The sequence below is a fragment of the Endozoicomonas montiporae CL-33 genome (genome assembly GCF_001583435.1).
Classification (GTDB): domain Bacteria; phylum Pseudomonadota; class Gammaproteobacteria; order Pseudomonadales; family Endozoicomonadaceae; genus Endozoicomonas_A; species Endozoicomonas_A montiporae.
On record NZ_CP013251.1, the window covers coordinates 670,001 to 727,671 of the forward strand.

At 48.5% G+C, this 57,671-nt stretch carries 50 protein-coding genes, 2 tRNA genes and 2 rRNA genes (2 of these 54 running past the window's edge); 26 read left to right on the forward strand and 28 right to left on the reverse strand.

Annotated features, from left to right (window positions below):
* From EZMO1_RS03000 to EZMO1_RS03010, 3 genes are all read left to right on the forward strand, one after another.
* Positions 1–1,266: ribosomal RNA gene (locus tag EZMO1_RS03000) — 23S ribosomal RNA — on the forward strand (it extends 1,680 nt beyond the left edge of the window).
* A 164-nt stretch (positions 1,267–1,430) separates the two neighbouring features.
* Positions 1,431–1,546: ribosomal RNA gene (rrf, locus tag EZMO1_RS03005) — 5S ribosomal RNA — on the forward strand.
* Positions 1,547–1,724: 178 nt separating this feature from the next.
* Complete coding sequence (locus tag EZMO1_RS03010) at positions 1,725–3,062, forward strand: DEAD/DEAH box helicase (protein ID WP_034879574.1); 1,338 nt, start codon at positions 1,725–1,727, stop codon at positions 3,060–3,062.
* Here EZMO1_RS03010 and EZMO1_RS03015 read toward each other — a convergent pair.
* The 3 genes from EZMO1_RS03015 to EZMO1_RS03025 form a co-directional block, all read right to left on the reverse strand.
* Positions 3,059–3,568, reverse strand: coding sequence for a YfiR family protein (locus EZMO1_RS03015; RefSeq protein WP_222842184.1), 510 nt, complete (start codon positions 3,566–3,568; stop codon positions 3,059–3,061). The two genes, EZMO1_RS03010 and EZMO1_RS03015, sit on opposite strands and share 4 nt — an antisense overlap.
* 27 nt (positions 3,569–3,595) lie before the next feature.
* Complete coding sequence (locus tag EZMO1_RS03020; protein WP_034879576.1) at positions 3,596–5,656, reverse strand: TonB-dependent receptor plug domain-containing protein; 2,061 nt, start codon at positions 5,654–5,656, stop codon at positions 3,596–3,598.
* 202 nt (positions 5,657–5,858) lie between these two features.
* Positions 5,859–6,524 carry a glutathione S-transferase family protein gene (locus EZMO1_RS03025; RefSeq protein WP_034879578.1) on the reverse strand — a complete coding sequence of 222 codons (666 nt, stop codon included), beginning with the start codon at positions 6,522–6,524 and terminating at the stop codon, positions 5,859–5,861.
* 490 nt (positions 6,525–7,014) lie between these two features.
* Between EZMO1_RS03025 and EZMO1_RS27730 the strand changes: the two genes are divergently transcribed.
* Both EZMO1_RS27730 and EZMO1_RS03030 read left to right on the forward strand, forming a co-directional pair.
* Positions 7,015–7,146: a hypothetical protein gene (locus tag EZMO1_RS27730; RefSeq protein WP_275934926.1), complete on the forward strand. Its 132-nt coding sequence runs from the start codon at positions 7,015–7,017 to the stop codon at positions 7,144–7,146.
* Positions 7,147–7,167: 21 nt separating this feature from the next.
* Positions 7,168–8,568 carry an SLC13 family permease gene (locus EZMO1_RS03030; RefSeq protein ID WP_034879580.1) on the forward strand — a complete coding sequence of 467 codons (1,401 nt, stop codon included), beginning with the start codon at positions 7,168–7,170 and terminating at the stop codon, positions 8,566–8,568.
* A gap of 96 nt (positions 8,569–8,664) precedes the next feature.
* Here EZMO1_RS03030 and EZMO1_RS03035 read toward each other — a convergent pair whose 3' ends face one another.
* Entirely contained in the window at positions 8,665–8,943 is a 279-nt protein-coding gene (locus tag EZMO1_RS03035; protein ID WP_034879582.1) for a PepSY domain-containing protein, read from the reverse strand.
* Positions 8,944–9,007: 64 nt separating this feature from the next.
* The gene (locus tag EZMO1_RS03040; protein ID WP_244886726.1) at positions 9,008–10,345 is read right to left on the reverse strand and encodes an SLC13 family permease; all 1,338 of its coding nucleotides are present in this window, start codon (positions 10,343–10,345) and stop codon (positions 9,008–9,010) included.
* Positions 10,346–10,583: 238 nt separating this feature from the next.
* Here EZMO1_RS03040 and EZMO1_RS03045 point away from each other — a divergent pair, with 238 nt between their 5' ends.
* The gene (locus EZMO1_RS03045) at positions 10,584–11,345 is read left to right on the forward strand and encodes a peptide deformylase (RefSeq protein WP_160174133.1); all 762 of its coding nucleotides are present in this window, start codon (positions 10,584–10,586) and stop codon (positions 11,343–11,345) included.
* On the opposite strand, the gene phrB is transcribed toward EZMO1_RS03045, so the two are convergent.
* Positions 11,314–12,753, reverse strand: a complete 1,440-nt coding sequence (gene phrB / locus EZMO1_RS03050; protein WP_034879587.1) for a deoxyribodipyrimidine photo-lyase — start codon at positions 12,751–12,753, stop codon at positions 11,314–11,316. The genes EZMO1_RS03045 and phrB overlap by 32 nt on opposite strands.
* 170 nt (positions 12,754–12,923) lie before the next feature.
* On the opposite strand from phrB, the gene EZMO1_RS03055 reads away from it, so the two are divergent.
* Complete coding sequence (locus EZMO1_RS03055) at positions 12,924–14,984, forward strand: TonB-dependent copper receptor (RefSeq protein WP_034879588.1); 2,061 nt, start codon at positions 12,924–12,926, stop codon at positions 14,982–14,984.
* Between the two features lie 55 nt (positions 14,985–15,039).
* Here the strand turns inward: EZMO1_RS03055 and EZMO1_RS03060 are convergent, their stop codons facing one another.
* Complete coding sequence (locus EZMO1_RS03060; RefSeq protein WP_034879590.1) at positions 15,040–16,197, reverse strand: Na/Pi symporter; 1,158 nt, start codon at positions 16,195–16,197, stop codon at positions 15,040–15,042.
* A gap of 219 nt (positions 16,198–16,416) precedes the next feature.
* Between EZMO1_RS03060 and EZMO1_RS03065 the strand changes: the two genes are divergently transcribed.
* The 3 genes from EZMO1_RS03065 (at position 16,417) to EZMO1_RS03075 (ending at position 20,119) form a co-directional block, all read left to right on the forward strand.
* Positions 16,417–17,067: a hypothetical protein gene (locus EZMO1_RS03065; protein ID WP_051790718.1), complete on the forward strand. Its 651-nt coding sequence runs from the start codon at positions 16,417–16,419 to the stop codon at positions 17,065–17,067.
* 211 nt (positions 17,068–17,278) lie between these two features.
* The gene (locus EZMO1_RS03070; protein WP_034879592.1) at positions 17,279–17,824 is read left to right on the forward strand and encodes an HD domain-containing protein; all 546 of its coding nucleotides are present in this window, start codon (positions 17,279–17,281) and stop codon (positions 17,822–17,824) included.
* A 66-nt stretch (positions 17,825–17,890) separates the two neighbouring features.
* Positions 17,891–20,119, forward strand: coding sequence for a heavy metal translocating P-type ATPase (locus tag EZMO1_RS03075; RefSeq protein WP_051790719.1), 2,229 nt, complete (start codon positions 17,891–17,893; stop codon positions 20,117–20,119).
* Positions 20,120–20,174: 55 nt separating this feature from the next.
* Here EZMO1_RS03075 and EZMO1_RS03080 read toward each other — a convergent pair whose 3' ends face one another.
* On the reverse strand, positions 20,175–20,840 hold the full coding sequence (locus EZMO1_RS03080) for a LysE family translocator (protein ID WP_051790721.1): 666 nt from the start codon (positions 20,838–20,840) through the stop codon (positions 20,175–20,177).
* Positions 20,841–20,960: 120 nt separating this feature from the next.
* Between EZMO1_RS03080 and cueR the strand changes: the two genes are divergently transcribed.
* Positions 20,961–21,350, forward strand: a complete 390-nt coding sequence (gene cueR / locus EZMO1_RS03085; RefSeq protein ID WP_034879594.1) for a Cu(I)-responsive transcriptional regulator — start codon at positions 20,961–20,963, stop codon at positions 21,348–21,350.
* Here the strand turns inward: cueR and EZMO1_RS27965 are convergent.
* Positions 21,344–21,616, reverse strand: coding sequence for a GNAT family N-acetyltransferase (locus tag EZMO1_RS27965; protein ID WP_082212368.1), 273 nt, complete (start codon positions 21,614–21,616; stop codon positions 21,344–21,346). The two genes, cueR and EZMO1_RS27965, sit on opposite strands and share 7 nt — an antisense overlap.
* 450 nt (positions 21,617–22,066) lie before the next feature.
* Here EZMO1_RS27965 and EZMO1_RS03095 point away from each other — a divergent pair, with 450 nt between their 5' ends.
* The 3 genes from EZMO1_RS03095 (at position 22,067) to EZMO1_RS03105 (ending at position 25,212) form a co-directional block, all read left to right on the forward strand.
* On the forward strand, positions 22,067–23,530 hold the full coding sequence (locus EZMO1_RS03095) for an NAD-dependent succinate-semialdehyde dehydrogenase (protein WP_034879598.1): 1,464 nt from the start codon (positions 22,067–22,069) through the stop codon (positions 23,528–23,530).
* A gap of 97 nt (positions 23,531–23,627) precedes the next feature.
* Positions 23,628–24,803 carry an MFS transporter gene (locus EZMO1_RS03100; RefSeq protein ID WP_034879599.1) on the forward strand — a complete coding sequence of 392 codons (1,176 nt, stop codon included), beginning with the start codon at positions 23,628–23,630 and terminating at the stop codon, positions 24,801–24,803.
* 37 nt (positions 24,804–24,840) lie between these two features.
* Positions 24,841–25,212, forward strand: coding sequence for a Cif family virulence factor (locus tag EZMO1_RS03105; RefSeq protein WP_034879601.1), 372 nt, complete (start codon positions 24,841–24,843; stop codon positions 25,210–25,212).
* A gap of 192 nt (positions 25,213–25,404) precedes the next feature.
* Here the strand turns inward: EZMO1_RS03105 and EZMO1_RS03110 are convergent, their stop codons facing one another.
* On the reverse strand, positions 25,405–25,866 hold the full coding sequence (locus EZMO1_RS03110; protein WP_051790724.1) for a DUF2062 domain-containing protein: 462 nt from the start codon (positions 25,864–25,866) through the stop codon (positions 25,405–25,407).
* A gap of 99 nt (positions 25,867–25,965) precedes the next feature.
* On the opposite strand from EZMO1_RS03110, the gene EZMO1_RS03115 reads away from it, so the two are divergent.
* From EZMO1_RS03115 to EZMO1_RS03130, 4 genes are all read left to right on the forward strand, one after another.
* Positions 25,966–27,330 carry a DNA recombination protein RmuC gene (locus EZMO1_RS03115; RefSeq protein ID WP_034879603.1) on the forward strand — a complete coding sequence of 455 codons (1,365 nt, stop codon included), beginning with the start codon at positions 25,966–25,968 and terminating at the stop codon, positions 27,328–27,330.
* 3 nt (positions 27,331–27,333) lie between these two features.
* Positions 27,334–28,158, forward strand: a complete 825-nt coding sequence (locus EZMO1_RS03120) for an SDR family NAD(P)-dependent oxidoreductase (protein WP_034879605.1) — start codon at positions 27,334–27,336, stop codon at positions 28,156–28,158.
* Between the two features lie 121 nt (positions 28,159–28,279).
* Positions 28,280–28,369, forward strand: a tRNA-Ser gene (locus EZMO1_RS03125).
* 66 nt (positions 28,370–28,435) lie between these two features.
* Positions 28,436–28,512, forward strand: a tRNA-Arg gene (locus EZMO1_RS03130).
* A 16-nt stretch (positions 28,513–28,528) separates the two neighbouring features.
* On the opposite strand, the gene EZMO1_RS25245 is transcribed toward EZMO1_RS03130, so the two are convergent.
* From EZMO1_RS25245 to EZMO1_RS03180, 10 genes are all read right to left on the reverse strand, one after another.
* The gene (locus EZMO1_RS25245) at positions 28,529–28,747 is read right to left on the reverse strand and encodes a cysteine-rich CWC family protein (RefSeq protein WP_082212369.1); all 219 of its coding nucleotides are present in this window, start codon (positions 28,745–28,747) and stop codon (positions 28,529–28,531) included.
* A 110-nt stretch (positions 28,748–28,857) separates the two neighbouring features.
* Entirely contained in the window at positions 28,858–31,053 is a 2,196-nt protein-coding gene (locus EZMO1_RS03135; RefSeq protein ID WP_034879610.1) for a YgiQ family radical SAM protein, read from the reverse strand.
* Positions 31,054–31,224: 171 nt separating this feature from the next.
* Positions 31,225–32,613 (reverse strand): hypothetical protein, encoded by a 1,389-nt coding sequence (locus EZMO1_RS03140; protein WP_145912445.1) that lies wholly within the window; start codon positions 32,611–32,613, stop codon positions 31,225–31,227.
* A gap of 605 nt (positions 32,614–33,218) precedes the next feature.
* Positions 33,219–33,713 (reverse strand): SycD/LcrH family type III secretion system chaperone, encoded by a 495-nt coding sequence (locus tag EZMO1_RS03145; protein ID WP_034879615.1) that lies wholly within the window; start codon positions 33,711–33,713, stop codon positions 33,219–33,221.
* A gap of 286 nt (positions 33,714–33,999) precedes the next feature.
* On the reverse strand, positions 34,000–34,584 hold the full coding sequence (locus tag EZMO1_RS03155) for a porin family protein (protein ID WP_034879620.1): 585 nt from the start codon (positions 34,582–34,584) through the stop codon (positions 34,000–34,002).
* Between the two features lie 451 nt (positions 34,585–35,035).
* On the reverse strand, positions 35,036–36,499 hold the full coding sequence (locus EZMO1_RS03160; RefSeq protein ID WP_236632095.1) for a glutathione synthetase: 1,464 nt from the start codon (positions 36,497–36,499) through the stop codon (positions 35,036–35,038).
* Positions 36,496–38,301, reverse strand: coding sequence for an ABC transporter ATP-binding protein (locus EZMO1_RS03165; RefSeq protein ID WP_034879622.1), 1,806 nt, complete (start codon positions 38,299–38,301; stop codon positions 36,496–36,498). Before EZMO1_RS03165 ends, EZMO1_RS03160 begins: the two co-directional genes overlap by 4 nt.
* The gene (locus EZMO1_RS03170; RefSeq protein ID WP_034879623.1) at positions 38,301–40,100 is read right to left on the reverse strand and encodes an ABC transporter ATP-binding protein; all 1,800 of its coding nucleotides are present in this window, start codon (positions 40,098–40,100) and stop codon (positions 38,301–38,303) included. Before EZMO1_RS03170 ends, EZMO1_RS03165 begins: the two co-directional genes overlap by 1 nt.
* Positions 40,101–40,218: 118 nt before the next feature.
* On the reverse strand, positions 40,219–40,641 hold the full coding sequence (locus tag EZMO1_RS03175) for a MarR family winged helix-turn-helix transcriptional regulator (protein WP_034879624.1): 423 nt from the start codon (positions 40,639–40,641) through the stop codon (positions 40,219–40,221).
* A gap of 123 nt (positions 40,642–40,764) precedes the next feature.
* A complete protein-coding gene (locus tag EZMO1_RS03180; protein WP_034879626.1) occupies positions 40,765–41,655 on the reverse strand; it encodes a hypothetical protein in 891 nt (296 codons plus the stop codon).
* Between the two features lie 221 nt (positions 41,656–41,876).
* On the opposite strand from EZMO1_RS03180, the gene EZMO1_RS03185 reads away from it, so the two are divergent.
* Both EZMO1_RS03185 and EZMO1_RS03190 read left to right on the forward strand, forming a co-directional pair.
* The gene (locus EZMO1_RS03185) at positions 41,877–43,205 is read left to right on the forward strand and encodes a DUF1800 domain-containing protein (RefSeq protein ID WP_201772252.1); all 1,329 of its coding nucleotides are present in this window, start codon (positions 41,877–41,879) and stop codon (positions 43,203–43,205) included.
* Positions 43,206–43,210: 5 nt separating this feature from the next.
* The gene (locus tag EZMO1_RS03190; protein WP_034879628.1) at positions 43,211–44,359 is read left to right on the forward strand and encodes a DUF1501 domain-containing protein; all 1,149 of its coding nucleotides are present in this window, start codon (positions 43,211–43,213) and stop codon (positions 44,357–44,359) included.
* A 74-nt stretch (positions 44,360–44,433) separates the two neighbouring features.
* Here the strand turns inward: EZMO1_RS03190 and EZMO1_RS03195 are convergent, their stop codons facing one another.
* A complete protein-coding gene (locus tag EZMO1_RS03195) occupies positions 44,434–45,165 on the reverse strand; it encodes a hypothetical protein (RefSeq protein WP_145912446.1) in 732 nt (243 codons plus the stop codon).
* Between the two features lie 198 nt (positions 45,166–45,363).
* Between EZMO1_RS03195 and EZMO1_RS03200 the strand changes: the two genes are divergently transcribed.
* Both EZMO1_RS03200 and EZMO1_RS03205 read left to right on the forward strand, forming a co-directional pair.
* Positions 45,364–46,083, forward strand: coding sequence for a response regulator (locus EZMO1_RS03200; protein ID WP_034879632.1), 720 nt, complete (start codon positions 45,364–45,366; stop codon positions 46,081–46,083).
* Between the two features lie 42 nt (positions 46,084–46,125).
* The gene (locus tag EZMO1_RS03205) at positions 46,126–47,568 is read left to right on the forward strand and encodes an ATP-binding protein (RefSeq protein ID WP_034879634.1); all 1,443 of its coding nucleotides are present in this window, start codon (positions 46,126–46,128) and stop codon (positions 47,566–47,568) included.
* 139 nt (positions 47,569–47,707) lie between these two features.
* On the opposite strand, the gene dbpA is transcribed toward EZMO1_RS03205, so the two are convergent.
* Positions 47,708–49,087 carry an ATP-dependent RNA helicase DbpA gene (gene dbpA, locus EZMO1_RS03210; RefSeq protein WP_034879636.1) on the reverse strand — a complete coding sequence of 460 codons (1,380 nt, stop codon included), beginning with the start codon at positions 49,085–49,087 and terminating at the stop codon, positions 47,708–47,710.
* 408 nt (positions 49,088–49,495) lie between these two features.
* Between dbpA and EZMO1_RS03215 the strand changes: the two genes are divergently transcribed.
* A complete protein-coding gene (locus tag EZMO1_RS03215) occupies positions 49,496–50,356 on the forward strand; it encodes a hypothetical protein (protein ID WP_034879637.1) in 861 nt (286 codons plus the stop codon).
* Between the two features lie 282 nt (positions 50,357–50,638).
* Positions 50,639–52,114: an SLC13 family permease gene (locus EZMO1_RS03220; RefSeq protein WP_034879639.1), complete on the forward strand. Its 1,476-nt coding sequence runs from the start codon at positions 50,639–50,641 to the stop codon at positions 52,112–52,114.
* Here the strand turns inward: EZMO1_RS03220 and EZMO1_RS03225 are convergent.
* The 6 genes from EZMO1_RS03225 to EZMO1_RS03250 form a co-directional block, all read right to left on the reverse strand.
* On the reverse strand, positions 52,111–52,458 hold the full coding sequence (locus EZMO1_RS03225) for a DUF2956 domain-containing protein (RefSeq protein ID WP_034879642.1): 348 nt from the start codon (positions 52,456–52,458) through the stop codon (positions 52,111–52,113). The genes EZMO1_RS03220 and EZMO1_RS03225 overlap by 4 nt on opposite strands.
* A 3-nt stretch (positions 52,459–52,461) precedes the next feature.
* Positions 52,462–52,974: a GNAT family N-acetyltransferase gene (locus tag EZMO1_RS03230; protein WP_034879645.1), complete on the reverse strand. Its 513-nt coding sequence runs from the start codon at positions 52,972–52,974 to the stop codon at positions 52,462–52,464.
* A 195-nt stretch (positions 52,975–53,169) separates the two neighbouring features.
* On the reverse strand, positions 53,170–53,619 hold the full coding sequence (locus EZMO1_RS03235; RefSeq protein ID WP_034879647.1) for a hypothetical protein: 450 nt from the start codon (positions 53,617–53,619) through the stop codon (positions 53,170–53,172).
* Positions 53,620–53,738: 119 nt separating this feature from the next.
* Positions 53,739–54,155, reverse strand: coding sequence for a cupin domain-containing protein (locus EZMO1_RS03240; protein ID WP_051790728.1), 417 nt, complete (start codon positions 54,153–54,155; stop codon positions 53,739–53,741).
* A gap of 4 nt (positions 54,156–54,159) precedes the next feature.
* The gene (locus tag EZMO1_RS03245; protein WP_034879652.1) at positions 54,160–54,999 is read right to left on the reverse strand and encodes a putative RNA methyltransferase; all 840 of its coding nucleotides are present in this window, start codon (positions 54,997–54,999) and stop codon (positions 54,160–54,162) included.
* Positions 55,000–55,122: 123 nt separating this feature from the next.
* Positions 55,123–55,485 (reverse strand): DUF5062 family protein, encoded by a 363-nt coding sequence (locus EZMO1_RS03250; RefSeq protein WP_330217142.1) that lies wholly within the window; start codon positions 55,483–55,485, stop codon positions 55,123–55,125.
* Positions 55,486–55,533: 48 nt separating this feature from the next.
* Here EZMO1_RS03250 and EZMO1_RS03255 point away from each other — a divergent pair, with 48 nt between their 5' ends.
* Positions 55,534–56,676, forward strand: coding sequence for a hypothetical protein (locus EZMO1_RS03255; protein WP_145912447.1), 1,143 nt, complete (start codon positions 55,534–55,536; stop codon positions 56,674–56,676).
* On the forward strand, positions 56,669–57,671 hold the 5' portion of the coding sequence (locus tag EZMO1_RS03260; RefSeq protein ID WP_082212371.1) for an MFS transporter. 224 nt of this gene lie beyond the right edge of the window; the window shows 1,003 of its 1,227 coding nt (coding positions 1–1,003); it begins with the start codon at positions 56,669–56,671; its stop codon lies off the right edge, out of view. Before EZMO1_RS03255 ends, EZMO1_RS03260 begins: the two co-directional genes overlap by 8 nt.

The following is a 57,671-nucleotide window of genomic DNA, read 5'->3' on the forward strand; positions in this document are numbered from 1 at the left end:
TGAGAGAACTTGGGTGAAGGAACTAGGCAAAATGGCACCGTAACTTCGGGAGAAGGTGCGCCGGCTAGGGTGAAGGACTTGCTCCGTAAGCTCTGGCTGGTCGAAGATACCAGGTGGCTGCGACTGTTTATTAAAAACACAGCACTGTGCTAACACGTAAGTGGACGTATACGGTGTGACGCCTGCCCGGTGCCGGAAGGTTAATTGATGGGGTTAGACTCTCTTTTAAGAGAATCGAAGCTCTTGATCGAAGCCCCGGTAAACGGCGGCCGTAACTATAACGGTCCTAAGGTAGCGAAATTCCTTGTCGGGTAAGTTCCGACCTGCACGAATGGCGTAACGATGGCCACGCTGTCTCCACCCAAGACTCAGTGAAATTGAAATCGCTGTTAAGATGCAGTGTATCCGCGGCTAGACGGAAAGACCCCGTGAACCTTTACTACAGCTTCACAGTGGATCTTGATGTTGCTTGTGTAGGATAGGTGGGAGGCTTTGAAGTGTGGACGCCAGTCTGCATGGAGCCAACCTTGAAATACCACCCTGGCAATATTGAGGTTCTAACCCGGGTCCCTTATCGGGATCGGGGACATTGTGTGGTGGGTAGTTTGACTGGGGCGGTCTCCTCCCAAAGAGTAACGGAGGAGCACGAAGGTTGGCTAAGCACGGTCGGACATCGTGCGGTTAGTGTAAAGGCACAAGCCAGCTTGACTGCGAGACGTACATGTCGAGCAGGTACGAAAGTAGGTCTTAGTGATCCGGTGGTTCTGAATGGAAGGGCCATCGCTCAACGGATAAAAGGTACTCCGGGGATAACAGGCTGATACCGCCCAAGAGTTCACATCGACGGCGGTGTTTGGCACCTCGATGTCGGCTCATCACATCCTGGGGCTGAAGCCGGTCCCAAGGGTATGGCTGTTCGCCATTTAAAGTGGTACGCGAGCTGGGTTTAGAACGTCGTGAGACAGTTCGGTCCCTATCTGCCGTGGACGTTGGAAGTTTGAGGAGAGCTGCTCCTAGTACGAGAGGACCGGAGTGGACGAACCACTGGTGTTCGGGTTGTGTCGCCAGACGCATTGCCCGGTAGCTAAGTTCGGACGGGATAACCGCTGAAAGCATCTAAGCGGGAAGCCCCCTTCAAGATGAGACTTCCCTTGGCCTTCGAGGCCACATAAGAGACGTTGAAGACTACGACGTTGATAGGCTGGGTGTGTAAGCGTTGTGAGGCGTTGAGCTAACCAGTACTAATGACTCGAGAGGCTTGACCATATAACGCCAAAGCGATTTGGTGCCATGCACTAGAGAGTGTAAAAGCAAGAATAAAGCTTATTTTACTGACAACGTTCCAGACGTTGTTCAGCATTTCCTCCATCCTTGGAGGTCAGATTTTGGATTCCGGAAGCTAGCTGAACAGCTAACTTCAACCAGTTTTGCCTGGTGACCATAGAGCGTTGGAACCACCCGATCCCATCCCGAACTCGGAAGTGAAACGATGCATCGCCGATGGTAGTGTGGGGATTCCCCATGTGAGAGTAGGTCATCGCCAGGCACTAATTAGAAAAGCCCAGTTGAGAAATCGACTGGGCTTTTTGCTTTATAGATTAAAAAACCTTTTATTGGGAAACGTTTTGCGGCTCCCAATGTCATTACTCTCTTAAAGCTCTAGATATTGAGAGCTATCCTGAAGGATGAGTATTAAGCTTGTCCTAATCCACGTGAGAAATATTATGAGCTTTGATTCCCTGGGTCTTTCAGCCCAAATTCTGGAAGCTATAGCCGAGGAAGGCTATGAAACGCCTTCTCCGATTCAGGCCAAGGCGATTCCAGCTGTGTTGGAAGGCAGGGATGTCATGGCAGCTGCACAAACTGGTACGGGTAAAACCGCAGGTTTTACGCTGCCTATTCTGGAGTTGTTAAGCCGTGGAGAGCGTGCTGGTCCCAATCAGGCTCGAGCCTTGATTCTTACTCCTACGAGAGAACTGGCTGCTCAAGTAGGCGACAATGTACGTTCTTATAGCCGACATCTGCCATTAAGTTCTACGATTGTTTATGGTGGTGTAAAGATCAATCCGCAGATGATGAGATTGCGCCGTGGTGCAGATGTGCTGATTGCAACACCCGGACGTTTGCTGGATCTATATAACCAAAATGCTGTCAGGTTCAAACATCTCGAGGTGCTGGTTCTGGATGAAGCTGATCGTATGCTTGATATGGGCTTTATTCACGATATTAAGAAGATTTTGAACATCCTGCCTAAGCATCGTCAGAACCTGATGTTTTCTGCAACATTCTCCGATCAGATTCGCACTCTTGCCAAAAGTCTGGTGAATGATCCGGTTGAAATTTCTGTCAGCCCACGTAATACCACCACTAAGCTCGTAAAACAGTGGGTATGTCCTGTTGATAAAAAGCAGAAGCCGGGACTGCTAACCAACCTGATAAAAAAGCATAAGTGGGAACAGGTATTGGTTTTTACTCGCACCAAACATGGGGCTAATCGCCTGAGCCGTCATCTTGATGGTAAGGGTATTACATCAGCGGCAATCCATGGCAATAAAAGTCAGGGGGCTCGTACACGAGCGCTGACTGAGTTTAAATCTGGAGAGGTTCGTGTTCTGGTGGCTACAGATATTGCGGCTCGGGGACTGGATATTGATCAACTGCCGCAGGTTGTTAACTTTGACCTGCCTAATGTGGCTGAAGACTATGTACACCGTATTGGTCGTACGGGTCGTGCTGGTGCAACGGGTCAGGCGGTGTCTCTGGTCAGTGCAGATGAAGCCGATCAGCTAGTTGACATTGAGCAACTGATTAAACAGACTCTTGATCGTAAGATCGTTGCGGGCTTTGAGCCGGTTCATGATGTTCCGGAAACCGGGCATGATCCATCCCGTCGTCCAAGAAAGCAAAAGAAGCCTAAAAAACCGAAAGCAGGACACAAAGACGGTCAGCGTTCAGGCGCAAAAAAAGCGCCTAAAAAGCCAAGAGAAAAAGCTGAACCGATGTTGGCTACACCGAGAAAAGCCCCTCGTCGAAGAGTAAAACCTAGAAATAATAACGATTAATAAACTTTTGCAGCCAGCTTCAGCAGGCTAGAGCTGATATTTAATTCAGCTTGCCTGCTTGCATGAAGGTTGATTGAAAATTTAACGTTATTATTGTCAATGTACAGCCCAATCATTCCGCCTTCTCTGGCAAAGCTATCGCCACTGCCGACGGTTAAAATGGGCTGTTTTTTTATTGATTCGAGAATATCAGTAATTTGGCTACCAGATAGATTATCAAGGTTCAGTATCTGGCAACGCTCGCTATAGTCTTCATCTAATCCTAAAAGCTTAACCTGTATCTCTCTGCCTTTGCTGATTTGATGGCTGATTGTAGATTTAAGGCTTTTGAAGCTGTATTTACTGAAAGTGCAGAGGTTAAGGACTTTTTCTTTGGCGGGCCATGAGACAAACAGCGTCAGCTTGAATGTGATGGCCGCTTTAAGCCTTTGTTCTTCAATGGCGACAGAAGGTATTGGCAATGAAAAAAGCCACATTAATAAAATAAACCGCTTCAATAAAGACATAATTTTCATATTTTGACGAAACACTGGTTAATACTGCCAGGTTAATTGGGCATACCAGGAACGCTGAGGTTCTGTAGCGATAAGCCCTGTGAAGTTTTCATCAAACTCTTTTCGTTGCTGGTCAAACAGGTTTATGCCAACCAGAGACAGCTCTGGCCCTTTGCTCCACTGATAAGCCAGCTTCATATCAAAGGTGGTATAAGAATTGATGTCAGCTGCTTTGTTTTTCCCGACATGTCGTAGCCAGAGATTGAGCTGCCAGTTATTAGTAAGGTCTATGAACGATCTGATATTGGCTGACTGATTTGCACTGAGCCCCTCAATAAGTGATTCGGTATTTTTATCCCCTGTATGACTTCGTGCATCAACCTGCAATAGTGTGATGTCTGCTTTAATGTGCCAGTTTCGGGTTGGCTGCCAGTTGGTGGCTATTTCCAGACCGTAGGTTTTGGCGTCAGCACCATTGGTGATAAGAGCAGGAATTAATGCATAGGTAGAAAAGGGTGGATTGTTGCCAGGAATCAGGCAGGCATCTGAGGTGAGTGTGCTACCTGAAGGGCAGTTTTGAGTGAATGACAAACTGTGTAAATCATCATATTGGTACACGTAAGAGGAAAGATCGATCGACAATGCATTGTTCAGTTGCCGACGATAGCCAATATCAAACCCTGTTAACACTTCTGATTTGATCTTCTGGTTTCCTCCAATGAGTAAATAGCTTCCCTGAGGTAGTCTGGGGTCGCTGATAGGGCCGTTGACGGAATCTCTTTCAGTCACAGCGGGCGTTCTGACGGCTCTTGAAAGAACAGCCCAGGCCGATGACCGGGCATCTATAGACCAGAGCAGTCTCGCGTTTGGCTGGAATTCGTAACCTGTGGAAGTATGATGCTCAAGCCTTGCGCTCAAGGTCATCTGCCATTTGGGGGACAGTGTGATTTCATCCTGAATATAGGCACTGTAGAGCTCTTCTCTTGGACTGGTGTTGTTCACCGTGACGTAATTCATTTTGCTCAGGGTGTACCAGGAGGAGCGGTACCCCAGTCCCCAGATCAATTCCTGCTGCCCGGACCACTGGAAACGATGCTGGGATTCTATATCAAAAGTGTCCCTTTGCTCTTTGAGGCGATAGTCGTCATTGTCATAACGATCAAAATAGGTTTTAAGCGAAAATTGCTCATTATTTCCTAGCGTCCTCGTCCAGTGTGCCAGTATGTGCCCCCCCTGCTGATCTCTGCTTTTGTTCAGAAGGGAAACGGGTTTAACCGGAATGCTGTTGATATCAAGGAGTGTCAAAGGTGAGCGGGTTGTACCATTGTATAGTTCGCTCTGTACTTTGATCTCGTTGTTCGAATCCTTTTGCCAGTCCACGCGAAAGCCAGCCCGGTCTATTTTCCAGTCATCAAAGGCTTCGTTGCCTTGCTGGTCTGCCAACCCGTCTTTATGGAATGTCTTGTAATACGCTCTGTAGTAAGCCTTATCTCCTAACTGTCCACCATGGCGAAAACTACCAAAGGCTTTTTCTTGATTACCAGCCCCAAGCTGCAGGAAGTTGCCCTGTGTCTGGCTGGCTGATTTGGTAATGATATTAATGACACCGTTCATGGCGTTGGCTCCCCACAACGCAGCGCCAGGTCCTTTGATAACCTCAATCCGGTCAATATCTTGCAGCAGCGTATCCTGAACGTCCCAGTTAACGCCTGAAAAGAGTGGGTTATAGATGGTTCTGCCATCCATCATCACCAGAAGCTTATTGGCAAAAATGTAATTAAAGCCCCGGGCACTGATAGACCATGTATTGCTGTTCATCTGGGCAACCTGAAGCCCGGGCACCATCCTTAGAGCATCGGGAATGGTGGTGACCCCAGAACGCTGGATATCATCCTGGGTGATGATATAAACGGAGGCAGCCGAGTCCATAAGCCGCTGGCTCTTTCTTGAAACAGAGGTAACCTTCAGATTCATCACCTCTTCAAGGCTTAATGAAAGCAGTGCTTCATTCGATATTTTCTTTGCGGCAATGGATGGGGCTGATAACAAAAGAATGGCGGATGCTAGAAGGGCAGAGATCAGCTCGCGGCGAGGCTTCATAATTCCAGTCCCTGGATAATATGATGAGTCTCCTTTAACCGCTGAATAATGGAGCGTTAAATACAGCTTACCAATCTATAAAGTTTTGTATAAATAAAAAGCACTGGCAAGTGCTGTAATTTTTTTCTTTTGTCAGGTAGACACTCGGTAAAGCCCCGCCCTGAATTGAACAGGAGGAGGCTTTGATTTGATTGCGAAGGTTTCAGGCACGCAGGAGGCCAACAATATAAGAATCACTGGCTTTCAATCGCTGGATGGAGAGTTCGTCAAAGTCATCGACGACAGAATCCCTGACCGAAGGCCGGTTCAGAAGATTATCCGCCCATTGCTTCAGCCCGGGTGTGCCATCAAGAATCCCTGTCTTAAAGTGTCTGTCCAGAAACACAATGGAGCGGAAAACGGGGGCGAAGGCGGCATCAGCAAGGCTGAACTGATTACCATTGAAAAATGACTTTCCATCCAGTTGTTCTTCAAGTTGCTGAAGCAGTTGCATCAGGTTTGCGTGCTCTGAGTCATAGGTATCGCTGTCTTTTGCCATCCGAAGCCGATAGCCGGTCATCAGAATTGTCGAGCCAAACTCAATCCATGCCCGGTTGCGAGCCTTTTCAAGAGGGTCTTCAGGGTGCAGTGACGGAGGGGTTATTTCATCCAGATATTCATTAATAACAGCCGACTCGAAAAGAATATCCTTGCCGTTGATGCGCAACACCGGCACTTTGCCTGTCGGTGATATTTGCAGGAACCAGTCTGGCTTGTTTTCCAGATCGATATAGGTGATATCAAAGGGTATGCCTTTTTCCAGCAAAGTGATCACTGAGCGCTGAACAAAGGGGCAGAGTTTGAAGCTGATCAGTTCAATTTCAGGCATTGTATTCTCCCATTTTTGTCCTGAACTCATTGTGAGGTCATAAGTAACTGACCACACGAAATCATATATTTCTGACTCCTTGCTCAAGCACTCTGCTGCGTTGCAACTCTGGTCACATAGCTTGCTATGTTCCCTCCGTTGCGCCTTGCATAGCACTTGATCAATTAGCCATAAATATTCGATTTCAAATGTTCAGCTACTTAAAATAAAAAAGCAATGGAAACTTTTAATTAATAACGGTGGGAAGTGTGAATTATTGATTTTAATTAACATCGTCAAAATGAATAAATTGATTTTAGTTTAAAAAATAAATTTATTAAGCGCTGTATTGTTTTTGATCAAAACTTAATAAGTTAAATATTTTAATGATCTGGCTCAGGGCAGTTTTTTTAAATTTGAGGCATTATAAATGCATCTAATGAATTTGATGTCTTTTCAGGTCTACAGCAGTCACTTCAAGTGATCTCTCGATAACAACAACCATCATCGAATGACGTTTGTTTCCGCCCTGTGTTTTCAGGGCGTTAATGAGGAGCGATTGACTCAATCTGCCACAGTATTGTTGCAGAAACAGGTCAGTTCTGTGACAGCAAAAAAAGACACGCCCGGTTTTAGTAATTGATACCTTCTGGAAGTCTGAGCCATGCCGCTTAAAAAATTGATACCCATATCACTCATATTTCTTGTTCTGTTTTTCTTTCCTCATATGATTTTTCCGGAAGGACTGTTCAGTGTGCTGCAGCAGCGTGTACTGGCCATTTTCCTGCTGGCCACGATGATGTGGATAAGCGACGCTGTACCGGCTTTTTCGACATCACTGTTAATCATCATGCTACTGGTGCTGACGACGACCAACAGTGCGCCGTTTCCGCTTCGTGAAGCACTGGGTGATGATGCACTGCCTTACACATCTATTTTTAACGCGTTTGCATCACCCGTTATTATCCTGTTTCTGGGTGGTTTCTTTATTGCCATGGCAGCAGCCAAGTACAAGCTTGACCTCAACCTTGCACGGGTTTTGCTGAAGCCATTTGGTACACGTTTTGAAATCGTAATGCTGGGCGTCATGATCATTACTGCAGTGTTCTCAATGTTTATGAGTAACACGGCAACCAGCGTAATGATGCTGACCATCATGACGCCACTGCTGGCGAAAATGGACAGTGCCGATCCCGGCAGTCGTGCTCTGGTTATTTCCATTCCTATCGCGGCTAACCTGGGTGGTATGGGTACGCCTATCGGCACCCCGCCTAATGCGATTGCTTTCCGCTACTTTGTGGGTGAATACGCTCTGAGCTTTGGTGGCTGGATGGCGTTTGCTGTGCCAATTACAGTGATTCTGATTGCATTCAGCTGGTGGTTACTGCAGAAAATGTACCCGTCCAAAAGCAAAGAAATCAACATCACCATCGACTCTCAGTTTGAGACTGGCCTGAAGCCTTTCATTGTTTACGGCACAGTGGTTATGACAGTTCTGCTGTGGATGTTCTCCAGCTTCCATGGCATCAACGCCTATGCCGTTGCCATCATTCCTGTTGCCGTATTCAGCCTGACCGGTATCGTTGAAAAGAATGATCTGAAGAACATCAGCTGGGACGTTCTGTGGTTGCTGGCGGGTGGTATCGCCATCGGTACAGGTCTGGCGACGTCGGGTCTGGCGGAACAGGTCGTTAATCTGGTGCCGTTCGACAACTACAGTGGTGCCATGATTATTCTGGGTATCAGTATTCTGTGTATGGTAATGGCGACGTTTATGTCTCACACTGCGACCGCTAACCTGCTGATGCCGATTGCTGTGTCCATGTCTATTTCTGTCGCCAGTATTGCCGATCTGGGTGGTCTGGTTGTGATGGGTACTGCGGTTGCTCTGGCATCTTCTCTGGGTATGGGCCTGCCGATCAGTACTCCGCCTAATGCGTTGGCTCATGCTACAGGTCTGGTGGATACCAAAGACTTTATCAAGACGGCACGAATCATCAGCCCGGTGGGTGTACTGCTGATTTATGTGGTTCTGATAGCTCTGGCTTCCATCAACTTCTTCTGATTATCAGACGACAAAGACTAAACGACAAAGGTCAGTAATAGGTTTCTGACCTTTGTCACTCCTTTCGCAAGATTCTCAATTTGCTCAAAGGCCAATTCAATCATCACGACGCTCAGACACTATCTCCCCGGTGACAGCATCTACTTTTAACTCTCGCTTGACGTTGTCTCTGAATGCTTCAATCTCCCAGCGTCCCCGCTCCAGCTCAACGTCGATGATAGGGTGATAACCTTTCTTTTCGAGCATTTCGATCACTTTGGATAAAGGCTTGGCGTTATCAGGTAAAAGCTTACCGGCAAAGGCCAGAGGGGTTAGCAACACAGAGGCCAGCAAAACAGCTTTGAGAAGTTTGTTTTGTACACTTTTGTTGTTCATGAAGGGGACTCCTGACAGGTAGTTGAGCAAGTGTAGCTTGTTGCTGTCAGGAGCCTGTGACGATTTAGAAGTAACCAGCAGAGCCAAGAGCGACCATGCAGGCAAAAATCATCAGCACACCAATACTGCTGACAAATTTACCCATTTTGATGAAGTCCTTGCTGCCTACCATGCCGGTAGCGTGAGCCAGAGCATTCGGTGGGGTACTGATCGGCAGTGACATACCCATGGAAGCGGACAGTGCCACACAGATCACCACGACGCTTAGTCCACCGAAAGCATCCAGCCCGGTCAATACTGTGGCGATGGAAACAGCAATGGGCATCAGCAGGTTGGCCGTTGCGGTGTTGGACATAAACGTTGCCATTATCATGGCAACGATGGAGAGCATGAACAGAACCAGTACGATGCCCATAGTATCAAAAGGTATGGTGTGTACCACTGCACTGGCTAATCCGCTTCTTTCCAGACCGTAACCCAGCGCGATACCACCGGCGATCAGCCAGAGGACGTCCCAGTTAATCTGTTTGATGTCTTCTGTGGAGATAATGCCACACAGGGAAAAGACAATAACGGGTAACAAGGCGACGGTGTAGGAATTAATGCCGTGCAGGCTGGAAGTGATCCAGAGAATAATGGTGGCAGCGGTGGTGCCATAAACAATCAGGGCATCCCGACTCTGGTCAAATTCGCTGTCGATTTCCAGATGAATGTTGTCAATGCCGGTAGGGTAGACTTTGCGCAGCAACATCCAGCTAATAAAGATTAGAATGGCTGCCATAGGAATGGCAAACAGCATCCAGTCACCAAAGCCCATAGCGTACTCGCCTGTCAGATAGCGGAAAGCAATCGCATTAGGCGGTGTGCCAATAGGGGTACCAATACCGCCCACGTTGGCTGCAATGGGCACTGCCATGATCATACCTTTAACACCCAGATCATTGTGATCCATGCTTTTCAGAAGCGGCGTCAGCAGCGTCAGCATCATGGCTGTAGTGGCCGTGTTACTCATAAACATGGAAAAAATGGCGGTAATACCCATCAGGCCAAGCATTACTTTTGAGTAATCAGTACCAATGGGTTGCAGCAGCACCCGAGCCATATTGATGTCGAGTTTGTACTTGGTGGCGGCTATTGCAATAAAAAAACCACCCATAAACAGTATCACCACCGGTGCTGCAAGGCTGGACATGATACGAGAGTAACTGAGCATAAACTCAGGCTCCAGAGCTTCTTTCAGCATATAGGGTGCGCTGTCAGAAGTGGCGATACAGAGCAGACCAAGAATCGTTAATGAGGTGGCGTAGGCGGGCACTAATTCCGAGACCCATAACAGGGTAGCCAGTGCAAAAATAGCCATTACCCTCTGCCCCGCAACGGTTATTCCGCTGATCGGTATCATTTCTACAGGGAGAAAAAACAGAAAGAGGAATAGTACACCGATGACGGCGAGTTTTACATTACGATACATAAGGTCTACTAAGGCATTGTTTTTAAAAGGGATGATCTATTATGTTTTTTGTTGGTGTCGGCTGTTTTGGGCTGGATCAATAAAAGGGTAAATATTGACAGTTTGGTGGTAAGTGCTATCGAAAATGGCTGGTCTATGCTTTCTCTTTCGGCTAGTGGGAGAGAACAACGTGAAAAAACTGGTACAGGTAGGGACAGGGTTGTTGGTGGCTCTGTTGTTGCTGGCTGTTTTTGACACTATTGTTTTCGACACTGTAGAACAGGATACTGAATATTCATTGGGAAAAAAGGCTCGGATTCTTTTTCAGTTCAATAATCCTGACCACCAGAAGGTTCTGAATCACCCCACAAAACCTGTGCGAAAGTTGCCAGACAAATGCATTGATGCGCTGGTTGAGTCCATGCAGAAGTTTATAACGATCAATGTCGGGGGAATATCAGCCAATCAGGTGGGTGAACCTCTGCAGCTGTTTTTGCTGGCTGCACCTCCGGCAGTCAATAGCTCGACACCAGCCGAAGTCTTTATCAATCCTGTGATTACTCATGTATCAGACGACAAGGTTTGCTTCTGGCATGGTTGCCTGAGCGCGAAAGGACAACCGTTCGGCAAAACGGCGACCTGGAAAGAAATCACGATTCAGGCTCAGGATGCCGGTGGCAATACGTTTACCCGTGACCTGAAAGGTCTGGATGCCATTGTTGCCCAGCATGAATTTCGTCATCTTCTGGGGGGCGGTTATCATGAGCATGCCAACGAATTTTATGAGGAAATGGAGTTGATGCAGCGTATCTTCCAGAAAAAAGAGCGTTTTCTGGAAGCCTGTGACGATGATGCACCTTTTCTGCTCAGTGATTACCAGCCGGGAGAACGCATTCAAGACTTCGCTAAACGCACCGGCATTAGCTCTTCAAAGCCTGAAAAGCGTCCATAACCCGCTGTCTCGATGCTTTGTGATCGACAATGGGTAAGGGGTAATCCGGACAATCCAGAGACATCTGTCTGTTGTCACCATGAGGGGTGTGTATTCGTTTACTATCAAGGTTTGCCAACTCAGGCACCCACTGTCTTATGAATTCACCACTGGCATCGAACTTTTCAGACTGGCTGGTGGGGTTAAACATACGAAAGTAAGGTGCTGCATCGGTGCCGGTACTGGCAGACCATTGCCAGCCACCGTTGTTGGCTGCGAGGTCTCCGTCAATCAGGTGTTCCATAAAAAACTGTTCACCCAGTCGCCAGTCAATCAGCAGATTTTTGGACAGGAACATAGCGGTGATCATTCGCAGGCGGTTGTGCATCCAGCCCGTCGTGGTGAGTTGCCGCATGGCTGCATCAACAATAGGGAAGCCGGTTCTTCCTTCCTGCCAGGCTTTTAACGCGGATGGGTTGGTCTGCCACTGAAGCTGTTCTGTTTCCGGCTTGAATGCCCGGTGCATGGACACTCGCGGGAATCCAAACAGTATGTGTTTATAAAACTCTCGCCAGATCAGTTCACTAATCCATGTTGTGATGCCTTTATTGCCGGTATCCATTTCGCCATGGTTTGCCTGCAAAGCCTGATGAAAACATTGCCGGATCGACAGGGTGCCCGCTGCCAGCCAGGGTGACAGTGAACTGGTTCCAGCAATAGAGGGATAATCACGCTGGTTGTGATATTCCTCAATCGTCCCAGCTAAAAATGAATCCAGACTATTCTGAGCCGCTGCTTCACCAGCAGGCCAGTGATCATCTATATGGCTGGCCGTTGGCTTATACAGTTGCTCCAGTGATTCAGGATTAATGTGTTTGATGGATAAGGGTGCCTGTTGGACAGGGGCGGGCAACGGTTGAGTCTGCTCGGGCGTGATTTGTTGAAACAAGTATTTTTTGAAGGGCGTGAACACCTTGAAGTAATCGCCCTGTTTGTTGCGAAGGGTGCCCGGGATGAACAGTGTTTGCTGGTGATAACGATGACAGGGGATGCTTTGGTGGCGAAATAGACGTTCTGTGTCGTCATCCCGCTGTTGCTCATAAACGCCATACTCATCATTCAGCCAGAGTGACTGGCAGTGGTGTTTTCCTGACAGTTCCAACAGGGTTGCCGGTGCGTTACTGAATGATTCTGCAGAGGCTACAATCAGCGGAATGTTCAGCTTGGACAGCTCATTTTCCAGAGCCTTCAGGTTCTGCATCCAGAAGTAGAGTTTGTTATTACTGTCGTACTGAATTTTCCACTGCCCGGGAAACAGCAAATAAACACCAATAACCTGCGAACATTGCTGGCTGGCATGATACAGCGCGGGATTGTCCTGAACCCTGAGATCTGACCTGAACCAGACAAGTCCGGAGTTGTGTTGCATGAATGTCTGCCTGCCTGAGTATGTGATTACCTAAACCTATACGTAACCATAACAGCTTTGGATGAACGTGCTGAGTTTTGAATCTTTATTTTCCTAACGGTCAGTTTTTCACGACCTATACTGACTCACCGTAAAAAATAACAAGTCATCACAGGTCACAGGGTTCGTTCATGAAAAAGTGGTTGCTGTTTTCCGGGGTCTTTTTCGGAAGTGCATCCTTGTCTGTATGGGCTTCGGAGGTTTCGAACATTGTCATTGATGTACCGGAATCAGCATTGCCCTCCGAATCGGTCTCTCCTGTCTATCCAGTCAGTGTGCCCGCTTCCGATGCCGGTCAGTCACTTAGACAGATCATTGGTGTGACCGCTACCCGAAAAGGTGGCAAAGGTTTTGAACCGATCATTCGTGGTCAGCAACAGAGTCAGCTGAATGTTCTGATGGACGGGGCTTATATCTACGGTGCCTGCCCCGGACGAATGGATCCACCCACCACTTATGTCAGCAGGGCGGGTTATGACAAGGTCGAGGTGATACGAGGCTACGAATCCGTCACTCACGGGGCGGGTGGCTCCGGTGGTACGGTGCTGTTTACAAGGGAAGCCCCTGACTTTGACAATGATCGTGGGATAAATCTGCACCCGTCTGTGACTGGAAAAGCCTATATGGGGTATACCGGCAATTCCAATACCAAAGAGGTGTCACTGGTTGTAGCGGCAGGGAACTCTGAAGGCTGGCTACGGGCTTATGGCGGTTATCAGGACGCTGGCAACTACAAGGATGGGAAAGGTAATAAGGTCAGTTCTGCATTTCATTCAAAGAACGGTGGTTTGGTGATTGCAGGTGATGTGGCTGAATTTACCCACATGGAGCTAAACGTAGAAGCGGTTCGTGATGACGATGTGTATTACTCCGGCAATGGTATGGATGCGCCATGGGCAAAAGCCGATATCTGGCGTTTTAAAGCCCGTTACGATCAGTCATTTTTACTGTTTGATACTCTGGAGTTGTCCGCTTATCGTTCCGACGTTAAGCACCGGATGGATAACTTCAGTGTCAGACGACGAAAGCCTGATGTTGCCAATGGATTAAAAGCGCCTTCCAGTTCACTCACCTGGGGCGGACGTGTGCAGGGCTCTGTTTTTACTGACAGAAGTGAACTGCGGATTGGTCTTGATTATCAGGCTAACGACCGTGATGCCAAACGCTATAAAGTGGCTTTGGGTCAGGATAAAGCGTATCTCTATCAATCGCATATGTGGCCGGGTGTTGAGTATCGTCAGACAGGATTGTTTGCAGAACTGGATTATGAACTGAGTGATAAAGATCATCTCAGAATCGGTGGTCGCTACGATGATTTGAAGGCGGAAGCCACAAAAGCTTCCACTGCAACCCTAGGGATCAATGGCCCGAATGCACTTTACCAAAAGTATTACGGTTACCACGCTAAAAAGGTGAGTGAAGGTAACACCAGTGGTCTGGTGAGCTGGGTACACGATCTGTCTTCTGCAAACTCTTTTGAAGTTCGAGCCAGTCGCAGTGTCCGGACTGCTGATGCTTCGGAACGCTTTATTGCTTCCAGAGGTTCCTGCTGCCATGGCAGTGATGACTGGGTCGGTAATCCTCGAATCAAACCGGAAATACATCATCAACTTGATGCGGGCTATCAGCTTCAGGCATCACAGGTACAGTTCAGGCTGATGGCATTTGTGGATGAAGTGAATAACTTTATCTTACGTACATCCGGTGGAACGGGTTCGACACTGTATAAAAACGTCGATGCGCGTTTATATGGGTTGGAAATGGAGTCCAGCTACGATTTTGGGCATTGGCAGCCTGCCATAGGGTTGTCATGGACCCGGGGCGAAAATCGTGATGATTCGCACAATAAAAACCTGCCACAGATTCCTCCTCTGATGGGCAGACTGACGCTGGATTACAATGCGGGTGTCTGGTTGTTGGGTACCCGGTATGAATTTGCCACCCGCCAGAATAAAGTCGATAAGGCCAGCGGTCTCGATGCCGGTGAATCCTCTGGTTACGGTGTCATGCATTTTCATGGCTGGTATCAGATTGAAAAAGGCGTGAAATTACTGGGAGGTGTTGAAAATGTGTTTGACCGAACCTATGCCCTGCATGTCAATCGTGCCAGTCGAGACCCTTTCAATCCGGAAGCATTAAGAGTTAATGAACCGGGCAGGCAAGTATGGGTAGGCCTTGAGGTTCTTTTTTGAACGAAAATGCCCTGCATTGATGAGCAGGGCGTTTTAATGGTCTTCTGGCTATGACTTATTGAGTCACCAAAATTGCCAGAGCCGGTACAACAAAGAATGCCAGTGCCAGGTAGGCAAATGCGTAAGCTTTTCTCTTCACTGCAAGATCGGCCAGCTTGTCAGCTGCATACAGTGGAATCTCGCGCAGAGGCTTGATGCCGTAGATAAAGGCGACTGCAAACAGATTAAAGAACAAATGCACCATGGCAATCGTCATTGCAGGCATAGCTGCATCGGCTGAGATAGCAGTGGCCGCCAGAATAGCTGTGATGGTGGTACCGATATTGGCTCCCAGAGTCACAGGGTACACCTGACGTACGGTGAACAGGCCGCTGCCGACCATAGGCACCATCAGACAAGTGGTGGTGGTAGACGATTGAACCATAACAGTCATTGCAGCACCGGAAGCAATGCCTGAAACAGGGCCGCGACCAATGGATTTTTCCAGAACGTTCTTTGCTCTGCCGGTCATTACTTTCTTCAGCAGTTTACCCAGACGCACCACTGCCGAGAAAATCAGGAAGATACCAAAGGCAATCATCGCCAGACCACCCAGAGTGGCATCAGGCAACAGGTTGGCAAAGCCTTTAACGATGTCTTCAGCCGGAGCAGTCAAGAATTTCACGATATTGAAATTCATGCTCATGTCCTGACCACCCACCAGCATTTCTGCTATGGACAGGGAAAGTTTGCTCAGGAATCCGGTCATCAGTTCCAGCGGCAGAATAATCAGTACAGCCAGATAATTAAAGAAGTCATGAATGGTAGATGCTGCAAAAGCCCGCTTGAACTCTTTATTGCAGCCCATGTGACCAAGGCTGACGACAGTGTTTGTGATGGTCGTACCGATATTGGCACCCATAATCATCGGGATTGCCATATGTACGGGCAGACCGCCAGCGACCAGACCCACAATAATAGACGTCACCGTACTGGAAGACTGTACCAGTGCTGTTGCCAGCGTACCGGCAATCAGAGCCAGAAATGCGTTGTTCGCAAAGTTAAACAGTTCCGCAGCGTTGCCGCCCACCACCATTTTAAAACCGGAACCGACCACGCTCACTGCAACCAGCAGGCCGTAAATCCAGAGAATTACCTTTAACCAGATGCGCCCATAATGGCGGGTCATCATCTTGTCATTTGAACCGGTATTGAGTGCTGTCATTTCAGACATGTGTGTGCACCTTAGTGCGTTAATGATGATGGCGAAGGTAAAGGGTTTATGTTTCAGTAATATTACAGTCCTGACATTTTACTGAAATAATGTGACAGACTGTTTAGATTGGAGGGGCCACTGTTGAGTTCTGGTTCAAATTCAACTCAATAAAACTTGTTTTCTGTTTGTGAAAACTGGTATTGATTAAATAGTCATCAATAAGACAAGGAATGTCTGATGAAGAAGCAAATTATTCCCTTTGCAGGTTTGTTGCTATTAGCAGACGGTACTCATGCGACCACTACGGATGTGGGAGCAGGGTTAGGTACACTGGGTGGACAGCTGACATTTACCAATACCATGGACGAGGAGTATGCACTGAGGCTGCAGGTAAATGGCTTCAAATATAATTATGAGTTTAAAGAAAGCGGTGTCACTTATGAGGGTGATCTGAAACTGGTCAGTGCAGGCGTTTTGGGAGACTGGCACCCCTGGAAAAGTGACTTTCGTTTTACTCTGGGGGCTTATTACAATGGCAGCCAAATGGATGCTGATGCAAAAGCCAGCAATGGTACGATCAGCATTAATGGTACTGCCTATGACGTCAATACAATAGGCGGGTTGGAAGCTGATCTGAATGTCAAAGAGTTCAGTCCTTATATTGGCTTGGGCTTTGGTGGAGTATTAGGCGAAAGTCGTTTTCTTTACAGTTTTGATATCGGTGTACTGTATCAGGGCAAGCCGGATATTGGACTCAAAACTACAAAAAGTGTGAATGATGCGACACTGGCCGCCAATATAGAAGCACAACGGAAAAAGTTGGAAGACGAACTGAAAACGTTCCGCTGGTATCCGGTGGTCGGGTTTGCGATTCATTACCCGTTCTGAATGGTTTTGCGTCTTAGTGGGTTTGGCAATGGGATGATTGCGCTATAGTCGATACCGATAATTTGAATGACTGGTATTGTCTGTGGCTTTCAAGTATTTGCTTATCAGTTGTTGGTTTTTTCTCTGCTCCACGCTGCTTTCTGCGAGCGAAGTTTCACCCTGTCAGCCTTATTCTCTGGCGCCCCCGAATCATGAATACAGAGAACTGCTTATGCAGGATTGTCTTCAGTATATCGAAACCAGAGCGCGAGATTTCTACCGCAAGCAGGACGTTTTTCATAATGAAAGACATGGTGAGCGGGTTGTTGCTTACGCCCTGAGCATCAACCGGGTCGAGCAGGCAGACCGGTTTCTGGTTGAAGCAGGAGCCTGGCTGCATCAGTTTCATGACCACCTGCATGAGCTGCGGCAGCTGCTGGATAGCACAGGACTTGATGAGTTTATAAAAGAGCAGTTGTTTCAGATTGTCAGGTTGTGTCGTCCACACCTTATTAATGAGCAATCGCCGCTTGCTGCCAGAGTCGTGTTTGATGCTGATGCCATGGATCTGATGGGCGCTTACGGTATCACCAGAGAACTGTCCTGTAACCTGCAGATCAGGGGTATGAACTATCAACAGGCAGTTCAAGCCACCCGTGATGTACAACGCCTGTTTGAAGAAACGCTAAGCACTCCGACCGGCAAAGCGCTTGCCCATGATCAAATTGTTGCTGCCAGAGCTTTCTGGTCTGATTTCGACCTTCATAGCTCCCCTTGACCTTCCAGTGACGGGAAGGTTTATCCTTCACATTAGTGAATCAATTAATTAATGGGAGCAGGTCGTATGAAACTCGAGACGATCAGCCTGTCTGTACCCGACATGAGTTGTGCAGGCTGTGTAGCTAAAGTCGAAAAGGCGCTTAAATCTGTTGAGCATGTCCACGATGCCCGGGTCAACCTTGCAGAAAAAACCGCAGAAGTGGATGTGGACTGTCAGCCTGATATTGTGGCTCTGTTGCAGTCGCTCGAAGCCATCGGCAAGCCTGGCTCGTTGATTGACAGTGAAGAAGACAATCGTCGTCAACAGGAACAGCGTGATAAGGAACGCTATCGCTATCTGTTGAAACACGGCTTGTTTGCTCTGGCAGTCAGCATTCCATTGATGTTGTCGATGTTCTTTATCCCGATGAGTGTTCATACGCCACAGGATCAGTGGCTATGGGGCAGTGTGGGGATTGTAACACTGGGCATTCTGGTGTTTTCCGGGCGTCACTTCTTTAAAGGGCTGGTGGATTCGATTCGCCACGGCTCTGCTTCCATGGATACGCTGATTGCACTGGGCACCGGAACCGCCTGGATTTATTCCATGGCGGTTGTGCTCTGGCCCGAATGGTTTCCTGTCGCGGCCCGGCATGTGTATTTTGAAGCCTCTGCCATGATCATTGGTCTGATCAACCTCGGGCAGGCGATGGAGTTGCGGGCAAAAGGCAAAACCAGTTCAGCCATTAAACGACTGCTCGGGCTTCAGGCGAAAACGGCTCGTCTTGTGCGTGATGGTGAAGAGGTTGATGTACCGGTTGCAGCAGTAAAGGCTGGCGATATTATCCGTGTACGTCCTGGTGAGCGAATACCGGTCGATGGTCGGGTAACCAGTGGTTCAACGCTGGTGGATGAATCCATGCTCACGGGTGAGCCTTTGCCAGTGAGTAAAGGCGTTGATGATGAAGTGGCAGCGGGTACGCTGAATAAGAACGGCTCCATTCTGTTTGTGGCAGAAAAGGTGGGCAGTGATACAGCGCTTGCTCATATCATTCAACTGGTGAAGCAGGCACAAAATGCCAAAATGCCCATCACCCGACTGACCGATCAGATTTCTTCGGTGTTTGTGCCTGTTGTTATTGTCATTGCCATTCTTTCCGCGCTGGTCTGGTATTTCGTTGGTCCGCAACCAGCTATTGCCCATGCTTTTGTGGTTCTGACGACAGTATTGATTATTGCCTGCCCCTGCGCACTGGGACTGGCAACACCCATGTCGGTGATGGCGGGTGTTGGCAGAGCGGCAGAACTGGGCATGCTGGTTCGCAATGGTGAAGCTCTGCAGAAAGCCAGTCAGTTAACGACAGTGGTTGTGGATAAAACAGGCACTGTGACGGAAGGTGCTCCGGCAGTGACCGATATTCTGGTAGCGAACGGTATCAGTGAAGAACAGCTGTTGGAACTGGCTGGCAGTCTTGAATCAGCATCAGAACACCCTCTGGCTGAAGCGATTGTTTCTGCAGCCAGAGAACGTTCCCTGACGCTGACAGAACCGGATGATTTTGCCATGAAGTCCGGTTTTGGTATCTCGGGACAGGTGAATGATCAGACTGTTTTGTTGGGTAATGCAAAATGGATGACGGCGAATAAACTGTCACACGACGACTGGCAGGTAAAAGCGGATCAACTGGCTGATGAAGGCAAAACACCGGTGTTCATTGCACTGGAAAATAAGGTTGCCGGTATTCTGGCCATAGCTGACCCGGTACGTTCAGACTCCAAAGCGGCGATTGAGCGCCTGCAGTCTGCCGGAATCAAGGTGGTGATGCTGACCGGAGATCACAGAAAAACCGCACAGGCAGTAGCGAAACAGGTGGGTATTGAAGAGGTTCATGCCGAAGTCTTGCCTGCAGATAAAGCCTCCCATGTAAAAGAGTTGCAGGAAGCGGGTGAAAAGGTAGGAATGACCGGTGACGGCATTAACGATGCACCGGCACTGGCTCAGGCTGACGTTGGTTTTGCCATGGGTTGTGGTACCGATGTAGCCATTGAGTCGGCGGATATCACCCTGATGCGATCTTCATTACACGGTTTGGTGGATGCGGTGCTGCTATCCAGAGCTACTCTGAAAAATATACGACAAAACCTCTTTGGTGCGTTTATTTATAACACTCTGGGCATTCCGGTAGCGGCAGGCGTTCTCTACCCACTGACGGGTATGCTGTTAAACCCTGTAGTGGCTGGTGCTGCAATGGCTTGTTCATCGGTTACGGTGGTTACTAATGCTAACCGGTTAAGGAAGTTTAAGGCGGGTTAAAGCATTTACAGAGCAGCAAGCCGATGAATGGTTGCTGCTCTGTAAACCTAATAAATTAACGAATAATTGTAAGAAGTCCGGTCATTAATATTGCGCAGCCCACGGCGATAAATAGAACGCCGGTCAATGACAGGATTGCAGCATTCATCCTTCCCAGTTTCTGTTGGACCGAAGAAGAAGACAGCACCAAAGCAAGGAATGAAAACCAGAGCATAGAGAGGCCGAACATTTCAAAGGCCATTAATGCTTTAAAGGTGAACGAGCTGGAAACAGTGACGACACTACTGAAAATACTAATGAAATACACCAGGGCTTTTGGATTCAGGACGTTCGTTGCCAACCCCTGAAACCAGATGGTCATGCTGTTCGGGCTGATGTTTGGTTGAGCTGGCTGGCCTTCAGAAGGCGCCGTTGTAAAAGAGTGATGCTGACGTGCAGATTTCAACGAGCTAATGCCCAGGTAAAGCAAAAAGCTGCCACCACAGAATTGCAAAACGGCTTTAATCCACGGAACTTCCTGTATCAGTACACTCATGCCGGTCAATGCCAGAATCGTGTGCACCAGAATGCCACAGGAGATGCCAAAGGCTGCCCACAAGGCTTTTTCTTTCGAAAGCCTGATGCTGTTATTCACAATGAGTGCGGCATCCGGTCCCGGTGACATCAGGGCAATAAGGTGGGTCGCCCCAATAATAAGAAACGGATGTTCCATAAAAGTCATTATTTTTACCTGTGTACAACAAATAGGTTTTGAATGGTTTGCTCTAAAAGCGTTTATTCGAGCAGTGTACTGGTTGATAATCGTATGGTTGAGTATTTATCCAGTGATTAAAGTAGCACGATGAACATCTCCAAAGTAGCGTCCAGAACCGGGTTGACCAGTAAAACCATCCGATACTATGAAAGTATTGGCCTGATTGAGGCTGCCCGACGTCTGGATAATGGCTACCGGGACTATTCCGAACAACAGCTTCAGGAGCTGAAGTTTGTCCAACAGGCCAGAGTTCTGGGCTTTTCGCTGGATGAATGTCGAGAACTGCTGGAACTCAACCGGAACAAACAACGGCGTAGCGCCGATGTTAAAAAAATCGCCGGTGAGAAACTGGCAGACGTTGAGACAAAAATTCAGCAACTTCAGGCCATGAAATCCGGTCTGTGTCGATTGATTGAAAGCTGCGCCGGTGATGAAAATCCGGACTGCAGCATTTTAACCGCACTGTCAGATCAATAATTAAGCCGAAGCAATGGATGCAATGGCGGTGAATTACCCGCCTGAATTCTGCCTAAACGTTCAAATCCAAAACGTTCGTAAACCCCGAGGTTTCTTGGGTTGCATGACAAAACGAAAAGCTCCCGGGCCTGATTGCCGGTTTGTTCCAGCGAATGTTCCAGCAGGGCAGAGCCAATGCCTTGTTGCTGGCAGTCCGGATCGACGGCAATGATTGACAATACCCACAGGGATGATGGTGGTCGTAGATTGAAATATTGCCGGTCCATTTCTTTAACGTCTTCCAGACGGGAAGGCGCAATGCTGGTTTGATAGATTCGTATTTTTTTTCCAGATCGGGCTGAACACCGGGTGGCAGCCAGAGTGCGGCCGCTTTTCCATCTTCCGTCATGTACGTTGTTCTGCAGCCAATGGCCTTGCCACCAATGATTTCCATCACCAGAGGCCAGATACTCATACGCAGGTTTTTGTCTGGATAGAGCCAGGAAACATAAGGATCATCAGCAAAGGCTTTAGCCAACATGCTGAAAATAATGGTACGATCCGATTCAGTTGCTGTGACTATTTTCATAAATAGTTGTTTCCAGAATAATTTTATTGATGCAGCAGCTGCTTCCTTATACAGGCAGTCTCCCTGGTCTTGGTGCCCGGTAGTTCTGATCTTTGATTGTTAATTAAGTTCCGGATTTTAATAAAAAGATAAATAAGCGGGAGTCATTATGGCACTACAACTGATTGATACCGGATTATTGCGGGAACAGGCGTACATCAATGGGCAGTGGACTTCTGGCGATGAGAATACTATTGATTCGATACCTGTCACTAATCCGGCCACAGGAGAAGTGATTGCCCACGTGCCCCGGCTGGGAGAAGCCGAGACCATCAGAGCGGTTGAAGCAGCAGAGCAGGCAATGACTGGCTGGCGGCGAAAGACTGCCAAAGAAAGGGCTGTTCTGCTCAGACGCTGGCATGATCTGATGCTGGAACATCAGGATGATCTGGCAAAACTGATGACCGCTGAACAGGGTAAACCCCTGCCACAGGCGAAAGGCGAGGTGGCTTATGGTGCATCGTATTTAGAATGGTTTGCGGAGGAGGGTAAACGGGCTTATGGCGACATTGTTCCTTCTCATGCCAATGATAAACGCATACTGGTCACCAAAGAGCCTGTAGGTGTCGTTGCGGCGATTACACCGTGGAACTTCCCTTCAGCCATGATTGCCCGAAAGGCGGCTCCGGCTCTGGCAGCAGGTTGTACGATCGTAATAAAACCGGCAGAGGTTACACCACTGTCTGCTCTGGCTCTGGCAGAACTGGCGGATCGGGCAGGCATTCCGGCAGGGGTTGTGAATGTGGTGACCGGTAAAGCATCGGCTATAGGCGGAGTGATGACATCTCACCCGTCGGTTCGCAAACTCTCCTTTACCGGTTCGACTCCTATTGGCAAGCTTTTGATTAAACAGTGTGCCGACACCGTGAAGAAAGTGTCTATGGAGCTGGGAGGCAACGCACCTTTTATTGTGTTTGACGATGCTGATATTGATAAGGCAGTTGAAGGCGCGATGGTCAGTAAGTATCGGAACTCCGGACAAACCTGCGTGTGTGCCAACCGGCTGTTTGTTCAGGACGGTGTTTATGATGAATTCATAGAAAAATTTGTTGCCAAAGTCAGGGAGCTCTCGGTTGGCGATTGTCTGGTTGAAGACTTTGATCAGGGGCCTTTGATTGATCGGGCAGCGGTTGAGAAAACCGACGAGCACGTTCAGGATGCGATCAGTAAAAACGGGCGTCTGCTGTGTGGTGGCGAACAACACGTTGCAGGAGAGCTGTTTTATACCCCCACGGTTATTGCCGATGCTACGCCGGACATGCAGTGTTACAAGGAGGAAACCTTCGGGCCTCTGGCGCCAGTGTTCCGCTTTAAGGATGAAGACGACGTGATTCGTATGGCTAATGATACCGAATATGGTTTGGCGTCTTATTTTTATGCCAACGATTTGCGTCGTGTATTTCGGGTGGCTGAAGCCTTGGAATACGGTATGGTTGCGGTTAATGAAGGCATTCTATCCACGGAGCTGGCACCTTTTGGTGGCGTAAAAGAGTCCGGAATGGGACGGGAAGGTTCCCGCTACGGCATTGATGACTATCTGGAAATCAAATACATCCTGTTGGGTGGAATGTGAGCTTCTGCACTATCAGGCAACAGCTCTGTCTGATAGTGCATCCTCAAGCCTGATAGTGCCTCTTCAAGAATAATAATACGACCACAATGGAATGGTTATGCCCACCAATGTAAGAACCCTGTTTTTTGCACAGGCATTCGCCATGTGCGCCACGCCGTTGATGATTTTTTCTGCTGCTCTGGCTACCCATGATTTTGCTCCGTCGCCTCAATGGACAACCCTGCCTGTTGCTGTGCTGGTGATTGGTATGGCGTGTTCGGTGTATCCGGCTGCTCACCTTGCGGCACGTTGGGGCAGGAAGCGACTGTTTTTAACCGCCATGTTTTCAGGTGCCGTTTTCTCACTGGTTGCCATGTGGGCCGTCATGCAGGCTTCGTTCGGACTGTTTGTGTTTGCCAGTGCGGGCTTAGGATCAGTGGGCGCGGTTTCGCAGCAATTTCGTTTTGCGGCGATGGAAAGCGTGGAGCCTCAACAAAGACCGGTGGCGGCTTCAAGAATTCTGGTAGCCGGTTTGATTTCGGCCTGGCTGGGGCCGGAGTTGGTGATCTTTGGCCAGTACTGGTTTTCAGGGGTTTTCGAAGGTGCCTTTGCCCTGCTCGGAGGATTGTTCCTGCTAGCGTTGTTGATACTGCTGGCGGGGTATCGAAATTCCCGTAGTCCACAGGGTAAAGCGGAGAGCCACTCTGGCAGTATCAGTGCATTGATAAAACGAAAAGGATTCCTTGTCGCAGCTTTCAGTGGCGCTGTCGCCTACTGCGTGATGGGGCTTATTATGACAGCGACGCCCACCAGCATGAGTCATATCAATGAATTCTCGCTGGCGGAAACCAAGTGGGTGATTCAGAGCCATATTATGGCCATGTTTGTTCCGTCATTGTTTGCGGGTTGGCTGGTGCAACGGTTGGGTCACAAACGTATGATTATCATTGGTCTGGCGGCTTACCTGATATGTGTTGTGCTTGGTGTAATTGATCAGTCGTTTATGCATTACTGGTGGGCGCTGGTATTGCTGGGAGTTGGCTGGAATTTTCTGTTTGTGGCGGGTACGTCATTATTGCCTGAAGTGCATTCCGAATCGGAAACGGCAAAAGCTCAGGGCTTAAATGACTTTATGATTTTTGGCTGTCAGTCTGTCGCGGCTTTGACATCGGGCTTGCTGCTTCATGCCATTGGCTGGGTGGGACTGTTATTGGTCACCGTGCCGGTATGTCTGGCTATGCTGGGTCTGGTGATGAGCTGGAATCAAAAAATCAGTGAGACGGAATTAGCCTAAACTTCATAAACCCATAGCGATCATGAGGAGATGACTCATGAGTCACAATGTTCTAACTGAGGTGCTGACTGCCAGCAAACAGTGGGTCAGGCATTTTAACCAGGGCGATGTCGATTATTGTGTTTCCGGTTATTTGCCCGATGCCGTTATGAAGGCTGATCCAATGGGAGAGTACGTCGGCAAAGGCAATATAGACAACTTCTGGCGTCCATTTATTCAGTCCGGTGCGTCTGATTTGCAGTATTCGGATATCTGGCTGAAACAGGTAGACAGTGAAACCGTTCACCTGGGGGCGAACTGGTCTATGAATGTGGGAAAAGGCATTATAACTCTTGAAGAATGGGTAAAAAACGACGCCGGTGTATGGAAACTGTCGCAAGACTTCTTTGAAGTAAAGGAACAGTATTAAGAAGCCGTCTTAAAAGTCATGCTGCTACTGCGGTCTGCGTTAAACGGGTCTAAAAAGACAATTTTGCTTGTTAAATAGCTGGCTATTCGCGTCGCAAAATTGTCTTTTTATCCTCCGTTTCACTTGATCCTCGCTACGCGCAGACTTTTAAGACGGCTTCTGGGTACTCAACGGTTTTCCGTGCAGGGACGCTTAAACCGGTTTCATTTTTGCCTTCAGTAAAACAGCCAGTCCTTTCCACAACACCAGTACAACAGGCAGGGCAACCAGCAACCAGGCTGCGCAGGCCGCTGAAATAGCCAGACCATACTGTTCCAGAAACAGGCTGAAGTTGTTTTTTGCCAGAGTGAAAATATCCACAGGGTTTACTGAAATACGCTTCAGCCCAAACAGATACTCCCCCAGACGTATAAACGGAATGAACAGAATAAACTGCAGAGGATAACCACAGTAATTGGCAATCTGTATGGCGACCTGATTGAGTCGCAAAACGCCTGCAGCCAGCACACAAAGCAGCGTGGTGATCCCAAACACGGGAAAGAAGCCCAGTACAAAGCCCACAGATAAACATAATGCCAGAGCGTCAGGGTTCAGCCCTTGATTCAGTAAAGCTTTTACGGGCGATAGGATCCGATTTTGAACAAAAGAACTCAAAAGAACTTCCTGCGTTTACCGTGTACGTTGGACTGCGATGAAAACCTTATATTGAAATAGTAACATGGCAGAAGATCAACCCTGACCGAGATTCTGTTTATGTCCTCAACCACAGTGATCGTGGCAGCTATTGTTGCGGCTATTGTTGCAGTATTGTCCTCTTTACTGAGCTGGCTGATAGCGCGGCAAAAAAATGTGCGCATGCAAACCGAACTGGAAACCATGCTAAGTAGTGAGCAGGATCGGGTCGCCGAACGTGACCAGCGCATCCGGCAGGGTGAAGACGACCGGGCGCGTTTGCTGGAAAGGGTTGAGGTTGAGAGGGAAAACCGAAGTGAGGCTGAACAGGCGGTAAGAGAGTTAAGAACACGTCTGGACGTTCAGCAACAACATCATGAGCAGACCTTGAAAGAGCTGGAAGAGAATCGGGAAACCCAGAAGCAGGCGTTTCATCATATTGCCAATGAAATTCTGGAAGCCAAAGGCAAGCTGTTTTCTCAGCAACATCAGGAACGTCTGGATACTTTGCTTACTCCGTTTAAAGAGCAACTGGTAGATTTTCGCAATAAGGTAGAGCAGGCACAAAAGGCAGACATTGAAGGGCGGGCTGCTCTGAAGCAGCAGTTGGAAACGCTTCACAGCCTGAACCAGCGTATAACCGATGAAGCCGGTAACCTTGCCAGAGCCCTTAAGGGCGATAAAAAACTACAGGGTAACTGGGGGGAACTGCAGGTCGAGAAAATCCTTGAAAGCAGCGGCCTGATTAAAGGCGAAGAATATGAAAGGGAGGCTAATTTCAAAGACGATGATGGACAAAATAAACGACCGGATTTTGTCGTTTATCTGCCTGAAGGCAAGCACCTGATCATTGATTCCAAGGTGTCGCTGGTGGACTACATGAGCTATGTGAATGCGGAAGATGATGAGGAAAGACAGGCAGCCCTGTCACGACACATTGTCAGCATTCGCAATCATATTAAAGGTCTGGGTGATAAGGACTACCCCAACCTTTCTGGCGTTAAAACCCCTGACTTTGTCTTTATGTTTATGCCAGTGGAACCGGCTTTTATTGCTGCTTTTCAGCATGACCAGAAACTGTTTAACGACGCCTTTGAACAGAATATTGTGGTGGTAACACCGACAACCTTGCTGGCAACGCTGAGAACCGTTGCCAACCTCTGGACGATTGAACGACAAAATGCCAACGCCCGAAAGCTGGCAGAGCGTGCGGGTTTGGTTTACGACAAATTAAGAGTTTTTGTTGAAAAGATGGAAAAGCTCGACACCCAGCTGACCACCGCCAGAAACACATACGACGAAGCGATGAATACCCTGAAACAGGGGCGTGGAAACCTGATTTCGCAGACGAATGAGTTTGTTGCTCTGGGGGTACGGGTGAAGAAGGAGTTTTCACGACAAACACTGGATACATCCGATTTGTCCCAGTTGCCGGAAAAGGAATAATTTATGAAGAACGTTCTGATTACCGGATGTTCATCCGGTCTGGGCAGAGCTCTGGCTATCGAGTTTGCAAGACAGGGCTGGCAGGTCTGGGCGACTGGTCGAAAAAAAGAAACCCTGTCCGATCTGGTTCCGTTAGGCATCAAGGCAGAGGAACTGGATGTCACCAGTGAAAAACAGGTCTGCCAACTGATTAGTCAGGTGGCAGCTGAGGGTGGGATTGATGTGCTGGTCAACAATGCCGGTTACGGCGCCATGGGGGCAACCGTTGAGATGCCGGAAACGGAAGTTCGTATGCAGTTTGAAACCAATGTGTTTGCTCCCCTGAAACTGGTTCAGGCGGTGGCACCTGCCATGATAGAAAGACGATCCGGAACGATCATAAACATCGGCAGTATTTCCGGTCAGGTTGTAACCCCTTTCTCCGGAACCTATTGCGCCTCCAAAGCCGCGTTTAATTCGTTCTCGGATGCCTTGAGAATAGAGCTGAAGCCTTTTGGTATTGATGTCATGAGTGTAAAACCGGGCGCAATTCGTTCCCGTTTTGCTGAAAACGCGAAGCAGGCACTGGCAAGAGCCTTACCTGAAAACTCGTTTTACAAACCGGTAGAAAAAGCCTTATGGAAACGAGCCAATGCTTCTCAGGATCGCCCGACTTCTGCAGAGCATGTTGCCCGGGTCATTGTGAGTCGGGTAAAAGCAGGGAAAGCATCGGGGTCGTTGAAGTTGGGTAATGGCAGTCGAAGCCTGCCCTTTTTGCAATGGCTGCTTCCTGAGAGCGTATTTGAGTGGGTGCTGTCCCGTGTATTTCAACTTAATCATTTGAAATGATAGGGGTTTTCCGAGAGTTCTAACTTTTTTGGCATTTTGCCTTTGCCTTTTAGTAAACACTGCTATAAAGTACGCCACCTGTTCGCAGCGACAAACTTTCTTCGAAAGCAGCAGCGATAACGGTGAGGTGTCCGAGTGGCTGAAGGAGCACGCCTGGAAAGCGTGTATACGTTAACGCGTATCGAGGGTTCGAATCCCTCCCTCACCGCCAGATCAAAATTGGTTGGTGTTGAATTGATCAATTAAGTGGTGTAAAAAAAGCCACGCAACAAATTGCGCGCTCGTAGCTCAGCTGGATAGAGTACCTGGCTACGAACCAGGCGGTCGGAGGTTCGAATCCTCCCGAGCGCGCCATATTCAAAAGCCCACATCATACGATGTGGGCTTTTTTCGTATGGGCTGTTTTTATTTTTTCCAGACAGGACTGGCAATAGCAGGTTGCAGGCTGCTTGGGTAATGGCAGTTTAACGGCTTCTGATTTGGAAGAATGCTTTGACGACATGCACCAGCATTGTTCTGGTGGTTTTCCCAGAGAGATAGCGCACAGGTTTGGCTGTCCACAGCCCGGACAGAGATTAGATGTTTTCACTTGGTCAGATCAGCATAAAACGTTGGCTGTCTATGCTACCTGTTCATGATTTATTTCTACAGCCTTCCGGCAACAGGCAAGCCAGCTAAGTCACTGACTTGCCTGTACAACTATCGACGTTTACGTCGGTTCTTCTGAGCCTTGGAAGAACGGTTATTCCATTGTCCACCTACTGCCTTCTGATATTTTTTCGCTGGTCTGGCTGTAGCTCCTTTCCGTTTTGACTGGCGAGGTTCTTCGTCAGGTACCAGTTGATGTGCACCATTACCGATCAGGTCGGTTCGTCCGAGCTCTTTGAGAGCCTGACGCAGGAATGACCAGTTTTTAGGATCATGGTAACGCAGGAATGCTTTCTGAATACGACGGTGGTGCAGCTCTTTGTGAGTATCAAGCTCTTCACTCTTGTAGGAAACCTTTTTCAGCGGGTTACGACCTGAATAATACATTGCCGTAGCCAGAGACATGGGCGATGGATAAAAGGTTTGTACCTGATCAATACGGTACTTGTTCTTCTTCAGCCAGATTGCCAGATTGATCATGTCTTCGTGCTCACAGCCCGGATGTGCAGCAATAAAGTACGGAATCAGGTATTGCTCTTTGCCAGCCTCTCTGGAGAAATGATCAAACATCTTCTTAAAGGCATAGTAAGTTTCAATGCCTGGTTTCATCATCTGATTCAGTGGGCCTTTCTCGGTGTGCTCCGGTGCTATTTTCAGGTAACCGCCCACATGATGTGTCACCAGTTCCTGTATGTATTCGGGGTCGTGTACCGCCAGGTCATAGCGCAACCCGGATGCAATAGCGATTTTCTTGATGCCGGGAATCGCACGAGCTTTACGGTAAAGCTGTGTCGTGTGCTGGTGAGAGGTTTCAAGGTTTTTGCAGATACCCGGGAACACACAGGATAAACGACGACAGTTTGCCTGAGCTTTTTCTTCCTTACAGAACAGGCGGTACATATTGGCAGACGGGCCGCCAAGGTCGGAAATCTGTCCCGCGAAACCGGGTACTTTCTCGCGAATATCTTCCAACTCACTCAGGATCGATTCTTCAGAACGACTCTGGATAATTCGACCTTCATGTTCGGTAATAGAACAGAAAGAACAACCGCCGAAGCAGCCCCGCATGATATTGACCGAGGTTTTAATCATGTCGTAAGCCGGGATTTTAGCATTGCCATAAGCAGGATGGGGTCTGCGCTGGTAACTCATTCCAAACACGCCATCGATCTCGCTGGTTTCCAGTGGAACCGGCGGCGGGTTAATCCAGACATCGCGGTTGCCGTGCTTTTGCACAAGAATCCGCGCATTATGCGGATTGGCTTCCTGGTGCAGTACCCGTGAGGCATGGGCATAAAGCGTCGGATCCTTTTTGACTTTTTCAAACGACGGTAGTCTTATGAAGCTTTTGTCCCGGTCAAAATCAGCTTTGCCTGTAAGAGGTTGTGGAATAATTCGCAACGGCTGAGGCTCTGTGACTTCAGACTGTTTTGATTGGCACTCATCTTCAGGAATGTACTCGTATGGGCTGATGCCATAAGCTTCCTGCAGTGATGAGACATCCTTGGGCCAGTCAACCCGTGAGCTGTCAATTTCAGTCCAGCCTGCCGGCAGGGCTGATTTAACGACAGCGGTTCCACGAATATCCTGAATATTTTTAATGGCTTCACCGTTTGACAGACGCCAGGCAATTTCAGCCATTGCCCGCTCTGCGTTGCCGTATAACAGGATGTCTGCGGTAGAATCCACCAGTACAGAGCGACGTACCTGATTGGTCCAGTAGTCATATTGGGCGATTCGTCGAAGGCTGGATTCAATACCACCAAGGATAACCGGAACGTCTTTATAGGCTTCTTTGCAACGCTGACTGTAAACCGTCACGGCTCTGTCCGGACGTTTGCCTGCTTTGGCATCCGGTGTATAGGCGTCATCATTACGAACTTTAAGATCAGCAGTATAGTTGTTGATCATGGAGTCCATATTGCCAGCTGTTACGCCATAGAACAGATTAGGCTTTCCCAGTCGTTTAAAGTCGGCATCGCTGGTCCAGTCAGGCTGGGCAATAATACCGACACGAAAGCCTTGTGATTCAAGAAAACGACCAATGACTGCCATACCAAAGCTGGGGTGATCGACATAGGCGTCACCTGTAACGATGATAATATCGCAGGAGTCCCAGCCCAGTTCGTCCATCTCTGCACGGGACATTGGTAAATAGGGGGCTGTGCCATAACATTCCGCCCAGTACTTGGGGTAGGAAAACAGATCAGGCGCACAGGCTTTGGTCTGCAGAGATGATTTGGTCATAGAAGTCTGATTTTTCAAATGAACAGGGAAGGGCGGTTATTTTTTCAAAAAAGGCTGCGATGTTATAGCCTGAGAAACAGTTTATTTATTCGTTTAACCGCAGAAAGGTTAAGGGTTTGTAGCGCAAATAAAAAGCCGGCTACACGAGCCGGCCCTGATTCGACCTAAGGCTTAAGCCCCTCTAAAGCGTGACACCAGAGCGTTCTGAATCTTCTGGTCTTCCTGTATTCTTGCTGTTTGAGCAGGAACATCCAGAAGTGACTTTGTTAATCCTGTTGTGTCAGGATTATCCATAAGTGCAATAATCGCTTCACCACCAGACAGCCCCTTAACAATCTGCTTAAGTGATTTAAGATCGCCAGACTCAAGTGCTGCAATGGCTGCTTCGAGTTTTTCCTTGTTTTCCCCGGCGGCTTTCATTTGCTGCAATAGCTTCATCATCTCCTGATGGGAGAGAGCCGTTTCGCTGATACCAAGTCCTTGCATGGCTGCCGATACTTCAACGTCAGAAGCAGGAACTTTCTGCATTGAGCCTTCGGACTCCAAAGAGTAGGATTCAGTTGGTCCAAGTGATCCAGACGGAATGTTGGGTTCGCCTTCGAGAGGTTTGCCTGAACTTGGCTCAATACCAATGCTTTTTAGAATGGCGTCGCCTGCACGATTCCAGTTTTCCTTGTGACCAAGGGGTTCGAACGTCTGGCTGACTTTTTTGCCGCTATCAACAACCGTATCGCTGAAGTGCTTAAAACCCTCTTTGGTATCATTGCTAACTTGTTCAAAGGCTTTTCTAGTGTCATCACCAAAGTTTTTCAGACCTTCTTTCGCATCTCTGGCGAAGGTTTCGAAGACCTCTTTAGTATCCTGACCAGAACTCTTTAAGCCTTCTCTGGCATATTCAACAAAGGTTTCAAAGGCAGTTTCAGTGTCCTTGCCGAATTCTTTAAAGGTGGTTTCAGTATCCTTGCCAAATTCTTTAAAGGCCGTTTCAGTATCCTTGCCGAATTCTTTAAAGGCCGTTTCAGCGTCCTTGCCGAATTCTTTAAAGGTGGTTTCAGTATCCTTGCCGAATTTTTTAAAGGCCGTTTCAGTGTCCTTGCCAAATTCCTTAAAGGCATGTTTCGTGTCTCTGCCAAAGCTTTCCAAGTCTTTTCGGGTATCTTCTGCAAAGGTCTCGAATGCTCTTTTTGTGTCCTTGCCAAAGCCTTCCAGGCCTGATTTTGCATTATCTGCAAACCGTTTAAATTCTCTTTCTGTGTTGTTGCCAAATGTCTCAAAAGCTTTTTGGGTTTCATCACCAAAATCTTTAAAGGCATTTTCTACTTTGCCAAAGGCATTTTTGAAAGTGCTGCTAATGGAACTACCTGCTGAAGTTATGCTTGACTCTAAATCAATACTATTGAATTCTTTTTCGATAGCTTCTACTGCTCCGGTTATTGCAGCAGGAATAGTTGAAGTAAAGAATGATTTTATTGCACTGAAAAAACCACCTCCGGATGACTCTTTCTTTCTGGCTTCTTCAGCTTTGCTTTGAGCTTCTTCCGCTTCCTTTACTTCTTTCATGTACTCTCCAATCTTGTGAATATTGCTTTCGTGTTTTTGCTGTGCATCCGCTGATCTGGCTTTAATCTCAAACTCGGAGAACTTGACGGCGTTGTCATCCATTTTGGACTGAATTTCAGACATGATCTGATTTAACATGTCGGGATCAAGGTCTTTATTAGCGGCCTTTGTCAAAAGGTTGTCACTCAACAAAGATACATCTGCCATTAGACCCGGAGGTGCCGATTCGACCATGCTAAGCCGGTTACTGATCTGCCCGATCTGGTTCGTTAGCTCAGGGGTGACAAGATCAGGTTGTGTGACCTTAAGCATTTCAAGGCCATTGGTGAGTGCAAAATTAGCCTCGTGTGCTCTGGCCTGTGTTTCCATGGCAATCAGCTCGTCTCCAGTCGGAGTAGCTGACAAGTTAGGCGCAGGAATAGAGGGAGCATGAATATTGGCAGGTGTCAGAACGCCTTCTTTTATGGCCTTCCGATGAGACACCGAGTTTTTCGAGTCGTAACTCAGGCTTATTTTATCAATTTCTTCTGCCTGTACGACTTTTTGTTGTTCCTGAAATGCTTCAGCGGGCGTTAACGGACGACCTCCCGAAATTGAGTCAGTCATTAGTGATCCTCCTTGTTCTGTACATCAATAGTGGCAAGCAACATTTCGGCACGATTAATTTCCTTGTGACTGAAATGACTGCTTTTTGCCAGCTTAAGAGCGGTTTTGTAGATTTCTTTGGCCTTATCTACACGGTCAAGTGCCAGGTTGCAGTCCGCCATGTAGATCAGCGGCAAAGGGTTGCTGCTATCCAGACGGAAGGCAAACGTATAGGTCTGTATGGCCTGAGCGTATAGATGCTCCATTTGCAGGCAGGCACCCAGAGACAGATAGTTTCGGGAATTCCACTGGTCACAGAGGGAAAGATATTGAAAGACTTTGGCGGCTTCTTCAAAATGACCGGCATTGTATTGGTCATAGCCTGTTTTGTAGATGGCTTCCAGATAGCCCTGACTCATGTTCTTGGCCCGGGCGATAGAGCCGCCACTGTCAAGATAGCTGACGATCTTGGCAAAATGTTGGTCATCAGCAGAATGATTTTGTTGGTTTGGCATGAGTTACGTCCCTGCAAATCTCTTATGAATGTCCTGACTTAAAGGTATAGCATCTGTTGGACGGGTATCAGCAGGGATGCAGACTAATGTCTTAGTTGGCTCTTTGTTTTATATCTTTTTAAATCAAGCAGTTATGCGCAACCGGGCCTGTCTTGTAGGCATACAGTATTTTCTTGCGGTGAGAATGGTGAGCAGAAGGCAGGTTGGGGAGATAGACGGTGCCTTTAATGGCACATATACAGGAACAAAGAGTCAGGTAGCGGCCTGATCCGCTACCCGTCAAGGGTTAAAAACCCCAATGCAGACCCAGGTTCAGACCACGCAGTCGCTCGGAATCGTTGATGCCTTTGGTACCATCAAAGTTCAGCTTATAGTTGCGGTAGCCAGCCTGCAGGCGAAGTCCCATGAACATTTTGAAGCGGACACCGGCTTCAAAATCGGTAAAGTCGGTGTTGCCATTTTTACCCCAGTCCATTTTGCCATAGAAGCTGGTGCGGCTGGCGTCGAACAAAGTCACTTCGGTATTGACCATTGGCAGGGTGCTGGAGAAGCCTTTGCCTTTCAGTCGCCCTGAGTCAAAGCGCCTTGCGCCCAGACCTACTGTCCAGTCCAGACTGCCATTATCCAGAAAACGGTAATAGCCCAGCGCATCAAAGCTGTTGAATTTCAGCTTTTTGCTGTCTACATCGGTGTAGCGAACGGCAACGTTGGGTACCAGAGGAACAAAGTGTTCGAAGTTGGCATACAGGTTGTGTACACCGTCGTGGTTGGCAGTATTCCAGTAGTTGTAGCCAACTTTGGCACCTACCAGTGCCTGAGCATTGGTGGCAGAAACAAGAAGTACAGCGGCAGCCAGTAGTGATTTTTTCATATTATCCCTGTGAGCGATAGAATTAGCATTTTCGACGTAAGCCTCCCTACTTTGAGTAGGGAGATATAAGTCGGGAGTCCGCAAGGACTCCGGTTGAGATTTTGACATAGCTCTTATCGTACTCTATGCTGCTCTTGGCTTTTAATTGGCTGTTATCGAAAACCAAGTGACAACCAATGTTAGAAAGCCCAGAATTTAAAATTAAACCGGAAGGACTGTCCGGTTCTGCTGATGGAGGCTTCTGTGTAAGTCCAGTCGTTATAGACTGGCTGTAGCCCTTGAAGTCAGAAGCCCCCTACTTCAGTTGGGGGAGCAGTCACCCTTGCCAGAGCTGACTACCTTATCGTTGACGCTGTTGCGATAGGATGGTGGTTTGTACCTAAGTACTCATTAAGATCAGATGTCGGGTGCGGTGGATGAGGTATTGCTTAGAATACCTCATCATTCAGCATCAGGCTTTGCCAGGCACTATTGCCAGCGAGTCGGCCGCGCCCATACCGCTATGGACTCCCCCTTCCGATACGGTGGAAGGTTTGCTGCGAATCAGGTAGCCCGCGTAACCGTTACCATCACCGTTATGGTGTGTCATCGGTTGACCATTGAAATGGATCGTGAAGAGTCCGATTTCACTGATCAGATCATCTACCTTGACTGCTTCGCCACGGCGAACCAGTAAAGCGGGGCGCTGTCTGTGCGCCGGGTGCAGGCGGCGCATCAGTGACCATGCCTGATAATCGTCACTGGAAAAGGATTTTAGTTTTGGCAGTATATCGTCACCAAAAATACAGTGTCCTCCGCCTTCGCCCTGGTTTTTCAATACCCAGTGTTCAGCAGGCTTGTCGGCAAACCATTCTGCACTGGTTTCGTCAACAGGCAACATAACCCCCAGAGACTCTTTGGCCTCTCTGGCTTCGGGCAGGGTTAGCCCGAAACGGGTTAACTCTTCTGCAGACATTGAGGTCAACAGCATTTGCACCCGTTTGCTGGTAGCCAGCTGCTGGCTGACGGTCGCATTAATGGCAACATTGTGTTGTTCCATAAAGGCTCTGGTCTGGCTGAGCGCCTGACAGCAGCGGGCTTCTTCCAGATCATGGGCGACAAAGTCAGAGTATTGATAACCGGCCCGGAGATAAACCGCATCTATACTGCCAATACCTTCCAACAGAAGACGATGGTTCTCACCGCTTGCCAGCTGATCATGCAACTCACGAAATGTACGACGAACCGTTCTTATTCCAAGCTTTTGCAACCCTTGCTCAAGAAGATGCTGGTCGTAAACGTTGTCTTCATCGGCCTGCACCACCATAAGAAACACAGGTTGTCCCGATTCCCCTGATTCTTCTCTTACCTGTCTGGCAGTGGCTGCCACGCCTTCTGACAACAGCTCAATAGCAGGGTTTTTGATCAATTCCAGATGATCAACCGGAGACCAGTGTTGAAAGGCAGAAGGCCATTGTTTCTGAAGGTAATCATGCAGTTCATGAGCCCGTTGACCAAAGGGCCCCATTCCGGCAGCGATGCCATTGAACTCAATCACCCGTGGACCCACTTCGGCATCGTCCATAAAGTCCGTACGCATAAATAGCATGGGCTGCCTGAATGCTTTCTGTTGACCAAAGTGAATGTGCTTATGCAGATTCAGCAGGTTGGTAAAGAAAGGGTCTGCCCCGGCAATGGGTGCCATCACTTCCTGAAGATAATCATGGTCTTCGGAAACGGCATGAATCAGTTTTGCCAGTACCGGAACCGACTGCCTCAAGTGCGAAAAGCGGGCTTCATCAATTAACGTAGGTGCCAGACTGAAGGCGCAATGAGTGGCCGATTCTGGCGATGTTTTCAGGGAAAAGCCGTTTAACAGGGCCCACTCAATGGCGTCCTGAATAGCGGGTTCTGGTGTTACAGGGTTCATCATCATGCCACCACTAAACTGGATGAAGGTATGTCGTTGGAAAAGGGTTCTGCAGCGGAATGCAGTTGCTCTTTGGTTTGCTGGGATAGATACAGATCACGGTAATGTCCGGCCTGATTAAGCAGTTCATGATGCGTACCGCGCTGAACAATCCGGCCTTTGTCCATCACCAGAATCTGGTCGGCGTCCTGAATGGTGGACAGTCTGTGTGCTACTGCAATGGTGGTTCGACCAGAGCGCAGCGTGATCAACGCATCTTTAATGGATTGCTCGGTTTCACCGTCAATGTTAGCGGTAGCTTCGTCCAGCAACAGTATGCGCGGGTTCTGGGCTACGGTTCTGGCAAAAGACAACAGTTGACGTTCGCCGGTCGAAAGAGCCTGACCTCCGGCTCCGGGCTGGTGCTCATAACCATCCGACAGTTTTTGGATAAAGGGATCTGCGTGTACTTTTCGGGCTGCACTCACTACATCATTCATGTTGATATCAGCATGGTTAAGGCTGATGTTTTCGGCAAGGGAACCACTGAAAATATAGGGTTCCTGAAAGACCAGGCCGAGATGATCGCGCAGGGCAGATTCACTGATATTATTCAATGCCTGGCCGTCAATCAGAACGTCGCCCTGCTGGTGTTGATAAAACCGCATCAGCAGATTGATCACGGAGCTTTTGCCACTGCCGCTGTGGCCAACAATGGCGGTAAACTGACCGGGTTCAACGGTGAAGCTGACATTATCCAGCGCCTGATTTTTGCCATCATAAGACAGGCTGACGTTGTTAAACGCCATCCTGCCACCGCTGATAGAAGCATTGCCTGTTTGTTGACGGGATTCTTCAGGCTCATCCAGCAGTTCAAAGACACGCTCAGCCGCAATCAAAGATTGCTGAAGATTGCCCAACTGCATGGAAATCTGGCGGAAAGGTTCAAAGAAGCGTGCCAGATAATTGATAAACGCATAAATAGTGCCGACCTCTACCACAGAGAAACCGGCTCTCCAGCCAAACCAGGCGACAATGCCCGCCAGAGCCATCGTCTGCAGAAAATGACCAAACGGCATTAGCAGGAGACTGTCGATGCCGATCACTTTACGGCGCAGAAGACTCCATTCTTTATTGTTTTCTGCAAACTGTGCACGACGGTGATCTTCCTGATTGGTTGCCTGAATAATCGGCATACCCTGCAAAGATTCGTTGATGTTGGTGTTGATGTCTGCGAGGCGGGCACGAACGCCTGCAACGACCGGGCGGCTAAGGGTCTGATACAGACGCATACTGCCCAGCAGAATGGGAACAATAACCAGCATCAGCAGCATCAGTTTGAAGTCCAGCAGAGCCAGTGCGGTGAATATGCCCACCAGTTTCAGACCACCACGGAGGATGGCAGGAATCACACCAACAAACATTTGTCGTATGACTTCTGAATCGTTAGTCAGTCTGGAGACCAGCCTGCCTGTGGGTTCTCCGTCAAAATATTTCATGGGCAGCTTTAACAGGTGACTGAAAGCTTTTTGACGAATGTCGTGTATGACTTCAAGGGCATTATCCTGAAACAGAACGCCCTGAATGTATTGAAATATTGAAGCCCCGACGTAGGTGCTGGTCAGCGCGACCCCGAGGATCGCCAGAGTTCTGATGTCGTTATTACCCACTACAATGTAGTCATCCAGAATAATTTTCATTACCCAGGGTGAAGCCATTTCAAAGGCTGTGGCCACCATCAGCAGTAAGAAGGCTGTGATAAAGCCTTTTGAGTAAGGGCGGCTGTAGCCCAACAGGCGTCCAAGTCCTGCAAATCGTTTTGCTTTCATCAGGCGCTTACCAGAGTAGATGAATCATTAAATGATCGGGAATCAATAGTGTCTTTGTTCTCCATCAGAAGGGTGCGAGCCTGCTGTTTGAAGATTCGGGCATACCATTCCGGGCGATCCAGCAGTTCATCGTGAGTGCCCTGTTCCTTGATGGTGCCTTCATCAATCACCAGAATATGGTCGGCAGTGATCAGCTCGGGTAACCGTTGCGTGATCAGCAGAATGGTTTTGCGGTTTTTATAGGCCGACAGATTTTTCAGAATGGTGGCTTCTGTTTTCATGTCCAGTGCACTAAAGGCGTCGTCCAGTAGCAAAATATTCGCATTGCTTAGCAGTGCGCGGGCAAACGCAACACGCTGCTTCTGACCACCGGACAGGTTGATGCCATTTTCACCAAGAATCGTGTTGTAGCTATCAGTGAACCGGGTAATATCTTCATGAACAGCCGCCAGTCTGGCCGCCTGTTCAATCTCTTCGCGGCTGGCGTCGGGCTTCGACATCGCGATGTTTTCGGCAATGGTTCCGGAAAACAGCATCGGCTCCTGAGGTACCCAGGCCATTTGACTGCGCAGGCTTTTCAGTTGTATCTGGTCAATGGCGATGCCGCCCAGTGTAATGGCTGAGCCGGAGTCCAGATTGAACTGGCGTTGCAACAAGCGGAACAAACTGCTTTTGCCGCCACCGGTTCGACCGGTAATACCAATAAAAGAACCTGCCGGAGCTTGCAGCTTAATATTGCTAAGCACCGGAGTGTCAGCCATTGGGTAATGGAAAGACTGTATATCAAATGCCAGATCATGGTTGGCAGGTGCTTCTACCGCATCAGGCGCATCGGAGACAGAAGGTTTCTGGTTAAACAGAGACTCCAGTCGGCTCCAGGAAGCATTACCACGCTGGAATACACTGAACTGCCAGCCAAACTGCATCATCGGACTGAGTAGTTGTCCAAGATAGAGAGTAAAGCTGGTCAGAAGACCCAGTGTCATTTCACCCTGTTGAATCAGCCATGCACCACCCATCAGGGCAATCACAAAAGAGAGACCAAAGAACAGGTTGATGGTAGGGCCAAAGATGGATTCAATGCGCGCTACTTTCTGGTTGGCGGCAACGGTTTCTCTGGACAGTTCGTGGAAACGCTGCTCTTGTCGTTTATTTAACTCATGGGCACGAACCGCACGAATACCAGTGACCGTTTCCCGGGCTTCTTCATTCAGGTTGGAAAAGCTGGCCTGAGCCCTGCCAAAGGTTTTGTGCATGGTGGTGCCGTATTTTCCGGTAGCCCAGATCAGGATCGGGAACGGGATCAGCACCAGTAACGTCAGCTTGCCACTGACGGCAAATACCATGGCGGCAAGTACGGTAAAGCCCGCAATGACCGAATCAACCAGGGTCATGATGCCACCACCGGCGCTTTCTTCCACGGCATTCAGGTCATTGGTGGCGTGAGCCATTAGATCGCCAGCGGTGTGCTTCTGGTAAAAGTCGGGTGACATTCGGGTGAAGTGGGCAAACAGCCGATCACGCTGGCTGCGAACCAGATCAATGGAGGCGCCATACAGCAGAGAGCGCCAGACGTAACGCAGGCCGTAAATGGCAATAGCAATCACCATAATGCCTGCGATGTACATCATGAGTTCCTGAGTAGTCAGGCCGTCGAGGGTGATTTCATCCACCACCCGACCGATCAGCCAGGGAGGCAGCTGGTTCAGTACGGCAACGGCTTGCAGGCTGATAAAGGCCAGCAGGTAGTGTTTCCAGTAGTCACGCAAAATGAAGCGCATTTTCCATAGCAGCTTCATGAACGGTGTTTCCTTGGTGTCAAAGAGATTGGCATTCAGTCTTTCCGGTATTCATATGGTTGTCAGTGTCAACTAATTGGGCAATAAAAAAGCCTTAAAAGGCGGTTGTTCAGTCGGTTTACTTCAGGTGTTGAACAAGAGTCTGTAGCCCCTTTGCAAGTTGTTTCGCGGCTTCAGGTTCCATCTTTTTCAGCAGTTTGTCTATCCGTTTTTCCTGAATACTGACCACCGACTGCAGGCATTCTTCAGCCAGTTCGGTGAGGGACAGACATCGTATCCGGCTGTCATCGGGGTTAACACAGATGTTAACCATATCGCGGGCTTCCAGACGTTTAACAACACGTGTTGCACCACTTTTGGTAAAACCCAGCGCCTGACCGATGGTTTGAATGGAGCATCTGGGCTGGTTCTGAATGCTGCGCAGAGCGAGGTAGTCGATCAGGCTGAATTCTTCACACTGGCTGCTTTCACAGCAGTTGGTGCTGAAGTTGTGAGACAGTGTGACTAAGGCGTCGTATAACTGCTTGGCCTGTTGGCTCATGGGAAGATACCCATATTGGTAAAATATGGGTATTAAAAGACTGTTGGTTGATACTGTCAACTAAGTAAAGTACGAAGCTGCAGAATGCTATTTGAGTGATCTAATACCATTCTGCAGAAGAAGCTATTTTTTTCTTAATCCTACGTTTTTACACCTGTCATTATCTTTGTTCAGTTTTACGCCGCAGCAACATTTACCACTGGTATCCATAGAAACTGTTTCACAGTTTTCGTTGTGTGCAAATTTACAGCATTCTTCTTTGGATCTTTTCTTCTTACATGTTGTACTCTCGTAGCAAGTTTTTGCGCCAAATGCACTTAAGCATTCCTCAGCCCAGCCCCGGCGATAAAATTCATAGCCTTCACAGGTAAATTCAGTATCAGGATTATATATAGGGCAGCCGTCACTTCCCTTGGGCTGGTCTTTCGGAGTTTCTAGGTAATAGGGTGAATCATCATTCATATGGCATTGGCCAGGCTGCGAGTAACCAATTCTGATTCTATGCTCACCGTTTCTTTCTTCATCAGAAAGGCATATTTCTCTTAAAGAATAAGTTGTAAGCTGTATGCTCTGATCCAGATCATTATGATTGATAACGGGAGTATGACCCTCTGTTGAAGTTGTGCAATCTGGAAAGAGGCTCTGGAACTTATTAATGTTCATCGAAAGCCTTCCGCTTTTACTGTATGAATCGATCAATTTTTTTAAGTTACTGTAATCGGTGACCAGCCATCGTACACTGTCGATGTAACCATCTCCTCGACCTGGAGTGGTGTAGTAGCACTCTATCCCTCTGGTATTAATAACTTTACCAATGTAATAATCAGCTCCATTTTGAAAAAAGCACACATTACCAACATATTTATCCAAATCACTGCCCGTGCCATATTCCACAGCAGTATCTTTGGTTGTATCAAACCAGCAATTCTTTGGAGCAGATTCGCGGGCAATGGATGGAAGGGCGGCAATGCTGAGCAGAGTCAGCAAGAGTGCGCGGCTAAAAAAAGACTTCATTCAGTTCACCTGTTTTTATAGTCAGACGGCTGCCTTCAGGCATTAATAGATCAACATGGTTGTCAGGACAGATGTATATAGATGACAAACAGGGTTTCAGCCATAAACGCTTTAAACCTTAAAATGCGTAGGAAAATGTAAGAAAACGTGATTTAAGCCTATAAAACTGTACTTCAGTGTTGTTATTGTGATGGATAATAAAAAATCAGCCATTGCACCGAATGATGAATGATAGACATGCAGTTATTGCTGCTAACCGCTTTGGCCTGGGTGCAAAACCAGGCGACCTGAACATTGCCCGGGGGAATCCGGAACAGTGGCTTTTGAATCAGCTAACACTACCGGATCTGTCTTCTGGCCATCCGGATTCGGGTGAAGTTCTTGATGCTTTCTACGTTTACCGAAGGAAGGTAAACCGTTTCAGACAGCAGAAAATGATGGAAAAGCCTGACAATATTGCTGGTCAGCTGTTTGTCCGAATGGCAGCGGACACGGTCTATGGTGCCGTGAAAGATGAGCATTCGCTGAACTGGCGACTGTTGGATTTCTTTTCCAATCACTTCAGTGTGTCGGGGCAGGGAGGCATGATGAAACCTCTGGCGCCCACACTTGAGCGTGAGGCAATTGCCCCCAACCTGTTAGGGTCTTTTGAACAGATGCTGGTGGCGGTGGAGCAACACCCTGCCATGCTGGTTTATCTGGACAATGCCAAATCCGTCGGCCCTTCAACCAGGGCAGCCGGAAATAAACGAGGCTTAAACGAAAACCTTGCCAGAGAAATCCTTGAGCTGCATACCCTGGGTGTTCATGGTGGTTACAATCTGGAGGACATTCAGGAACTGGCAAAAGCCATCAGTGGCTGGAGCGTTAGCCGCCCTAAAGAAAGTCAGCATGGTTTTGTTTTTCGTCAGGCCACTCATGAGCCAGGCACACGGGTAGTACTGGGAAAAGTCTATCGGGACACCGGTATCGACCAGGGAGAAGCGATTTTAAAAGATCTGGCTATACACCCTGCCACGGCAAAGTTTGTATCGTTTAAACTGGCACGTCATTTTATCAGCGATTCACCGTCTGAAGATCTGGTAAAGGCCATGACGGAGACCTGGCGACAGACAAAGGGGAATATAAAGTCTGTTGTCACCACGATGATTGAACATCCGGATGCCTGGCACCCAACGCCCGCCAAGTTGAAAACCCCAAGAGAATTCTACATTTCCACATTGAGACTGACAGGTTTGCCATTGCCCAATGCCCGGCTTCTGGTCAATACGCTGGTGAATCTTGGTCATGCCCCCTTTGGTGCAGGCTCGCCTGCCGGTTTCAGCGATAAGTCTTCCGCCTGGGATGGGGCTGACGCCTTACTGAAGCGGGTTGACTGGGTGAATATGATCAGTCGGCAGGTGCGTATGAATCAGCCACCGCTTGAGTTGGCTCAGGCGCATTCCGGCAGTCTGCTATCGGATCATACGGCCAAAATGGTAAGCCGGGCTGAAAGCCGGCAACAGGGGCTGGCTCTGTATTTGATGAGTCCTGAGTTTTTAAGGAGATAACCGGAATGAAACGCAGAGAACTGATCAAAATGCTGGGTATGGGGCTGTCAGTCGCTCCGGTTTCCTTAAATGCACCGTTTGCCTTTGGTGATGACAAACAGGCTTCATCTTCACGTAAAGTGGTCTGGGTGATGCTTCGCGGAGGGATGGATTCACTGCAAACCGTCGTCCCTGCCTTTGATAAGGATTTAATGAAGCATCGTCGTGCACTGGCCGAACCTGTAATTGATGATCTGAATTCGCTGGGACAGGGCTTTGGTTTGCACCCTGCGCTGAACCATCTTTATGACTGGTATCAGAATAAAGAGATGGCACCCGTTGTGGCAGTCGCTTCACCCTATCGTTCACGTTCGCATTTTGAGGGTCAGGACTTTCTGGAAAGTGGTCTGACGACCATTAATCACGACAGTGGCTGGTTGGGCAGGGCGTTGAAGGCCACTTCAAAACAGGGGCTGGCTGTGGCTCATTCTCTGCCTGTCAGCATGCGTGGGCAGGCGAATGCTTCCACATGGTTTCCATCCCGTTTCAGGGTGGCAGAAGATGACTTATACAGTCAGCTGTTCAAGCTGTATCAGTCGGATGATTTGCTCAGGGAGCGACTGGAGCAGGGGTTGCAAACCCGCGCCATGGCGGAAGGGGCTGTGAGCGGTAATAAAAAAGCGCATTTTGAAGCTCTGGCAAAAGCGGCCGGATTGTTGCTGAAGGACGACAACTCACCCAATGCCCTGATGCTCGAAATGGGCGGCTGGGACACTCATGATAACGAGGTATTTCGCCTGAACCGGCAACTGCAGCAGCTCGACGAAGGCATGGGGTCTTTGAAAAAAGAACTGGGCAGTGTCTGGAAAGAAACCTTGGTGATTATTGCCACCGAGTTTGGTCGAACCGTAAAGGTTAACGGAACCATGGGCACGGATCATGGAACGGCTTCAGCATTGTTACTGGCCGGAGGTGCTGTAAAAGGTGGTCAGGTACTGGGTGAATGGCCGGGACTGAAGTCATCCCAACTGTATGAGGGGCGTGATCTGATGCCAACCTCGGATATAAGACACTGGATAGGCACTGCTATGCAGCAGCATTGGAAGATGTCTGATCAGCACATAGCCAATGTGTTTCCGGATTTACCGACAGGGAAAACGACATTAATAGTTTAATTTCGCAAAAAAATCCCGCATCAAAGGATGCGGGAAAATAGCAACGAAATCTTCAGTCAATCAGCAGTCTTCAGTCATTTAGCATCAACCTTTGCTTTACGGGCTTCAATACGCTTTTGAATTTTTTCAAACCTGTCCAGAGGCATGCCGTTCTTCGCCAGCTGTTGTTCTTCTACCAATGAGTTGTCCTGAGTGACGATGGTTACGTTGTAGCCATTATCGGTGCTGGTGACCTTGCCTAATTTAAGGTTGTCATTGCCACGCATAATCAGTTTGGCTTCGGTCAGGGTTTCAATCTGGTCCGCCGTGAATTCCCGTGCCATCATCTTATGACCAGCCTGCCCACGCGGGCCTTTGTGCCCGCGCTGTCCGGCTCTGGCCTTTCGTTCTCCACGGTCTTTCATTCGTTCACGGAGTTCGCCGCTACTGCGGTTTTCCATGCGTTTCTGCAGAGCTTCGTAGCGTTCCAGTGGCATGGCATTCTTAGCCAGCTTCAGCTCTTCTACTAAAGAGTTGTCCTGAGTGACAATGGTTACGCTGTAGCCATTTTCTGTTGGCTTGACTTCATCCACCCGTACATTCGGGTTGCCCTGCATAATCAGTCGGGCTTCAGACAGGGTACGAACCTGATCGGTCGTAAACTCTTTGTCCATGTGTGTGGACAGTTTGCTCATCATCATGGCGGAGCGGTGCTTGCCGCCCATCATCCGGACTTCGTTGTTCTCTGTCTCAACTGACATAGCAAAAGCGGATGTGCCAGCAATCAGGCCAGCGGCAATAAAAGCAATAGATGTTTTTCTGTTCATGAACCCGTCCTCGTTTGTTTGGTTTACGCTTCTCATTAAAGCGTGGGTATGTCTCAGAAATATCTCTGTGCTGCCCTCAATTGTCGCAATTTGTATCAGCCGTCTGCGCTTTTTGTCAGGCTGATAATATTTGATACAACTTTCCTTAATTTGAGCCCGTATAATCGAATGAAAGAGAGGTCGTACGGTGTTAGAACCATGGCAGAACAACAGCATATTCTCGTAGTCGATGATCACGATGAAATTCGTGATCTGTTAGGGCGTTACCTGGGACAACATGGTTTTCAGGTCAGTCTGGCTGACGGTGGGCAGCAAATGCGTCAGGTGTTGGCCGGTGCTTCGGTGGATCTGGTGATTCTCGACATCATGATGCCGGAAGAAGACGGGCTGAGCTTGTGTCGCTATTTGAAAGACAATGGTGGCCCACCGGTTATTATGCTCACGGCATTGGGTGAAGAAACGGATACGATTGTTGGTCTGGAAATGGGTGCGGACGACTACATATCTAAACCATTCAGTCCAAGAGAACTGCTGGCACGCGTCAAAGCCGTTATCAGAAGAATGAGCGAAGTTCGTCCCAGACAACAGACAGCCAGTGAACCTGAAAAAATGCGCTTTGAAGGCTGGACGCTGGACCTCAATCAGCATCAGCTGGAACGTCAGGACGGACTGTTGGTGCCGCTGAGTACATCTGAATTTCGTCTGCTGACGGTCTTTTTAAATCACACCAAGAAAGTATTAAGCCGCGATCAACTACTGGATATGACCAAAGGCCGTGAAGCACTGCCTTTTGATCGCAGTATTGATAACCAGATCAGCCGGTTGCGTAAGAAAATCGAAGAAGACCCCAAAAATCCAAGGTTGATCAAAACGGTCTGGGGCGGCGGTTATTCATTTACGGCGAGCGTTGCTTCCTGAATGGTGTACTTCTGCCTGTGTTCTTATGAAGGTAAATAACATTTGATTAAACGCTTTAGCAAATTACGTTCATCACGACTCTGGCCAAAAAGTCTGGCAAGTCAGATGATTCTAGTGGTGTTGTCAGGGATGGCAATGGCGCTTGCCATCAGTCTGTGGATGGCAGGTGATGCTCATAAAGCGGCGGTGAATCGCATTAATCAGAGCATGCTGATTCGGCAGTCCGCCACGTTGGCAGAGGTGCTGGAAGCCAGTCCGGCCAGTTTGCATCGGTCGATATTGAAAACGTCTCGTCGTGAAAATGCCTTTTTCCGGTTATCAGACCAGAGTCTGGTACCCGCAGATAATTTTTCTCCCGAAGAACAGATGCTGATCAGTCGCATTGCCCGCTACTTTAATGATCCGGACTCGGGGCGTCAGATCAGGGTCAATCTTGCCAGTGAGCGTTCTGAAGAAATGATCCCTCCCCGTCGTGCAAGATACTGGGAGGAACGCAGGCGGGACAATGAATACCGCAAACACCGTCCTAACCTGCTGTTTCTGAATGTTTCCATTCAGCTGAAAGACGGACAGTGGCTGAACATGCAATCAGCGACACCCAATGTCATGCCGTTGCTGGCGAAAAGAACAGCATTTCTGATGGGAATATCAACGCTGTGTGTTCTGATTGGTATCATTTTCATGGTTCGGCGTATTACCCGGCCTATTAGAAAACTGTCGTTTGCTTCAAACCGTCTGGGACTGGGTGAAAAGATTGAGCCCTTAAGAGAGGAAGGGCCTGAGGACATCCGCGAACTGATCAGAGCGTTTAATTTGATGAATGAGCGGCTGCAACGGTTTGTGGCGGATCGAACCCGTATGCTGGCAGCCCTGTCCCATGACCTGAGAACACCGATTACTTCCATGCGGCTGAGAGTAGAGTTAATGGAGCCGGGCCCTGACGCCGATCAGCTACTGGCGACGCTGGATGAAATGCACCAGATGTCTGAAGCCACTCTGGCCTTTATGCGACAGGCTTCCGACAACGAACCCACCCGCCCGGTGGATCTGGATGCTTTGCTGGACAGCCTGTGTGAAGATTTGCAGGACATTGGCTTGAATGTGCACTATCAGGAAGGTCAGGAAGTTATTGCGCATTGTCGTTTGGTAAGTCTGAAGCGAGCGCTGCGTAACCTGATCGAGAACGCTGCCAAATACGGTTCAGTCGCCTGCGTAAGCATGTCTGCAGAGCAGGACAATGTACGCATACAGATACAGGATGAAGGGGATGGCATTCCGGACGCCATGATCGAGCGGGTGTTTGAGCCGTTTGTGCGAATGGAAGAGTCACGAAATCGTGAAACGGGCGGGATTGGTTTGGGCATGTCCATTGCCCGAAACATTATTCATAGCCACGGTGGTGATATTCAGCTTGAAAATAACGACCGTGGCCTGTTGGTGTCTATTTGGTTGCCATTGGCGACTTATACCAATTCCATCTTCTAAACATGAATTGCGCAGCCATTTCAAACCACTGGCTCTGCGTCAGAACTCCTCGCAATAGCCAGCTATTACTCGTCGTTCTTCCTTGCCCAGCGATTTGAAATAGCTTGCTCATGGTGATATTTAGAAAACGGAATTGGTATTAAATCCGGCGAACTTTAAACTTTCTGCCTTTGATCTTGCCTTTCTCCAGTCGGCTCAAAGCCTGTCGAGCCGACTCCCTTTTGACAGCAACGTACGCCACAAAATCAAAGATATTGATTTTGCCGACCTGATCTCCGGCAATACCGGCATCGCCTGTTAATGCACCAAGAATATCGCCGGGTCTGACTTTGTTTTTGCGACCACCATCAATGGCCAGTGTTGCCATCGGGGCTTTAGGGGCATCGGCTTTGGGTGAAGGGAGTTGCCCGGCATCGGATTGAACCAGTTCTGCTTTCAGAATGTCTTCAATCCGTTCCAGCTTATAGCGTTCTTTAGAAGTAAAGAGACTGAAAGCCAGACCATCTTTACCGGCACGGCCGGTTCGACCAATACGGTGAACATGCACTTCCGGATCACGGCTGAGGTCGTAGTTGATGACACAAGCCAGATCGTCAATATCCAGACCACGGGCCGCAACGTCGGTAGCAATCAGAATGTTGGAACTCTGGTTGGAAAAACGCACCAGCATCTGGTCACGTTCTTTCTGATCCATATCGCCATGGAGCACCAGAGGTTTGTAACCGAGATTGTAAAGTTCTACACCTACGTCCTTACAGGTCTGTTTGGTGTTGCAGAAAATGACACAGGAAGCAGGCTGGTGGTGTGCCAGCAGTTTGTGTAATACGGCCGGTTTTTCATGGTGTTCAGCCTGATAAAAAGCCTGCGCAATATGCTGATGACTGTGGACGGACTCGACGGTGACTTCTTCCGGTTCATGCTGGAAGCGGTCACTGAGCTGGCGAATGCCTTTTGGATAGGTGGCAGAAAAGAGCAGGGTCTGACGATAGTTCGGTGTATGGTCGATGATGTTCTCAATGGCATCAATAAAGCCCATATCCAGCATACGGTCTGCTTCGTCGAGAACCAGCGTGCTCACCTTTTCAAGGGAGAGAGTACGTTTGCGTAAATGATCCTGAATGCGGCCCGGTGTACCAACAATAATGTGAGCACCATGCGCCAGTGAACCAATCTGCGGCCCGATGGGTTGCCCGCCACACAATGTCACTACTTTTATGTTCTGTTGATAACGAGCCAGTTTGCGAATTTCATTGGCCACCTGAGTCGCCAGTTCCCGGGTCGGACACAGCACCAGAGCCTGACAGCCGAAATAACGTTGACGGATTTTCGTCAGCATCGGAATACTGAACGCCGCTGTTTTGCCGCTACCGGTTTTGGCTTTGGCAATCAGGTCTTTGCCGTCCAGTGCCAGAGGCAGGCTCTGTTGCTGGATAGTCGTCATCTCGCGATAACCAATGGTTTTCAGGTTGTCTAACAAGGCGGGTGGCAGCGGCAGGCTGGAAAACAGGGCTTGACTCAAGGCAGACTCTTTTTTGCTGATAATAAAAGCAGCCAGTATAACAGAGCTCTGCGATGACTGTTCTCAGTGGAAGTTCGCATGTGAATGGTGGAAATGGTTGCTTTTCGGGAACTAAAGCAAGGCTCTATGGGTCTCTAGGAGGCTGTCCGAGAATAGCGCCCGTAGCGAGGATGGCAGAAAATTGAGGTTGAAAAATCGGTTTTGTGAGGAGAATAGCAAGCTATTTGACGAACAAAAGCGATTTTTCAGACCAATTTGCTGTCAGCAGTAGGGCAGTCTATTCTCGGACAGCCTCCTAGTCAGGACCTCTGCTCATAGAGAAGTCCATTTGGCCAGCAGGTCGTTCTGATTCATTCACTGTAACCGTTCACTAATGCTGCAACGGTTAGAAAATAAGGAGATAGGGTAATGAGAAAAGTCCTCAATGCCAGCCTTCCTTTTGCTTTGTTGTTTTCATTGGTTGCCAATAGCGAACCTTGCTGGCAACACCGGTCAATTCCTCCGGCGGATGGCAGTCTGTGCATTCTTGCCGAGAATGAAGTGGTGTCCGGCAAGTTGCAGTGGTACTTCGGCAGGACAGCTCTCGATCTGGATGAAACGGATCAAAGTTCTGGTCATCCCGGGCACTTTTGTGCCTATGAAGCGTTAATCAATGGCGGCCATATCGTTAAACGGAGTGCTGATTATTTATGGCTGGATGCAACGGCTGATGATGTCAAATCCCGGCTGCAGAAAATTCCCTTGCATGAGAATAGTAAATACAGTCCCGATCCTTCTGATAAATGGGTATTGGATTCAGCCTCTCTGGCAGGTTTATTCAAGTCTTGTTCCATAGAAAAGCCAGAGTATGTTGATTCCAGCGAAGTGATTTTTTGCGCCAGACCCCTGCCCGAAGGCAACATTGGCTTTGGAAAAGTCAACCAGGTGGGGAGGTGCAAGTTGTTTGATGCGGAAGTGGGAGAAGGCCGGTTACAAATGTCTGATTTGCAGGCCAAGCGCAAAGCGCTTCCGGACGTAAGCTGGGTTGGGGATGGTTGGGCGATTCGGAACGGCCAGTCGTTTGCGACCCACTCGGTTTATGGTTTGGGGTATAGCACGGAATATTGTCTGCTTCAGGCGATGATTCGTGGTCATAAGTACTGCAGTGTTGATAAAACAGGTCACTACCAGACAGGTGATGAAATTGATTTCGAAGATAAAGATCACGGGATTAATGATGTGTTTAAGCTGAATAATCCAGCTTCATCCTCAAGGGGTGCCGAACTGTAATTGCAGGTCTGATCTTACGGCAAGGAAGCACTAATTTTTTGATCTATATAACCTTTAGCACTTGCTTGTTACTTACTGGTTATTTCTGGTACTAGATGGAATCCTTCCGAAGCGATGTTATTTTAGAACTAACCTTCGTCATTCGTGAGCGTTATATAAACAATTTTACATATTAATCAACGCTGTTTTGACTTGTTCCTCTTAGCTGCTGACTCATCGTTGCAGCTCAATAGATCAGGTCAATGACCGACACATTTACAGAATGACCATCAGGAATGCACTATGTCTCACCCCCCTTCTGAAAATGAAACGCCAGCGTCTGATGTGGAATCGGGCGTGATTCGCTGGCTAACCGGTTTTGTTTTAGGAGTGGTTCTGTTGGGTTTGACACTGCTGGTGCCTCCTCCGGCAGGCATGAGTGCCCCGGCCTGGCGTTGTGCCGGTCTGGCCATGATGATGGCTGTGTTCTGGTCTACAGAGGCTCTTCCCATACCAATCACGGCATTGCTGCCTCTGCTTCTGGCCCCACTGCTTGATCTTTCAGACCTCGACAAGGTGGCAGCACCCTATGCACACCCTGTGATATTCCTGTTTATGGGTGGCTTTATGCTCGGGCTGGCGATGGAGCGGTGGAACCTGCACCGGCGCATTGCCCTGCACACCATGTTAGCCAGCGGAACCGGAGAGCGGCGCCAGGTGATCGGCTTCATGGTGGCTACAGCCTTTATCAGTATGTGGGTGTCGAACACTGCCACAGCCATTATGATGCTGCCCATTGGTATGTCGGTCATCGCCATGATGCGAGAGCATAACCATCATCAGGGTGAGTTTCCCGGCGCATTATTGCTTGCCATCGCTTACGGAGCTTCTATCGGTGGCTTTGCGACCCTGATTGGCACGCCTCCTAACGCATTACTGGCAGCTTTTATGCAGGAGCAATACGATGTTGAACTGGGCTTTGCCCAATGGCTGGTGATAGGTGTTCCGACCAGTGTACTGATGCTGATTATCACGGGCTGGTGGCTAAGCCGCGGTGGCTATCGTTTGTGTACGGAAGAAAATGAAACGGTCAGGCTGTCGTTAAAACAACAGCTGAGCGACATGGGTGGCTTGTCCAGAGGGGAAAAGATGGTCGCCACCATTTTCATGCTGACAGCGGCTGGCTGGGTGTTTCGACCCCTTATTCTGCGACACTTCCCTGATCTTGCCCTGACTGACACGACCATTGCCCTGTGTGGCGCTATTGCCCTGTTTGTTATACCGGTTCGCTGGAAAGAACTGGCCTTCCTGATGGTCTGGAAAGATATTCAACGACTGCCCTGGGATGTTCTGCTTTTGTTTGGTGGTGGTCTGAGCCTTGCGGCCATGATTCGAAAAACCGGTCTGGCAGAATGGATTGCGGACAATATGAATATTCTGGAGGGTATGCCGTTGCTGATGGCTATTGGACTGGTGGTGACAGTGATTATCTTCCTGACGGAAATCACCAGTAATACCGCAACCACCGCTGCCTTTTTACCGCCTCTGGGGGCGCTGGCTGTTTCTTTGGGTATGGATCCTCAGATGCTGGCCATTCCGGCTGCCATTGCAGCCAGTTGTGCCTTTATGCTGCCGGTGGCAACACCGCCGAATGCCATTGTATTTGGTTCCGGCATGCTGTCGATTCGGCAAATGGTGCGCAGCGGGCTGATCCTGAACCTTGCCGGGATTGTGATCATCACCGGCCTGTGTTCGCTGCTGGTCGGCAAGATTTTTTAAATGTTCAGATAATACAGGTAGCCTGCCATTGTTGCCCAGCTCAGGCCAAGCAATATCCAAGGCAACCTGTTTTGTCGGTAAACGACAGACGTTGTTGTTTCGGTGATCTTTTCAACCACCGGTTTGGTTTCCCTGTGTCGTTTAATCATCTTCAGGCGCTTATCCAGCTCTCTGGCTTTCGCCTTCTGCTGCTTTTTGTATTGGTCAATGCCTTTCTGAATGCCCATGGCAATCAATCGTGTTTGTTCTTTGCTTTGTCCGGGCTTCTGGGTTGCCCGGGCAATTTTTAATGCTTCTTTTTTGGTTTCAATGGAAACCGTGTTTTTCTTTGCAGTGTTGGTCATAAGTCAGTTGGGTGTATCGGTAACCGTTTTATAGAGGCGAAAACCTCGCGCCTGATAGTTCTTCAGGGCACCAGGATGGTCTTTTGAGCAGGTATTGACTTGTACCCGGTGAGCGTTCCATTGCCATGCTGCCTCGATAGCAAGACTGAGGAATCCGCCACCGTAGCCTTTGCCAACAAAACGCTCGGTCAGACCAAAATAGTCAAGCTCGACGATATTGTCGCTGTTTTTGCTCAGTTCAAAGTAACCGGCAGGACTGTTATCAACATAAGCGATCCAGGTTCGACGGTTTGGGGTTTCTGCATAATCCTGCCACTGCTTATCGCTCCAGCTGAGTTTGTCGTTCCAGTTCCAGTGCCGGCCCACAAACTGGTAGAAAAACCGGTTAACTTCAAACTGCTTCTCAAGGCATTCACGTATCTCGAAACGGGCATTGGGCAGTGGTTTTCTGACCAGCTCGTGTTCGTGCTCCATGTTCAGATACCAGATGGAGACAGGCTCTTTGGGTATTGGCATAGGAAAAGGGAGAGGTTACAGCTTAAAAGGGCAAGTATCCTTTATATTTGTGCTGGTTCCAAGGCCAGAGTGGCTTACTGGCCTGTTTTTGAAGGATTTGATTTGATACTTTTCTGGTCGTTATTTTTGCAGCTATTTCTGCAGCTATTTCTGCAACTAAGAATCCAACGCGGGAGGTTTGCTCCCGCTTAATGATTATCGGTTCTGCACCTTCAGTCTTGCCATGGGGCAACTCTGGAAACCGGCGTTAACCACGAAGTGTCCACAGATCAGGTAAAACAGGCTCATCACCGCCAGCATGATGGAGAAAGACTTCACCATAATGGTCAGACTCCAGAACCCCTTAAACAGAAAGAGGTAAATACCGAACAGGTATGGCACATAGCTGCAGCGGTGCATAATCCGGATCAGTAATTTCTTTTTTGGGTTTATTGCCACCCCCCTGGCGAGCTGGATATTCAGCAAAAGAACCAGGGCGGAAAGAGCTGCAACTACGGCGATGTTGAAGTCCATCAGAGCCCAGCCCCGGGTCAGAAAGGAGGTAAAGGAAACAACGGTCAGCAGGCAAAGCAGTGCAACGGCTTTGGGAGCATACTTCATGAAGGCGTCATTGCTGCCGGTCGTATTCTTTATTGATGTGTTCATAGCGACCTCTCCTTTACAAAAGACAACAAAAGCTAACGTCTACATTGACATTTATACCCTTGTGTCAGTATTCAGAAATTGACGCCGAACAATAAAATAGTGGAAAACCGAAATATAAGTTAGTTGTCGTAGAATATCTGATCTAATGCCTTTACATGCACTTGACGTTCTTCCGGATAAACGACGGTATCCTTCTGATCCCGCTGGCCGATAATCAGATAACGACATATGGCTTCAGAATGGTTGTGCAGGGCGTGTCCGCGGTCATCGCCAGGCATAAAGCAGACGTAGTCTCCGGCAATCATGTGAATGTATTCTTCACCATGGAGCAGGGTACATTCACCTTCGACGATAAACAGATGCTCTTCTTCCGCTGTGTGAAAATGCAGTGGTGTTGACTGTTTGCCCGGTTCCAGCTCCTGCATGCGGGTTGCAATAGCCTGACCGCCAGCGTTGTCACTCAGGCACTTGCTACGAACACCGTACTGTTCACCATGAGTCCATTCGTCCCATTCGATCTCGTCAATATTGATCAAAATCTTAACTCTCTGAAGGTTGGTAGGCGATGGTGTAGAGTTTCATATCAATACCACATGCAAGCGATGTTAGCTCGGACAGTTGTTGTTTTTGTGACGGCTTAACATGCCAGTAGTGCGGTGTCATGGCCAACAGGTCAAGAATTAACTCTGACGAATTCAGATTCATTGTACCTTTCACTGAACCATTTTCCACCAGCTCAAAATGCTCCGGCAGCTGACTGACCAGCTTGTCTACCGGATAAGGGCGGACTTCTTCATAAATCACCTGTCGCAGTGCATACAGGTGATGTTCGCCGGGAGCCAGAACCAGAACGTTGCCTCCGGGTTTGAGGACACGACCGAACTCTTGCCAGTCGCAGCGGGAAAATACGCTGATAATGGTATCGACCTGATTGTCTGGTATCGGAATATCATTGACGCTGGCAACCAGCCACTGAACAGATTGACTGCGACGGCAGCAGGCCTGGATAGCGGGTTTGGATATATCAAAGCCACACACTGCTGCTTGTGGAAAAGCGTCGTGTAATCGGGCAGTGTAGTAACCTTCTCCACAACCTGCATCCAGAATCACAGGCTGATTGATGTTGTCTGTGGCAGTGCGGGTAGCATCTACAAGGGCATTGATAACAGGTTCATAATGCCCACTGTCAAGAAAACGGTTGCGCGCCTGAATCATTTGCTTGTCGTCCCCCGGGTGTTTGCTACGCATTTTATGGCTGGGCAGCAGGTTCAGATACCCCTGACGGGCACGGTCGAATTGATGGTTGCTGGTACAGGCTGCCCCGCTGTCTGTCGGTTGTAAAAGCTGCGAGCAGACGGGGCATTTCAGTTTGGCAGGCATGTTGATTGTAAAGTGCTGATATTCAAAGGGGCGTCAGTGTACTGGTTTTTACGGCCGCTTTCCTGTTTTTACTGGACATATGAAATGTAATGACGACTTGATTAATCGTTACTTTATTAATAGCTACTTCAGTAAAGGGTGACCCTCAGGCAGTTGTCGTGAAATCCACAAAGCCAGTTTATGTTTCATGTTCTGCTCTGACTCCTGACCTTTGACCAGTGGTTGGATGAGATTGTCGTGTACCAGTAGCCGGTACAGGTATTCGATTTTCTGGCGAGAAGAGTCGGTCTGTTCAAACTTGGCTGCTTTTCGCTTTTCAACGTAAATGGCACCAATGCGCAATGCTTCCCGAACCAGTTCGGTTTCGTTTTTAATTTTCTTCAATGCTGCAACCTCGTCGTTATAAATACCCGCTTTTTCAGAATAAGAGTACTCCGGCACAGGGTCAAAGAAAAAAACGATATGAAAATATCTGTCTATGCTCATTAGCCCATGCCTGCCTGACTGTATTAGTGACTCAGGAGTACTAGCATTGTGAAAGCAATAAAACAGGTCATAAGTATAAATGTGTTAACGGTGATGTTGCTGGCAACTGCCACTGGCAACCAGGTCCGCGCGGCTGAGGCGTTGCTGTCAGGGAGCGTAGCGGAAAGTATTGTTCAGTCTGACCGACCTGTGAATCGGGAAAAGAAAACTGTTCTTGAACGATTAAACCAGTTAAAACGCCCGTCCATTCGCGAGGAGTTTCAGAATGTGGCAGACATCAAAACAGAAATGATGCAGTTCTTCGCTTATTTCTCTGCCATGACCAACGCTTTTTATCGACGACTGGAGCTTATGGGAGTTGACCGTTTTACCGGGAAAGATGATGTCTGGCGTGCTTATTACGGTGTTGGGGCTGCAGCGCATACATTATTTCCTGAATATTTCCGGTTAAAGCGGGAGGTGATGCGTCAGGAAATGAATCTGGATCAGGACGATATTCAGTACAGTGATTTAACTCTGGATTACAGGGAAAAGGATGAGCAGTTTCAACAGCGGGTTTCCTTGCATCGAAAAGAAGGTATGAACCCTGATAACACTTCAAAGTGGGATAATAGCACTCTAAAGGCGCTGAGAGCCGGGGTTCTTAAGCTTGACCGCGAGGCTTCCAGTGCTTTTTCAAAAGAGTTTTTGGGCGGTCTGTATGAAACAGATTTCAGGGTAGTTAAGGCTCTGACGGATGCAATTATTCGTCAGGAAGACAGAATCTGGCTGTTTCATGAACTGGGTGTGTCGGACTGTCTGACGGAAGGAGTGTGCATCAAGAGCAGCAAACAGTTTTTTAAAGTGTCTGCCAAGCTGTCACAGTTGAAAGACGACCCCGTATTAAACCACTACTTTCCGCAGCTGAAGAATTTGTATTGTGAACCAGCAACCCGAACCTGTGAACCTTTAGGTCTGATTAATGTGTTAGACGCAGTTAAATCAGGAATGGAAGACGATCAGGCTCACCTACGTTCTCTCGCTATTGGCGCATTCCACCGTTTTGACTGGAAAGGGAGTGGAGCTCAGGTTCCGGTCACCCGAATGCTGGCAGGGCTGGATAATGAAGCCTTAAAAAAAGCTTATCTGGGGCTTTTGAGAGATCGGGTTTTCTGGCGTTACATTGAAAATGAACATACTTTAAATGAATAAAATGCTACCGCCTCTGGCACCGCTGCGGCGTTTGTCAAAAGCCAGACAGGTAGCCTTGATGGGGGCAGTGTCCATACTGCCCATGCTGCCTGTTACCTTTTTTCTTCCCATTCTGCCTGATATTGCCAGGTCTCTTGCTGTTAGCTCTACAGAGTTTCAGTTAGCGTTGCCTCTGTTTGTTCTGACTCAGGTGTTTGCCATGCCGGTGGTGGCCCTGCTGTCTGATGCGGGCTTTCGGCTGCACTGTCTTTACTGGTCGTTAGTGGTGTTTGTAACAGGCACGCTGTGTTGCCTGGTCTCAGTGGAAACCTGTCTGTTTTTTATTGGTCGGGCCTTACAGGGCGTAGCATCCGCAGGTTTGATGACAGTCGTACCTGCGATGGTGAACGAATGTTATGAAGACAATGAAGTGGCCCGTGTCCTGTCTTACATCACGGCCATAGGTTTTATCGTCCCAATGGCAGGGGCTGAGCTGGGTACGTTCATTGCATCCTGCCTGAGCTGGCAATATGTGTATGCAATCATTCTGGTGTATGCCGTGGTGGTGAGTCTGGTTTGCAGGCGTATGCTGAAAAAGCCCGAGCCTGCTCATCCTGTTGACTGTGTCAGATATTACAAATCCTGTTTATGGCATTGGAAAAGCATGCTGACGGATCGTTACACACTGGCTTTTCTGATTTGTAATACCGGAGTTGCCATTGTCTGTCAGATTTATGTGAGCAACTCTGCCTTTCTTTATCTTGAGTACTTTAAACTTCGGCCAATTACCTACAGCTATCTGTTAAGTGTCTTGTATTTAAGCCGGATGCTGGTCAGTGTGTTTAATGGTTTGCTGCTGAAAAGACATGACTATCTTTATATTGTGCATCACAGCATACCGTTACTTATTTTTCTGACGCTGCTGACAACCGTGATGGATTTGATTTTCCATCAGGCAGACACTCTGAATCAGATGTTGCCCATCATGCTATTTGCCCTGTCCGGCTTTATTTTAA

Excerpts from the sequence above, each read along its gene's own strand:
- EZMO1_RS03220 (WP_034879639.1), top strand. The coding sequence starts at position 50,639 with ATGTCTCACCCCCCTTCTGAAAATGAAACGCCAGCGTCTGATGTGGAA.
- EZMO1_RS03185 (WP_201772252.1), top strand. The coding sequence starts at position 41,877 with ATGATGAATGATAGACATGCAGTTATTGCTGCTAACCGCTTTGGCCTG.
- EZMO1_RS03180 (WP_034879626.1), bottom strand. The coding sequence starts at position 41,655 with ATGAAGTCTTTTTTTAGCCGCGCACTCTTGCTGACTCTGCTCAGCATT.
- EZMO1_RS03060 (WP_034879590.1), bottom strand. The coding sequence starts at position 16,197 with ATGTCTGAAATGACAGCACTCAATACCGGTTCAAATGACAAGATGATG.
- EZMO1_RS03055 (WP_034879588.1), top strand. The coding sequence starts at position 12,924 with ATGAAAAAGTGGTTGCTGTTTTCCGGGGTCTTTTTCGGAAGTGCATCC.
- EZMO1_RS03025 (WP_034879578.1), bottom strand. The coding sequence starts at position 6,524 with ATGCCTGAAATTGAACTGATCAGCTTCAAACTCTGCCCCTTTGTTCAG.
- EZMO1_RS03250 (WP_330217142.1), bottom strand. The coding sequence starts at position 55,485 with ATGAGCATAGACAGATATTTTCATATCGTTTTTTTCTTTGACCCTGTG.
- EZMO1_RS03020 (WP_034879576.1), bottom strand. The coding sequence starts at position 5,656 with ATGAAGCCTCGCCGCGAGCTGATCTCTGCCCTTCTAGCATCCGCCATT.
- EZMO1_RS03190 (WP_034879628.1), top strand. The coding sequence starts at position 43,211 with ATGAAACGCAGAGAACTGATCAAAATGCTGGGTATGGGGCTGTCAGTC.
- EZMO1_RS03080 (WP_051790721.1), bottom strand. The coding sequence starts at position 20,840 with ATGACTTTTATGGAACATCCGTTTCTTATTATTGGGGCGACCCACCTT.
- EZMO1_RS03115 (WP_034879603.1), top strand. The coding sequence starts at position 25,966 with ATGTCCTCAACCACAGTGATCGTGGCAGCTATTGTTGCGGCTATTGTT.
- EZMO1_RS03135 (WP_034879610.1), bottom strand. The coding sequence starts at position 31,053 with ATGACCAAATCATCTCTGCAGACCAAAGCCTGTGCGCCTGATCTGTTT.
- EZMO1_RS03010 (WP_034879574.1), top strand. The coding sequence starts at position 1,725 with ATGAGCTTTGATTCCCTGGGTCTTTCAGCCCAAATTCTGGAAGCTATA.
- EZMO1_RS03245 (WP_034879652.1), bottom strand. The coding sequence starts at position 54,999 with ATGCCTGCCAAACTGAAATGCCCCGTCTGCTCGCAGCTTTTACAACCG.
- EZMO1_RS03035 (WP_034879582.1), bottom strand. The coding sequence starts at position 8,943 with ATGAACAACAAAAGTGTACAAAACAAACTTCTCAAAGCTGTTTTGCTG.
- EZMO1_RS03120 (WP_034879605.1), top strand. The coding sequence starts at position 27,334 with ATGAAGAACGTTCTGATTACCGGATGTTCATCCGGTCTGGGCAGAGCT.
- EZMO1_RS03030 (WP_034879580.1), top strand. The coding sequence starts at position 7,168 with ATGCCGCTTAAAAAATTGATACCCATATCACTCATATTTCTTGTTCTG.
- EZMO1_RS03100 (WP_034879599.1), top strand. The coding sequence starts at position 23,628 with ATGCCCACCAATGTAAGAACCCTGTTTTTTGCACAGGCATTCGCCATG.
- EZMO1_RS03215 (WP_034879637.1), top strand. The coding sequence starts at position 49,496 with ATGAGAAAAGTCCTCAATGCCAGCCTTCCTTTTGCTTTGTTGTTTTCA.
- EZMO1_RS03145 (WP_034879615.1), bottom strand. The coding sequence starts at position 33,713 with ATGCCAAACCAACAAAATCATTCTGCTGATGACCAACATTTTGCCAAG.
- EZMO1_RS03075 (WP_051790719.1), top strand. The coding sequence starts at position 17,891 with ATGAAACTCGAGACGATCAGCCTGTCTGTACCCGACATGAGTTGTGCA.
- EZMO1_RS03235 (WP_034879647.1), bottom strand. The coding sequence starts at position 53,619 with ATGAACACATCAATAAAGAATACGACCGGCAGCAATGACGCCTTCATG.
- EZMO1_RS03160 (WP_236632095.1), bottom strand. The coding sequence starts at position 36,499 with ATGATGATGAACCCTGTAACACCAGAACCCGCTATTCAGGACGCCATT.
- EZMO1_RS03140 (WP_145912445.1), bottom strand. The coding sequence starts at position 32,613 with ATGAAAGAAGTAAAGGAAGCGGAAGAAGCTCAAAGCAAAGCTGAAGAA.
- EZMO1_RS27965 (WP_082212368.1), bottom strand. The coding sequence starts at position 21,616 with ATGGACCGGCAATATTTCAATCTACGACCACCATCATCCCTGTGGGTA.
- EZMO1_RS03015 (WP_222842184.1), bottom strand. The coding sequence starts at position 3,568 with ATGTCTTTATTGAAGCGGTTTATTTTATTAATGTGGCTTTTTTCATTG.
- EZMO1_RS03175 (WP_034879624.1), bottom strand. The coding sequence starts at position 40,641 with ATGAGCCAACAGGCCAAGCAGTTATACGACGCCTTAGTCACACTGTCT.
- EZMO1_RS27730 (WP_275934926.1), top strand. The coding sequence starts at position 7,015 with ATGACGTTTGTTTCCGCCCTGTGTTTTCAGGGCGTTAATGAGGAGCGA.
- EZMO1_RS03200 (WP_034879632.1), top strand. The coding sequence starts at position 45,364 with ATGGCAGAACAACAGCATATTCTCGTAGTCGATGATCACGATGAAATT.
- phrB (WP_034879587.1), bottom strand. The coding sequence starts at position 12,753 with ATGCAACACAACTCCGGACTTGTCTGGTTCAGGTCAGATCTCAGGGTT.
- EZMO1_RS03040 (WP_244886726.1), bottom strand. The coding sequence starts at position 10,345 with ATGATACCGATCAGCGGAATAACCGTTGCGGGGCAGAGGGTAATGGCT.
- EZMO1_RS03095 (WP_034879598.1), top strand. The coding sequence starts at position 22,067 with ATGGCACTACAACTGATTGATACCGGATTATTGCGGGAACAGGCGTAC.
- EZMO1_RS03225 (WP_034879642.1), bottom strand. The coding sequence starts at position 52,458 with ATGACCAACACTGCAAAGAAAAACACGGTTTCCATTGAAACCAAAAAA.
- EZMO1_RS03155 (WP_034879620.1), bottom strand. The coding sequence starts at position 34,584 with ATGAAAAAATCACTACTGGCTGCCGCTGTACTTCTTGTTTCTGCCACC.
- cueR (WP_034879594.1), top strand. The coding sequence starts at position 20,961 with ATGAACATCTCCAAAGTAGCGTCCAGAACCGGGTTGACCAGTAAAACC.
- EZMO1_RS03165 (WP_034879622.1), bottom strand. The coding sequence starts at position 38,301 with ATGAAAGCAAAACGATTTGCAGGACTTGGACGCCTGTTGGGCTACAGC.
- EZMO1_RS03105 (WP_034879601.1), top strand. The coding sequence starts at position 24,841 with ATGAGTCACAATGTTCTAACTGAGGTGCTGACTGCCAGCAAACAGTGG.
- EZMO1_RS03070 (WP_034879592.1), top strand. The coding sequence starts at position 17,279 with ATGCAGGATTGTCTTCAGTATATCGAAACCAGAGCGCGAGATTTCTAC.
- EZMO1_RS03195 (WP_145912446.1), bottom strand. The coding sequence starts at position 45,165 with ATGAACAGAAAAACATCTATTGCTTTTATTGCCGCTGGCCTGATTGCT.
- EZMO1_RS03065 (WP_051790718.1), top strand. The coding sequence starts at position 16,417 with ATGAAGAAGCAAATTATTCCCTTTGCAGGTTTGTTGCTATTAGCAGAC.
- EZMO1_RS03230 (WP_034879645.1), bottom strand. The coding sequence starts at position 52,974 with ATGCCAATACCCAAAGAGCCTGTCTCCATCTGGTATCTGAACATGGAG.
- EZMO1_RS03170 (WP_034879623.1), bottom strand. The coding sequence starts at position 40,100 with ATGAAGCTGCTATGGAAAATGCGCTTCATTTTGCGTGACTACTGGAAA.